Source organism: Streptomyces sindenensis (genome assembly GCF_014649035.1).
Lineage (GTDB): Bacteria > Actinomycetota > Actinomycetes > Streptomycetales > Streptomycetaceae > Streptomyces > Streptomyces sindenensis.
In genome coordinates this window covers 1-57,412 of the sequence record NZ_BMSG01000009.1, presented here as the reverse complement: position 1 = coordinate 57,412, position 57,412 = coordinate 1, and the positions used below count along the sequence as shown (strand labels likewise).

Sequence of the window (57,412 nt, the reverse complement as noted above, 5' to 3'; positions counted from 1 at the left end):
CCAGGTGATGATGGTCGCCCGCGGGATCTCGCTCGACGACGTCTACGCCCATCTCTGAGCACACCCCGCCCGTCCCACCACCCCTTCGCTCAAAGGAAACCTGACCTCATGCTGCGCATCGCCGTCCCCAACAAGGGTGCAATCTCCGGGCCTGCGATGGCGATGCTCCATGAGGCGGGCTACCGGCAGCGCAAGGAGTCGAAGGAACTGGTCCTCGTCGACCCGGCGAACGAGGTCGAGTTCTTCTACCTGCGGCCGCGCGACATCGCGATCTACGTCAGCTCCGGCAAGCTGGACATCGGCATCACCGGGCGCGACCTGCTGCTGGACTCCGGGGCGGACGCCGAGGAGATCCTCCAGCTCGGCTTCGCCCGCTCCACCTTCCGCTACGCCACGAAGCCCGGCACGGCCGCCGGCCCCAAGGACTTCGCCGGCATGACGATCGCCACGTCCTACGAGGGCATCGTGGCGAAGCACCTGGCCGACGAGGGCGTCGACGCCTCCGTCGTGCACCTCGACGGCGCGGTCGAGACGGCCATCGAGCTCGGCGTCGCCCAGATCATCGCCGACGTCGTCGAGACCGGCACCAGCATGCGCAACGCGGGCCTCGAAATCATCGGCGAGCCGATCATGCGGTCGGAGGCCGTGGTGATCCGCCGCACCGGCGCCCCCGCCGACGACCCCAAGGTGCAGCAGTTCCTCCGCCGCCTCCAGGGCGTCCTGGTCGCCCGGTCCTACGTGATGATGGACTACGACTGCCGCGTCGAGCACCTGGAGCGCGCCGTCGCCCTCACCCCGGGCCTGGAGTCGCCGACCATCTCCCCGCTGCACCACGAGGGCTGGGTCGCCGTCCGCTCCATGGTCGCGGCCAAGGAGGCCCAGCGGATCATGGACGACCTGTACGAGCTCGGCGCCCGCGCCATCCTCACCACGGCCATCCACGCCTGCCGCCTCTGACGGATCCGCCCGCACCCCGAGAGAAGCCCCGATGTCCGCGCCCAGGCCCGAACTCCCCACCCTGCCGGTCACCTTCCGGCCCACCCTCACCCGGGTGGTCCTGCTGAGCGTGGGCCTGGCGATGTTCCTCGTCATCACCGTCGTCGCGCTGATGCTGGAGCGGCTCAACGCGGGGGAGCGGGCCAGCTTCGTCTTCGTCGCGGCGCTGTTCTTCGGCGTCCTGGCGCTGCTGAGCAGGCCCAAGATCGCGGCCGACGACACCGGGGTCACCGTCGTCAACCTCACCCGGACCCGCAGGCTGGCCTGGGAGGAGATCCTCCGCGTCAACCTGCGCTCCGGCGACCCCTGGGTCTTCCTCGACCTCAGCGACGGCACCAGCCTGCCCGCCCTCGGCATCCAGCCCGGCCTGGCCAAGCAGCAGGCCATCCGCGACGCCCGCGCCCTGCGGTCCCTCGCCGAGGCGCGCGGCGCAGGCGGCGACGACACTCCCACCGGCGGCTGAGCCGCCGCCCGGCACGGGGCCTTCTTGTCTACTCTGGTGGGCGGCGGCGCCCCGTGCGCCCCGCCCCGCCCGTACCACGGCCCCGCCCCGGGCCCGCGGGGTTCTTCCTGCGACCCAAGGAGTGACTCCCTCCAGCAATGGACGGATCGTCCGGTAGTACCCGCGCCGCCCCTTCCCCGGAGGCGGCGGCCTCATGACCACCCCCCTGCTGCTCCTCGCGGCGGCCTTCCTCCTCATCCTCGCCAACGGCTTCTTCGTGGCGGCCGAATTCGGGCTCGTCACCGTGGACCGGCCCGACGCCGAACGCGCCGCCGCCGAGGGCGACCGGCGGGCCCGCACCGTCGTCCGCGCCCTGCGTGAACTCTCCTTCCAGCTCTCCGGCACCCAGCTCGGCATCACCATCACCTCCCTGGTCGTGGGCATGCTCGCCGAACCGGCCCTCGCCCAACTGCTCGCCGGGCCCCTCACCGCCACCGGACTGCCCGCGGGGGCGGTGCCCGGTGTCGCCGTCGTCGTCGGGATGCTGCTGGCCTCCGCCGTCCAGATGGTCGTCGGCGAACTCGTACCGAAGAACTGGGCGGTCTCCCGGCCGCTCCAGGTGGCCCGCTTCGTCGCCGGACCCCAGGCCCGCTTCGCGGCCCTCCTGCGACCGGTCATCACCCTCCTCAACGCCCTGGCGAACCGGCTGGTCCGCCTCCTGGGCGTCGAGCCCACCGACGAACTGGCCTCCGCCCGCACCCCGGGCGAACTGGTCTCCCTCGCCCGGCACTCCGCCGAGGCCGGGGCCCTGGAACAGGACACCGCCGACCTCTTCGTGCGGACGCTCTCGCTGGCCGGTCTCACCGCCCAGCACGTCATGACCCCCCGGGTGAAGGTCAGCGCCCTGCACTCCTCCGCCACCGCCGAGGACGTCCTCAACCTGACCCGCGCCACCGGCCTCTCCCGCTTCCCGGTCTACCGGGACCGCATCGACGAGGTCATCGGCATGGTCCACCTCAAGGACGCCCTCGCCGTCCCCGCCCACGAGCGCCTGCGCACCCCGGCCGGCCGGATCGCCGTCGCCCCGCTCCTGGTGCCCGGCACCCTGCCGGTGGAACAGCTGCTGCGGCGGCTGCGCCACGAGCAGCCGATAGCCGTGGTCGTCGACGAGTACGGCGGCACCGCCGGCGTCGTCACCCTGGAGGACATCATCGAGGAGCTCGTCGGCGAGGTCCGCGACGAGCACGACGCCGAAGGGGACGCCCGCCCCGAGCTGACCGCCGTCACCGGCGAGGACGGCCGCCCCGCGTGGGACGCCGAGGGCAGCTGCCGGGTCCACACCCTGCGCCGCGGCGGCCTGGACGTCCCCGACGGACCGTACGAGACCGTCGCCGGGCTCGTCGCGGAACTCCTGGGCCGCATCCCCGCCCCCGGCGACCGCGCCGAACTCCCCGGCTGGCGGATCACCGTCCGCCAGGTCGGCCACAACCGCGCCGAACGCGTCCGGTTCGCCCGGACGTCCGGCCCGCCGCCGGAGACGGCCGCACCGGGTCTGCTGGAGGCCGCGCGATGAGCCTGCTCCAACTCCTCCTCGCCGCCCTCCTCGTGCTGGCGAACGGCTTCTTCGTCGGCGCGGAGTTCGCCCTCGTCTCCGTCCGCCGCAGCCAGATCGAACCGCTGGCCGCGCAGGGGTCGGGCCGGGCCCGCACCGTCCTGCACGGCCTGGAGAACCTGCCGCAGATGATGGCCGCCGCCCAGTTCGGCATCACCGTCTGCTCCCTCACCCTCGGAGCCGTCGCCGAGCCGACCGTCGCCCACCTCCTGGAGCCGGTCTTCCACGCGGCGCACGTCCCCGACGGTCTCGTCCACCCCCTCGGCTTCGCCCTCGCGCTGCTGACCGTGGTCGTCCTGCACCTGGTCATCGGCGAGATGGTCCCGAAGAACCTCGCGATGGCGGCGCCCGAGCGGACCGCGCTGTGGCTCAGCCCCGGCCTGGTCGCCTTCGCCCGGCTCTGCCGGCCGGTCACCACCGCGCTCGGCGCCTGCGCCGGTCTGGTGCTGCGGCTCTTCGGCGTCGAGCCGAAGGACGAGGTGGAGGCCGTCTTCACCAGTCAGCAGCTCAACCGGCTGGTCGAGGACTCCGGACAGGCCGGCCTCCTCGGTCCGGAGGCCGCGGAACGCCTGGAGGACGCCCTCGAACTGGGCAGCAGGCCCGTCGCCGACGTCCTGCTGGAACGGGCGTCCCTGGTCACCGTCGATCCGTCGGTCACCCCGCGCCGGATCGAGGAGCTGACGGTACGCACCGGCTTCTCCCGCTTCCCCGTCTGCGCGGAGGACGGCGGCCCCTTCATGGGCTACCTCCACGTCAAGGACGTCCTGGAGCTGGAGGACCCCGACCGGGCGGTCCCGCGGCAGGTCTGGCGCCCGATGGCGACCGTACGGGCCGAACTCCCGCTGGACGACGCCCTGACCGTGATGCGCCGCGCCGCGACGCACCTCGCCCAGGTCGCCGACGGATCGGGCCGGGTCCTCGGCCTGGTCGCCATGGAGGACGTCCTGGAGACGCTGGTGGGGGAGGTACGCGACCCGGCCCACCGGGTGGTGTCCGTGCCCCGCCGCACGGTGGACGTCCCCAGGACACCGGGGCGGCCGCCGTCCGGGGCCCTGGTGCGCTGAACCGGCGGTACGGGGCCGGGGCCGGGGCCGGCGGTGTGAGGCCGGGCCTGAGTATGGGCCGGGGAATGGGCCGGGCCGGGGCGTCGGCTTCCCCGGCCCGGCCTCACACCGCCCCCGGCTCCTGCTTGCCCCGGCCCACCGGACCGCGCCCCGACAGCACCTCGCCGTAGGCCTGCATCAGGTCGGCCAGCCGCAGCGTCGACAGATCCTCCCGGGTCAGCTCGCCCGCGTAGCCGGACAGCCGCAGATCGCGGTACGCGCAGCTCTTCTCGTACAGCGTCCGCAGGAAACGGCCGTTGCCCAGCTCGTCGATCCACCCCTGGTCCACCACATGGCCGCTGATGGAGCGCAGCTCGTCCACCGCCTCCTCGTCCCACACGTCGTCGTTCTCGGCGGCCAGGACACTGCCGATCGCGGTGAGTTCGAGCGGCCGGTAGCTGGGGAAGTCGACCCGGCTGGTGAACCGGGAGGAGAGTCCGGGATTGGTGGCGAGCAGCCGGTCCATGCCCTCCGGGTACCCCGCGAGGATGACGACGAGATGGTCCCGGTTGTCCTCGGCCCGCTTGAGGAGCACCTGGAGCGCCTCGTCGCCGTACGCGTCGCCCTTGCTGTAACCGGAGTTGGCCAGGCTGTACGCCTCGTCGACGAACAGCACCCCGCCGAGCGCCGAATCGATCAGCTCGTTCGCCTTCACCGCCGTCTGGCCCAGGAACTCCCCGACCAGATCCGATCGTTGGGCCTCGACCAGATGATCGCCACCGAGCAGCCCGAGGGCGTAGAAGATCCGGCCCAGGATGCGGGCCACCGTGGTCTTGCCGGTGCCGGAGGGCCCGGAGAAGACGAAGTGGCGCTTCGGCGGCTGCACGGGCAGCCCCTGCTCGGCCCGCAGCCGGGCCATGTTCAACTGCGCCGAGACCGCCTTGACCTGCCGCTTCACCGGCTCCAGGCCGACCATCCGCTCCAGCTGCGCCAGCGCCTCGGCCAGCAGAACGGGATCGCTCGGCCCGGCCGGGAAGGGCGGCGGCCTGCGGGTCTTGGTGCGCCTGGCCCCCTCGACCGGGGCCGACGGGCCGGCGGCTGGCTCGTCGCCGAGCAGCCCCGCCTCGCCCACCGGCCAGGACTCGCGCCCGTCCACCAGATCGGTGCCGAGCAACGCGTCGCCCTCCGGCTGTGCCTCCGCCCCCGCGCTCCCCGAACCGAAACCGGTCAGGGACACGGCGGCCAGATCCGCCGACTCGTCGAACCCGTCGCCCTCCACGAGCGCGGCCAGCCGGGCCGAGGTGTCCATGAACGCCGGATCCACCCGGTGCACCGCCCGGTACAGCGGCAGGGCGGCGGCGCTCCGGCCCGTACCCTCGTGGGCCCGCGCCAGCCAGTAGCGCAGCTCCTTGCGCTGCGGCTGCTCGCTGCGACAGCGCATCAACGCGGCCGACAGCAGCGGCTCCGCCTGCCCGAACATCTCCAGCCGCACCCGGGCCATCCCGCCGAACAGACCCGCCTCGATGCCCAGCATCGGATCGTCGACGAGCTGCTCGGTGCAGCGCACCAACTGCTCCCAGTCCTTGACCAGATACGAGCGGCAGGCGTGGAGGAAGCGCACCTGCGGGTCCGCGTCCACGGGCGGCAGCCCGGCCAGTGCCCGGTCCAGCTCGGGCACATGGCGTCCGTCCAGCCAGTGCGAGGCGTGCGCCAGCAGCAGATCGCGCGGGCTCTCCAGCACCGGCTGCACCCACCAGCCCAGCCAGTACCAGGAGTTGAGCGTACGACGGTGACGGGCGCGCTGTTCGCCGAAGCGGTCGCGGTGCCGGTACATGCGCAACAGGGCCGTGGTGGTGTCGATGCGCAGCGCGTGGAGGCCGAGCCAGCCGTCCGCCATGCCGGGATCGAACCGCACCGCGGCTCTGAACTCCTCCTCGGCCTGCGGGTAGGCGCCCATCGTGTAGGCGTCCAGGCCACGCAGCCAGGCGAGGTCGGCGGGGGCTCCAGCGCCCTGTGTGCCGATGTCCATCAGGTCCCCCACAAACCGTGCCCCCAGGATGTCCCGCCCGCACAGCATGCCCACCTGAGCGTGCTGAATCACGGCGTGGAGGAAGGGAATTGACCACAACGAGGTGCATCGTACCCGCGCACGTGGGGCGGGACCGCTCAATGATCGACCCTCAGGAGTGGTCACCGAGGGTGAGGGCATCGCTCTGTGTAGTCGTCGGAGCGGTGCCAGGAGCACAGGGCGAAGCCCCCGATCACGGGGGAACAACCGGGGGCTTCGCGTCTGTGGGGGCTCCGAAAAGCCGCACAATGAGAACGTAAGACCAGTAAGGCCCCTCGGTCAAGCGGAGTTGGGGCACTTCCGGGCCGATTTCCGACTGCTCGGTATGGCGGGGCGCCCTGGCTACGGTATGTGACGTTCCGGTTCACTCTCTCGCTGTCGTACGAGGCCCCGGCAGCCACGCGTACCCCTCGGGCAACTGGCGTACCAGAGTGTCGGCGTACGGCCGGGACGGGTCCTCGGCGAAATGCCGTTCCTCGGCGCGTGTCCACCCGTCCCAGAACCCGGTGAGCCCGGCCCCGTCCCGGCTTCGGCCCCGCTCCCAGGACGTCTCCCGGTCCAGCTCCATCCAGCACAGCGCCGCCAGCCACGGCCGCACCGCCCGACGGCCCGCGCCGACCCCCTCCACCAGCACCACCGGGGCCGGCTCCAGGGTCCGGGCCGGCCCGAAGCGGCGCTCTGTCCAGTCGTACGGGGCATAGGAGGCGCGCTCGCCGCGCGAGAGCGGCAGGAGCACCTGCTCCCGCAGCCTTCCCGTCCAGCCGAACAGCTCCTCGTGCGTGGCGAGATCGTCCAAGTGGAGGACCGTGGCACCGCCCAGCGCCGCCGCGAGGCGGGCCGCGAAGGTGCTCTTGCCCGAACCGGCGTGCCCGTCGACCGCGACGAGCCGGACCGGCCCGCAGGAGGGGGGCAGTGCGGCGAGGTCATCGGCGTGGCGGGCCAGGTCGTCCATGGTGCCAGGGTACGTTCCGGCACGCGGGCGCCGGGGAACCGTCGCAGGTCATGCCAGTGGTCCAGACCGATATTGGTTCGGCGGCGGCTGCCGAACCGCTGGCCCGATCCGCCCCGGAACCGGGATAGTTGGCGAACCGCACGGCACCCGAACCGCACCGGACCGCACGGCACCCGAACCGCACACCGCACGGCATCCGCAGACCACCTTCCGCATCCGACCGGGGGTCACGACCATGACCAGTCCGACTTCGCGCAGAACCGTTCTGACCGCCGCGCTCGCCGCCGCGGCGAGCGCGGGCACGGTGGCCTCCTCCGCCGCGCCCGCGTCCGCCGCCCCGTCCTCGCCCGCGGGCTCCTCCGCACCCCCGGCGGCCCTCGTGGACAACCGCTTCTGGCACACCTGCACCGACTGGCGCTGCGGCACCGGCGACGGCACCCGGATCCTCCCCGGCGTCCGCCCCGGCCTGGTGATCGCCGCCCCGGCCGGCCGCACCGACCACACCGACCCGCACACCGGTGAGACGGCCGCCTGGGACTACGCCACCTGGACCTCGCCCGTCCACCGCTGTGCCGTCCCGGCCACCGAGGTGATCGCCTCCTGGAACGCCCGTACGCCGGCCGGCACCTGGATCCAGGTCGAGCTGAGCGGCCGGTACGCCGACGGCACCGCGACCCCCTGGTTCGTGATGGGCCGCTGGGCGGCGGGCGACGGCGACATCCGCCGTACCTCCGTCGACGACCAGGGCGACCCGCACAGCTCCGTGTGGACGGACACCCTCGCGGTGGACGACCCGGCGAGCGGTGTCCGCCTCGTCTCCTTCCGGCTGCGGCTGACGCTGTACCGCGCCCCGGGCAGCCGGCTCACTCCGACCGTGTGGCGGGTCGGCGCGATGGCCTCGGACGTGCCCGACCGCTTCACCGTGCCCGAGACCGCCCCCGGGCCCGCCCGCGAACTGCCCGTGCCCCGCTACTCGCAGAACATCCACATCGGGCAGTACCCCGAGTACGACAACGGCGGCGAGGCATGGTGCAGCCCCACCTCGTCGCAGATGATCATCGAGTACTGGGGCCGGAAGCCCACCGCGGAGGACCTCGCCTGGGTCAAGCCCGGCCTGCCCGACCCCCAGGTCTGCCACGCGGCCCGCAACACCTACGACTACCAGTACGGGGGCTGCGGCAACTGGCCGTTCAACGCCGCCTACGCCGCCACGTACCGCGACATGAACGCCGTCGTCACCCGGCTCGGGTCGCTCACCGACGTGGAGCGGCTGGTCCGCGCCGGAATCCCCGTCATCACCTCCCAGTCCTTCCTCAAGGAAGAGCTGACCGGCGCCGGATACGGCACGTCGGGCCATCTGATGACGGTCATCGGTTTCACCCCCGAGGGGGATGTCGTCGCGAACGACCCGGCGTCACCCGACAACGACGCGGTACGCCGGGTCTACCGCAGGCGCGAATTCGAGAACATCTGGCTCAGGACCAAGCGCTACGACGCCGAGGGCAAGGTCAGGAGCGGGACGGGCGGCGTCTGCTACGTGTACTGGCCCGACCGGCCGACGCCTTCCCGGCAGCGGGTCCTGCGGTCGCTCGGGCTGCTGTGAGACGGGCGGCCCACCGGTCGTCCCCATGACGACCGGGTCGGTCGCCCGCCGGGGCCCCCGGATCGCCTGCGCGCGGCCGTCTTCACCCGTGGCGACCGGCCGGCGTCGGGGTGGCTCGGAGCATACGCGGCGCCGCGGGCCCGACCGGGCGGCCGCGGTCGGACCGGATGTGAGCAAAGCGCCCCCGGTGTACCGGAGTTGCCGGAGGGGCGCGCTAAGTTGAACGCGTGACCGACATCGAATCGCGCATCGACACCACCCGGCCGCACACCGCCCGGATATGGAACTACTGGACCGGCGGCAAGGACAACTATCCGGTCGACCGGGCGGCCGGTGACGAGATCCGGGCGCTGCACCCCGGGATCGGCGATTACGCGAAGGCGGACCGCTTGTTCCTGGGGCGGGCGGTGCGCCATCTGGCCGAGCAGGAGGGCATCACGCAGTTCCTGGACATCGGGACGGGGCTGCCCAGCGCCGACAACACCCACGAAGTAGCCCAGCGCGTGGCCCCCGACGCCCGGGTCGTGTACGTGGACAACGACCCGCTCGTTCTGGCGCACGCCCAGGCGCTGCTGGTCGGGACGCACGAGGGGCGCATCGACTACCTGGACGCCGATCTGCGCGACGTCGACGGCATCCTGGCCGCGGCGGCGAAGACGCTCGACCTCTCGCAGCCGGTGGCGCTGATGCTGCTCGGCGTCGTCATCTTCATCGAGGACGACGAGCAGTCGTACGCGATCGTGCGCCGGCTCATGGACGCGCTCGCGCCCGGCAGCCACCTCGTCCTCTCCCACACGGTCACCCATGCCGACATGCCGGACGTCGACGAGGCGGTGGCGTTCTGGAACGAGCACGGCACCCCGAAGCTCACGCAGCGCACCCCGGACGCCGTCGCGCGCTACTTCGACGGCCTGGAGCTGCTGGAGCCCGGGGTGGTGTCGTGCTCCGCGTGGCGGGCCCCGACGCCCACGCCGGACGTCGCGATGTACGCGGGCGTCGGCCGCAAGTGACGGCCCGCTCCCGGGCCGGCGTTCCCCGCCGCCGTCCCCGGGAGCCTCACCCCGTCACCGTCAGGTGGGAAGAGCCCGGGCCGACACCGGTGCTCGACGGCTCAGCCCCCGTGCCGCTCCCCGGCCTCCAGCGCGGCCCGCTCCAGCCGGTCCCGGTGGCCTTCCCAGTACGTCGCGTCGCCCGGCGGGATGCTGGTGTTGCCCTGGTTCATCCCGACGGCGCCGTCGATGAGTTCGCGCAGGATGTCCGCGTGCCCGGCGTGCCGGTGCGTATCGCCGGTCACGCGGACGACGGCGTGGAGCAGCGTCACGTCGTCGCGGCCGGCCGGCCACCAGGGCACCCGGCCGACCGTGTCCAGCTCCAGTGCGTCGAGCGTCGCGTCCGCGTGCGCCCACGCCCGCCGGTAGAGGCCCACGATCTGCTCGCGCGACTCCTCGGCGGTGGCCCACATGTCCGCGTTGGCCTCGGCGCCCTCCGCGACCCAGGGCAGCGCCTCACCGGACGGCCGCCCGAAGGTGTCGCCGAGGTAGCCGAGTTCGACGCTCGCCACATGCTTGACCAGGCCCAGCAGATTGGTGCCGGTGGGCGTGAGCGGGCGGCGGACGTCGTACTCCGAGAGCCCGTCGAGCTTCCAGAGCAGGGCGTTACGGGCGTTCTGCAGGTAGAGGCGGAGGATGTCCTTGGGGGCTGATTCATTCATGGGCGCAGCATGTCGTGCGCCCCGACCGGGCGCACCGGGATTTCGGGCCGGGATCGCGGGGCGGCACGCTGTGGCGTCGCCCACAGTGGACCCGGGCCCGCGCGCCCGGCCCCGGCGGCCTTTTCCTTGCGGTGGCGGGGGAACGGCGGCTCCCCGGGCCGGCCGGGGCGCTCCGGGCCGTGACCGGGATCTCGTTCTGCCCGGGCCCGGGCGCTGGCACGCTGGTCGGGTCACCAGGGGGCGGGGCCCCTGCCACAGCCTGACGAAGAGCGAGACGCCCATGACCGCGACCACCGCCGCTGCTCACGCCCACCACGCCCGCCGGGCCCGTACCGGTGGCCCCGAGGACGGCTCGAAGCTGATGGAGCACATCGCCGGCTGGGCCTTCGTCGTCGTGTTCGCGATGCTGGTCACCCGGCTCGGCCTGCTCTAGGCGTGGTGACCCGCAGGCCAGTCGATCGCCTTGATCAGCTCGCCGTTCGCCGAGTCACCACTCAGCTCCCGGAAGAACGCGCCGCCGAGGCCGGGGAACCCGTAGGAGGACTGGACCAGTTGGGTCAATGGTTCGGACCAGCACACTGATCGTTCCCGTCCTCTTCACGCCTCCGACCTGGCCTTTGCCCCCGTGACGTAAGACGTCCGATCGGGCATACTCAACCCGCCACAGCCGATGACCGTGCCGCCCGTGACCCGGGAGGGCAGGATCGGCTGCGCAGTCTGTTTTTCCCGGGTCACTTCCGGGAGATCACCCGGCGGCGCCTCTCCCACCCCGAGCGCGCGACCGCCGCAACGCCCGACAGGGAGGAGAGCGCCGTCATGTCCGACCGTGCCCCGCAGCCGGTGGAACGCCGTCTGCCCACCGAGGAGTCCCGGCAGCTCGTCGCGCTCGTCCGCGACATCGTGTCCAAGGAGATCGCTCCCCGGGCGGCGGAGGAGGAGGAAGCGGGCGTCTTCCCCCGCGAGGTCTTCACCCTGCTGTCCGAGGCCGGACTGCTCGGACTGCCGTACGGCTCCGACCACGGCGGCGGCGACCAGCCCTACGAGGTCTACCTCCAGGTCCTGGAGGAACTGGCCGCCGCCCGGCTCACCGTGGGACTCGGCGTCAGCGTCCACTCCCTCGCCTGCCACGCACTGGCCGGATACGGCACCGACGAGCAGCGGGCCGCCCACCTCCCGGCGATGCTCTCCGGCGGTCTGCTGGGCGCCTACTGCCTCTCCGAGCCCGCCTCCGGCTCCGACGCGGCCTCGCTGCGCACCAAGGCCGTACGGGACGGGGACGACTGGGTCATCACCGGGACCAAGGCGTGGATCACCCACGGCGGGGTGGCGGACTTCTGCACCGTGCTGGCCAGGACCGGTGTCGAGGGCGCCCGGGGCATCACGGCCTTCCTCGTCCCCGGCGATGCCGAGGGGCTGAACGCCGCCCTCCCCGAGAAGAAGATGGGGATGAAGGGCTCGCCCACCGCCCAGCTCCACTTCGACGGCGTACGGGTCGGCGACGACCGGCGCATCGGCGAGGAGGGCCAGGGCTTCGCCATCGCCCTGTCCGCCCTCGACTCCGGGCGGCTCGGCATCGCCGCGTGCGCCGTCGGGGTCGCCCAGGCCGCCCTGGACGAGGCCGTCCGCTACGCCACCGACCGGCGCCAGTTCGGCCGCCCCATCGCGGACTTCCAGGGGCTGCGGTTCATGCTCGCCGACATGGCCACCCAGATCGAGGCCGGCCGGGCGCTGTACCTGGAGGCGGCACGGCTGCGGGACGCGGGGGAGCCCTTCTCCCGGCAGGCCGCGATGGCCAAGCTGTTCTGCACGGACGCGGCCATGCGGGTGACCACCGACGCCGTCCAGGTGCTCGGCGGATACGGCTACACGCTCGACTTCCCGGTCGAACGGCTGATGCGCGAGGCGAAGGTGCTCCAGATCGTGGAGGGCACCAATCAGATCCAGCGCATGGTCATCGCCCGCCACCTCGCGGGTCCCGAGACGCGCTGAACCGCAGCGGTCCATCGGGCCATGCGGGCAGGGCCGCGGCCTGGCTCCACTCCGGGTCGCGGTGCCCGGGCACGGTTCTGCCGGCGCTCTCCCACTGTCTGAGCAGAGCGCTGTAGATCGGCGGGTCCACGGGCGTGCCCATGGGTGAGTCCCCGGTGGAGCGGGGCAGTGGCTGTGCGGGTGTTCCCGGCTGCGGAACCGATTCTTCGGGGGTGGGAGCGGCGAGCCGGCGGCGACCCGAACCGACTGGTGAATGCAGCGTGGTCATACGGGGCCAACGCCGCGGGGCGGGCCGGGGTCACTGTCCCGCCGATTCGAGCGCGCGTTCGCGGGTTCCCATGCGCCGGGCCGGCGAGCGGCGGACGCGGGGCCGCGGGCACCACGGCGGCGGTCCGTCGTGGTGCTGGGCGGGCGTACGGGGTGCGGGTCAGGCGGCCTCGCGCCGCATCCGCGGCACCCGCAGCGGACGGGAGCCGGGGCCTCCGGCGTGCGAGAAGGGCTGCATCCGCCAGTCGAGGCCCTGGGGCAGCGTCAGCAGCAGCCCGGCCTCCTGTTCCTGGAGCTCCAGCGTCTCGTCCGCCGGCCGGGCGTCACTCGCGCCGCGGCCGGTGCCGGCGCAGACGGTGAGCACGAAGGGATTCCACGGCGTGGGGCACCGGGCGTGCTCCGGCAGGACGTCCTCGTCGGCCAGCAGTGCGATGGGCTGGGCGCAGTCCGGGCAGATCACCCGGACCATCTCGAACATGTCGTACGCGTCGGCGGTACCGTCGTCGTCCGGATCGACAGGCTCCGGTTCGGTACGTTCGGTGAGCTTCAGGCTCTGCACGGGAATTCCCCCCTCGGGTGGGTCGACAAGGCGACACGGCCTCGACCACAGCAAGCACTTCCCGCCGCGCGTGGCCGGTAACCGCGAGGCGGCCCGTTACCGACCCGTGAGCCTGTGGCGTTCGTCACATGCCGCCCGCAGGTGCCGTTCCGTGACCCGCGCGACTGTGCCGAGCGGTGCTCGGGGCCATAGGTTGATCCGCATGGAGGAGCTGGACCGTCAGATCGTTGAGTTGCTCGTCAAGGACGGGCGGATGAGCTACACCGACCTGGGCAAGGCCACGGGCCTGTCCACCTCGGCGGTTCATCAGCGTGTCCGCAGGCTGGAGCAGCGCGGGGTGATCCGCGGCTATGCCGCGGTCGTCGACCCCGAGGCCGTCGGGCTGCCCCTCACCGCGTTCATCTCGGTGAAACCGTTCGACCCGAGCGCCCCCGACGACATCGCCGAACGGCTCGCCGGGGTGCCCGAACTGGAGGCCTGCCACAGCGTCGCCGGGGACGAGAACTACATCCTCAAAGTGCGGGTGGCGACCCCGCTGGAGCTGGAGCACCTGCTCACCCGGATCCGTACGCTCGCCGGTGTGTCCACCCGGACCACCGTCGTCCTCTCCACCCCGTACGAGGCCCGGCCCCCGCGGATCTGAGGCCGGGAACCCCGGGCCCGGGCCCCTCGCGAGGGGCGGGCATCCGTGGACCCGGGCGCGGGTCTACGCCCCGTGGGAGGGGGCCGCGGTCCGGGCGGCCGCCGCCAGGCGCGAGACTGGTCCCATGAGTCAGAGCACCGCCCCCCAGAGCACTCCCGACCACCGCACCGTGCTGTTGCGCGGCGGGGACGTCCACAGCCCCGCCGACCCGTTCGCCACCGCGATGGTCGTCGAACGCGGGCATGTCGCCTGGGTGGGTTCCGAAGGAGCCGCCGACGCCTTCGCGAGCGGCGTGGACGAGGTGGTCGACCTCGAAGGCGCCCTGGTCACCCCGGCGTTCACCGACGCCCATGTGCACACGACCGCCACCGGCCTGGCCCTGACCGGACTCGACCTCTCCGGTGCCCGCACCCTGTCCGAGGCGCTCGGCCTCGTCCGCGCGTTCGGCCGGGGCCGCGCCCCCGGGGACGTCCTGCTCGGACACGGCTGGGACGCCGCCCGCTGGCCCGAGCGGCGTCACCCCTCGCGCGCCGAGCTCGACGAGGCGGCCGGCGGCCGGGCCCTCTACCTGCCGCGCATCGACGTGCACTCCGCGGTCGTCACGACGGCCCTGCTGGACCTCGTCCCCGGCGTCACCGCGATGACGGGGTATCACCCGGACGGGCCGCTGACCGGCGACGCCCACCACGCGGTGCGGGCGGCCGCCCACAACGCGCTCCCGGCCGCCCAGCGCGCCGCCGCCCAGCGCGCCGCCCTCGACCACGCCGCCTCCCTCGGCATCGGCAGCGTCCACGAGTGCGGCGGACCCGAGATCTCCGACGAGGAGGACTTCACCGCCCTCCTCGCCCTGGCCGCCGAACGGCCCGGCCCGCGCGTCTTCGGCCTCTGGGCCGAGGAGATCGCGGACGAGAAGGACGCCCGTCGCATCCGCGAACTCGGCGCGATCGGCGCGGCCGGAGACCTGTTCGTCGACGGCTCCCTCGGCTCGCACACCGCCTGCCTGCACCAGCCCTACACGGACGCCCCGCACACCGGCACCGCACACCTGGACGCCGCCCGGATCGCCGCCCATGTCACCGCCTGCACCGAGGCGGGCCTCCAGGCGGGCTTCCACGCCATCGGCGACGGAGCGGTCACCGCGGTGGTGGACGGGGTCAGGGCCGCCGCCCGGGCGCTCGGCCTCGACCGGATCCGGGCCGCCCGGCACCGCGTCGAGCACGCCGAGATGCTCACCCCCGAGACGATCGCCGCCTTCGCCGAGCTGGGCCTCACCGCCTCCGTCCAGCCCGCCTTCGACGCCGCCTGGGGCGGACCGGACGGGATGTACGCCGAACGCCTCGGCGCGGAGCGGGCCGCCACCCTCAACCCGTACGCCGCGCTGCTGCGCGCCGGAGTGCCGCTCGCCTTCGGCTCCGACAGCCCCGTCACCCCGCTGGACCCCTGGGGCACCGTGCGCGCCGCCGCCCACCACCGCACCCCGGAGCACCGGGTCTCGGTCCGCGCCGGGTTCACCGCCCACACCCGGGGCGGCTGGCGCGCCATCGGCCGCGACGACGCGGGTCTCCTGGTGCCCGGCGCCCCGGCCGACTACGCCGTCTGGCGGACCGCCGAACTGCTGGTCCAGGCCCCCGACGACCGGGTCGCCCGCTGGTCCACCGACCCCCGGTCCGGCACGCCCGGTCTGCCGGACCTGACGCCCGGCGCCGACCTCCCCGTCTGCCTGCGGACCGTGGTCCTCGGACAAACGGTCTACGTGCGACCGAACGAGTGACGTCGGGACATTTCGTACCGCCGATCGATGGCCCGATCGCCGGTCCGCGACCTGCGACCCTTCGGCACTGACCAGGCCATTTCGGCAAAAGTCGCAGGTCGCACGGCTGTTGACAGAAAGCGCCCACGGGCCGGTAGGTTCGGCCGGGTCCACCACAGGACGTCCGACCGGTTAAACCTCCACGCAGTCGTCGAACGCCGCTGGGTCATGAGGCGGTGTGCCGCACCGGCGCACCACCGCTGACAGCCAGGTTCAGCGCCCGCGCCTCGGGGGCGAGGGAAGGATTCAGCCGGACGGAGGGTGGGACCCGGGTGGGGCCCGGACGTTCAGTAGACAACGGCTTTCGGTCGACCCGCAGCCAGCGGGTCCCAGGTCGGCCCGAAGGGCGCCGGGCCCCGATCCGCAGTTCCACCGCGGGGGCGCGACCTTCCGGCCGGTGCGCTGGATATGGTGTCCCCCTGTGTACGGACTCTAAGGGGCAGTAGTGAACGACGGCGGTCAGAGGCAGTTCGGCCCGCTCGGCAAGGTGCTGGTGATCATCCCGACCTACAACGAGGTCGAGAACATCAAGCCGATCGTCGACCGGGTGCGCGCCGCCGTCCCGGACGCCGACATCCTGGTGGCCGACGACAACAGCCCCGACGGCACCGGCAAGGCGGCCGACGCGATCGCTGCCGCCGACGACCAGGTCCATGTTCTGCACCGAAAGGGCAAGGAAGGGCTCGGCGCCGCCTACCTCGCGGGCTTCGCCTGGGGCTCCGAGCACGGCTACGGCGTCCTCGTCGAGATGGACGCCGACGGCTCCCACCAGCCCGAGGAGCTGCCCCGGCTGCTCACCGCGCTCAAGGGCGCCGACCTGGTGCTGGGATCCCGCTGGGTGCCCGGCGGCCGGGTGGTCAACTGGCCCAAGAGCCGCGAGGTCATCTCGCGCGGCGGCAGCCTCTACTCCCGGCTCGCCCTCGGCCTCTCCGTCCGGGACGTCACCGGCGGCTACCGCGCCTTCCGCACCGAGACGCTGAACGGACTCGGGCTCGGCGAGGTCGCCTCGCAGGGCTACTGCTTCCAGGTGGACCTCGCCCGCCGCGCGGTGGACGCGGGCTACCACGTGGTCGAGGTCCCCATCACCTTCGTCGACCGGGAGGTCGGCGACTCCAAGATGAGCCGGGACATCCTCGTCGAGGCGCTCTGGCGGGTCACCGGCTGGGGCATCACCTCCCGCGCCAACAAGGTCCTGGGCCGCAAGACCCTCTGACCCCCCGGCCGCGCCCCGCCCCCCAGGTCCTGCGGCCGAGGACGGAGCCGGGAAGGCGGGGCCGGGACTGCTCCCGGGGCCGTCGGCCGGTCGCTTCATGATCACCCCCTTACGCCGCTTGCACGCCGGTACGGGCACACTGGGGGCATGACGACCGGCACTCCGCCCCCGACCCGTCCCCGGCGCTCACGCGCCCGTAGATTCCTGCCGCCGGCTCTGGCCGCCTGGCTGGTCCTGGAGATCTGGCTCCTGACCCTGGTCGCCTCGGCCGCGGGCGGCCTCGTGGTCCTGCTGATCCTGGTGGCCGGGGCCGCGCTCGGCGCCGTGGTCATCAAGAGCGCCGGCCGGCGCGCCTTCAGGAACCTCACCGAGACCCTCCAGCAGATGCCGGGACAGCCCGGCGCCCCCGCCACACCGCCGACGCCCCCCGCCGACGGCAAGGGCTCCCGGGGCAACGGTCTGCTGATGCTGGGCGGGCTGCTGCTCCTGATCCCCGGACTGATCTCGGACGCGGCCGGGCTGCTCCTGCTGGTGCCGCCGGTGCGCACCATGATCAGCCGTTACGCGGAACGCTCGCTGGAACGCCGGATGCGGGCGGCGACGCCCGGCAGCCTCGGAGACGCGTTCCAGCAGGCCCGGATGCACCGCCCGGACGGGAAGGTCGTCCAGGGCGAGGTCATCCGCGACGACGGCCCCCGGACGTCCGGCGGATCCGACGACGACCCCCGGGGCCCTCAGGACCGGCGCCCGCCCCTCACGCCCTGAGGGGCCGCACGCACAAGAGCCGCGGGCCGTGACACACGTTCTGTGTCACGGCCCGCGGCTCTTGGTGCTGTGCTGCTGTGCGGTGTTACGCGGTCAGGCAGACTTCCTGCTGTCCCGCGGGTGCACGGCGATGTTCATGGCTCCGGAACGGAGAACCGCCAGCCTCTCGGCCAGCACCTCTTCCAGCTCCTCGCGGGTGCGCCGCTCCATGAGCATGTCCCAGTGCGTGCGCGCCGGCTTGCCCTTCTTCTCTTCGGGGCCGTCCCCGTCCACCAGGAGTGCCTGGGCGCCGCACGCCTTGCACTCCCACTCCGGCGGAATCTCTGCTTCTACCGAGAACGGCATCTCGAATCGATGTCCGTTCTGGCATGCGTACTCCACCGCCTGGCGCGGGGCCAGATCGATGCCGCGGTCCGTCTCGTAGCTGGTAACCACAAGTCGCGTGCCGCGGAGAGCTCGCTCACTCATGAATCGTGCCTCCCGGGCTTGTCGCCCACAGGACAAAATGTCGCTGTCGTCGTCATCCGGTCAACGTCCGGTCGGCGGTAAAGATTCCCGTTGCGGGTCATACGTCGCCCGTCGTGCCGCTGCTTTATCTGGGTTGAGTACCCGCCCATGCCCGGTTTGTCACCTCTGGTGGATGTTGTCACCCAACGGTAGAGCCGCTTCCACTGGCAGTAACGGTCCTCCGGGCAGGCCAAAGACGTATACTACCGGCCTTTGACTTCAACGTCTAAATCCGGTCCGGCACGGGGTTCCCCGCAGCCTCCACCGCACGCCTCACCGGGACCCGCGCGAGCAGCACCGCGCCGAGGGCGAAGAACGCCACCAGCGAGATGATCGCGTCCCGGTAGCTGCCGGTCAGCTGGTACGCCAGGCCGAACACCAGGGGCCCCAGCCAGCTCAGCCCGCGATCGCTCATCTCGTACGCGGAGAAGTACTCCGCCTCCTTGCCGCGCGGCACCAGGTGCGAGAACAGCGACCGGGACAGCGCCTGGCTCCCGCCCAGCACCAGGCCGATCGCCGCCGCCAGGACGAAGAAGAACACCGGCGCGTCGGCCGGCAGCAGATAGGCGGAGAGCAGGATCAGGGTCCACACGATCAGCGACCCCAGGATCGTGCGCTTCGCGCCGTACGTCCGGGCGAGCCGCCCCATGCCGAGCGCCCCCGCCACCGCCAGGATCTGTACCAGCAGCACGGCGACGATCAGCGTCGTCTGGTCCAGGCCCAGCTCCTCGGAGCCGTACAGCGAGGCCTGCGAGATCACCGTCTGGATCCCGTCGTTGTACACGAGGTAGGCCAGCAGGAAGGAGAGCGTGAGCGGGTGGCGCCGCATGTCGCGCAGGGTGGCCCGCAGCTGCTTCCAGCCGGAGCCGACCGCCCCCTCGCCGTCCGGCCTCACCCGCCGGTCGCGCAGCCGGCGCAGCGGTACGAGCGTGAACGCGCCCCACCACACACCGGCCGAGGCCAGGCAGATCCGCACCGCGTCGGACTCCGAGAGCCCGAAGGAGTCGTGACCGGTGTAGAGGATCAGGTTGAGGACCAGGACGAGGGCCCCCGAGGTGTAGCCGAAGGCCCAGCCGCGCGAGGAGACCGCGTCGCGCTCCTCCGGCTCGGAGATCTGCGGCAGATAGGCGTTGTACAGCACCATCGACACCGAGATCGAGGCGTTCGCCACGATCAGCAGGAACGCCCCCAGCAGATAGCGGTGGCCGTCCAGGAAGAACATCCCGGCCGTCGCCGCCGCCCCGGTGTACGCGGCCGCCGCCAGCAGCGGCTTCTTGCGCCCCGTACGGTCCGCCGCCGCACCCACGACCGGCATCAGGACCACGGCCACCACGATGGACGCCGAGACGGAGTACGCGAACAGCGAGCCCGCCCGCACGGGTATGCCCAGCGGGTGCACGAAACCGTCCGGGTCCGCCGCGGCCCTGGCGACCGACGTCAGATACGGACCGAGGAAGACGGTCAGCACGCTGGTGGAGTAGACGGAGCACGCGAAGTCGTAGAAGTACCAGCCCTGCTGCTCACGCTTGCGGGCGGCGGCCGTCGCGCCGCCCGGCGGCCGCCCCGACGGCTCGGCCTTCCCCGCTGTCCCCGTGTTCATCCCGCGTCCCCTCGCTCGTCCCCGGTGGACGTGGACGGACCGGGCGTCAGGACCAGGCCCCCCGCTCGCTCAGCACCGTACGCAGCGTCTCGATGTGATCGGTCATGATGCCATCCACCCCGAGGTCCAGGAGCGCCGCCATCCGCTCCGGTTCGTTCACCGTCCAGACGTGCACCTGGAGTCCCAGCGCGTGGGCGGTCCGGACGAAGCGGGCGTCCACCACCGGGACGGCGCCCTGCCGCTCGGGGACCTGCGCGCACACCGCGCCCGCGCGCAGCGCCGCCGGGATCCCGTACGAACGCAGGCGCAGCGCCAGGACGCCCCGCACCCCGTACGACGTGGCCAGCCGGGGCCCCGCCAGGCGGTGCGCCCGGGCCACCCGGGCCTCCGAGAAGGAGCCGACACAGATCCGGTCCCAGGCGCCGGTCCGGCGGATCAGGCCGAGCAGCGGCTCCAGCGCCGATTCGGCCTTCAGGTCCACGTTCCAGCGGGCCTCGGGGAACTCCTCCAGCAGCTCCTCGAAGAGCGGGAGCGGTTCGCTGCCCCCGACCCGGGCCCGGCTCACCTCGCCCCAGGGGAGGTCGGCGATCCGGCCCCGGGCGTCGGTGACGCGGTCCAGCGTCGGGTCGTGGAAGGCGACCAGCCGGCCGTCCGCCGTGGTGTGCACATCGGTCTCGAAGTAGCGGTAGCCCGCGTCCGATGCCCGGCGGAAGGCGGTCACGGTGTTCTCCACGCCGTCCGCCGCCCCGCCGCGGTGGGCGAAGGCGATCGGCGTCGGGTGGTCCAGATAGGGGTGGCTCGGATTCACTGCGGCAGTATGGCCTGCCCGGACGTCGGAGCGGCAACGGGCCCGGAACCGGCGGCCGGCGCGGGGGTGGACGGCTCGCCCGGGGCGACGGCGACACCCGGTCCGGAAACCTCGGGGAGCGCGAACAGTCGCAGGAACAGCTGGGCCAGCGGGCCGATGGCCAGCGCGTACAGCACCGTGCCCGCCCCCAGCGAACCGCCCAGCAGGAAGCCGGTCACCACGACCGCCACCTCGATCGCCGTACGGACCAGCCGGATCGAGCGGCCGGTGATGTGGTGCAGCCCGGTCATCAGGCCGTCCCGGGGGCCGGGGCCGAACCGGGCCGCGATGTACAGCCCGGTCGCCACGCCGTTGAGGACGATGCCGAGCACCAGCACCGGGATGCGGACGCCGAGCGCGTCCAGGTCGCCGACCACCGCGAGCGTCCCATCCATCGCCAGCCCCACCACGAAGACGTTCGAGACGGTGCCGAGCCCCGGCCGCTGGCGCAGCGGGATCCACAGCAGCAGCACCACCGCGCCCACGATGATCGACACCACGCCGATCGAGATCCCGGTCAGCTCCGCGAGGCCCTGGTGCAGCACACCCCACGGCTCCAGACCCAGCCCCGCACGCACCAGGAGCGCAGAACTCGCCCCGTACAGCGCCAGACCCACGTACAGCTGGACCAGCCGCCGCGTGAGACGAGTGGTGCTCCGGTCGGTGGTCCTGGCCACGTCGTGCCCCCTGATGTAGTGGTGGTGGACTGCTTTGTGCCACCCTGTGGCAGGGGATCGGCCACCAACTATGGCCAATTCGAGGAAGGTGGACTGATTTCGATGGCGCAGTGGACATCGACGGTCGGAGCGGCCCAGCTCGCCCGGCAGCTCCGGTCACAACAGGCCCGGCCCACCGGCCCCGGCGGCCGCAAGCCGCCCGCGTACCGCGCGCTCGCCGACGGCGTACGGCTGCTCGTCCTGGAAGGCCGCGTTCCGGTCGCCGCCCGGCTCCCCGCCGAACGCGAACTGGCCCTCGCCCTGTCCGTGAGCCGTACGACCGTCGCCGCCGCCTATGAGGCCCTGCGCGCCGAAGGCTTCCTGGAGTCCCGGCGCGGCGCGGGCAGCTGGACCGCCGTCCCGGCCGGCAACCCGCTGCCCGCCCGCGGCCTCGAACCGCTGCCCCCGGAGTCGCTCGGCTCGATGATCGACCTGGGCTGCGCGGCCCTTCCCGCGCCCGAGCCCTGGCTGACCCGGGCGGTCCAGGGGGCGCTGGAGGAGCTGCCGCCGTACGCCCACACGCACGGTGACTACCCGGCCGGGCTGCCCGTCCTGCGCGGGATGATCGCCGACCGCTACACCGCCCTCGGTATCCCGACCATGCCCGAACAGATCATGGTCACCACCGGCGCGATGGGCGCCATCGACGCGATCTGTCATCTCTTCGCCGGCCGCGGTGAACGCATCGCGGTCGAGTCCCCCAGCTATGCCAACATCCTCCAGCTGATGCGCGAGACCGGTGCCCGCCTCGTCCCGGTCGCGATGCAGGAGGGGCTCGGCGGCTGGGACATGAACCGCTGGCGCCAGGTGCTGCGGGACGCCGCGCCCCGGCTCGCCTATGTGGTCGCCGACTTCCACAACCCCACCGGCGCGCTCGCCGACGAGCAGCAGCGCCGCGATCTGGTGGAGGCGGCCCGGTCCGCCGGAACGGTCCTGGTCGTCGACGAGACCATGAACGAACTCCGCCTGGACGCCGACCTCGACATGCCGCGCCGGGTCTGCGCCTTCGACCCGGCCGGCAGCACGGTCCTGACCGTCGGATCGGCCAGCAAGGCCTTCTGGGCCGGTATGCGCATCGGCTGGGTGCGCGCGGCCCCGGACGTCATCCGCAGCCTGGTCGCCGCCCGCGCCTACGCCGACATGGGCACGCCCGTCCTGGAACAGCTCGCCATCAACTGGCTCATGGGCACCGGCGGCTGGGAACAGGCGGTCGAGGTCCGGCGGGGCCAGGCGCGGGAGAACCGGGACGCCCTGGTCGCGGCGGTCCGCCGGGAGCTGCCGGACTGGGAGTTCACCGTGCCGCGCGGCGGGCTGACGCTCTGGGTGCGCACCGGGGGCATCTCCGGTTCGCGGCTGGCCGTGGCGGGCGAACGCGTCGGCGTCCGCGTGCCGTCGGGCCCCCGCTTCGGGGTCGACGGGGCCTTCGAGGGATACGTACGGCTGCCGTTCACGGTGAGCGGGCCGGTCGCCGACGAGGCGGCCGTACGGCTGGCCGCGGCGGTCGACCTGGTGCGCTCCGGGGCGGGTGTGGGGGCCGACGCCCCGCGCTCCTTCGTGGCCTGAGGGCCGGTACGGCAAGACGGCGGGCGGGGAGCGGACCATCAGGCCCGCTCCCCGCCCGCCGTGCCGTCCGTGTGCGCCGCTCAGCTTTCGGCGCCGGCCGGCTGCGCCTTCGCCAGCGGCTCGGACGGCCGGGCCTCGGCGACCATCGCCTCCACCGGAACGGCCGTCGTCTCCGCCGCCACGGGCACCGGTGCCGTCGCCGGGCCCTCGTCGTCGGGCTCCCGCACGGGCGCCGCCTCGACCGGGTCGCCCCGGCCGGGCAGCAGGCCGAGCACGGCCTGCCGGTGCGCGTCGCTCGTGGCGTCGTCGTAGGGGTCCGGGGTGGCGGGCACCTGGAGCCGGAGGACCGGGCCCGCGCCGAGCCGGACATAGCCGCGGCCCGCGGGGACCTCGGGCGGGGGAGTGGTGTGCGGCCCGGTGCCGAGGACGGCCTCGATCTGCTCGGGCGAGGCCGGTCCGAGGACGGCGCGGGCCCGGGTGTGGGTCCGGACGGGCTCGGTGAGGGTGTCCAGCGCGTCGAACTGCTCGGCCAGGACGACGGTGACCTGGGCCGCCCGGCCGTGCCGCAGCGGGATCCGGAGCAGCTCCTGCGGGTCGGGCCTGCCGTCGGCCGCCGCCAGATGGCCGAGGACGCCGGGGCGGTCGAGCAGGATCCACAGCGGGCGGCGGATGTCCTCCGGCGCCGGGCGGCCGCTCTGCCGGGCCAGGTTGGCGGTGATCAGGCGGCGCTCCGTCTCGTGCGCCGCCCACTCCAGCGTGGCCAGCGTTCCGCCGAGCCCGGACTCCACGGCGAGGACGCCGTCGCGGCCGGTGAGAGCGGCGTACTCGCCGGTCCCGCCGCCGTCGACGATGATCACGTCACCGTTCTGGAGGGCCTGCAGGGCGATCGAGCGGAGCAGGGTCGTGGTGCCGCCGCCGGGCTGGCCCACGGCCAGCAGATGCGGTTCGGTGGAGCGGCCGCCGGTCCGCCAGACGACGGGCGAGGCGTCCACCGTCGTGTCGCCGTCGAGCACGGGGACGGTGCGCGAGACGGAGTGCGGATCGGTGAAGCCGAGGACCGTCTCGCCGGGGGCGGTGACGAAGCGCTGGGCCGCGACCGTCGTGGAGAGGGCGTCCAGCACGGTCAGAACGAGGCGGTTGGCCTCCTCGTCCCAGCCGAAGTGGTACTCGCGGCCCCGGCCGGACTTGGTGTGGAGCAACTGCTCGATCCGGGCGCGGGCGGCGGGGTCGCCGTCCATGAAGTACGCGGGGTAGGAGATCCGGAGGCTCGTGAGCCGCCCGTCCTGGTCGAAGGCGTACTGGTCGAAGGCCTTCGACCAGTCGCCGCCGTGCGCGAACAGCGGATCGGGGTCGTCGGCCGTGGAGAAGTACGGTACGAGCGCCTCGTACAGGGACCGCAGTCGCGCGGTCTCCGACTCGTCGGGCCCGGTCCGCACGGGGGTCCGCTCCCGCCCCTTCCACGCGGCGGCGCCCATCACCGTGATCAGGGCCAGGATCGGCCCGTACGGGACGAGCGCCATCACCAGCACGCAGGCCGCGGCGAGGAACAGCTTGGGACCACGCCGTTCCTTGGGAGTGGCGATCCACTTCTGCCGGCCGGAGACGGCCAGCAGCCGCAGTCCGCGGACCACCGTGATCAGCGGATGGAGGACGTCGGTGGCACTGTCGGCGGCCGTGCGCGCGATCTCTCTGCTGCGAGTGATCGAAGCGCTGCCGCTGCTCAGAATGCGGGGGAGTGGTCGCCGGGCCACGTCGGTCTCCTGAAGGGGTGGGAGCGGTTGCGGAGCGTCAGAACTTGATCCCGCCCAGCAGGCCGGCGAGGCTCGCCCCGCCCGCCGTGATGCTCGGGGCGATGGCGGTGCCGGCCAGGTAGAAGCCGAACAGGGCGCAGACGATGGCGTGGGAGGCCTTGAGCCCGTCCTTCTTGAAGAACAGGAAGACGATGATGGCGAGCAGGACCACGCCCGAGATGGAAAGGATCATGAGCGGTTCTCTCCTGGTTGAAGGGGACAGTCACCATGAGTCCTTCCAGGATCACGAGAAGTATCTATACGACAAAAGGTGCAATCGAGTGAATATCCTGCGCTTTCACTTGACTGGCTCACAGAAGTCGGCCCCCGGGGAGCGGCATCACCCGGTCCGTGCCGGGCAGGATCAGCCGCGGTGATCCCTTGCCGTATCCGGGCCGGGTCATGTCGGCCCGGGAGCAGTACCCTGTCGATTCACTCGTACGGCCCCCGCCGTACTCCCCACCAGGTCAACCACGGCGCTGAGCAGCCGTGGCGGCAGTCAAAGGAAGGCGGCTCCGTCCCGATGAGCGAAACCCCCGATCCCGAGGTGGTCGAGCTGGCGACCAAGGTCTTCGACCTGGCCCGCACCGGCGACACCGAGGCCCTCACCGCGTACGTCGAGGCCGGAGTCCCCGCCAACCTCACCAACGACCGGGGCGACACGCTCCTGATGCTCGCCGCCTACCACGGGCACGCCGCCGCGGTCGCCGCCCTCGTCGCCCGCGACGCCGACCCGGACCGGGCCAACGACCGGGGCCAGACCCCGCTGGCCGGAGCCGTCTTCAAGGGCGAGGACGCCGTCATCGACGCCCTGCTCGCCGCCGGCGCCGACCCGGCCGCCGGAACACCGTCCGCGCTGGACACGGCCCGGATGTTCGGCAAGTCCGACCTGCTGGAACGCTTCGGTGCGCGGTGAGACGCCGGCGGGGGCGCCGCTGGGCGCGTCCGCCGTGGGCTTCGCTGACCGGTCCGTCGTAAATGTGGTCGCGGTGGCGAAATGGCTGGGTCATCATGACGTCGCGGGCCCGCTCAGGGCCACCGACGAGAGGCAGAGGAAGATGCTCTACACCAGGCGAAAGACGGCGGTCGGCCGATCATGTCACTGCGCGGCGTAACGGTGTCCCCCCGGACATCCCCACGTGCCGAGAGGCACGGGGCACTGCACAGTCCCGGTTGCGTCGACAGCTTGATGTGAGGCTTTCTCCCATGTTCGATCCGTTCATAGCGCCGAGCGGCACCCTGCTCGGCCTGCTGCAGAGGGGCCGCGGCGACGGCACGCTCCACGCGCTCGCCGCACCGCGCCCCGAGGCCCTCGCGGCCCTCAACCACTGCGTCGTGAGCGACCCCCGCCACGACTGGCAGGTGGAGAACCGCTCCCTCTACTACGCGCGCCTCTACCTCGACCTCGACGGCGGTATCGAGGAGATCGAGCGGCACCTGGCCGATCCCGACGACCACATCGATACCGACGACTCCCGGACCGGTCTGGCGCTCTCCGTCCTCGGCCACCTCGCCTCCTACGGACGCGACGACGCCCTGGCCCTCCTCCGCCGCTACGCGACGACCGGCGCCAACTGGGCCTGGGCCCTGGACGAACTGGCCCTGCGCGACGACGACGCCGGCCTGCGCTCCCTCGCGCTGCCCGTCCTCGCCCGCTTCCCGGCCACCGACCAGGGCGCGGCCGACCTCGCCGCCGCCGTACGCGACTCCTTCGAGCCGCGGCCCTGGCGGCTGTGGGCCGACGATCCGCGCGAAGCGGTCGGCGCCCGCGTCCGGGCCGCCGGCGAACAGGGCTCGTTCGACCGATGGCAGCGCCAGATGCGCCCCGGGGGGCCCCGCCCCGGCTGGAGCGTCCAGGCCGTCTTCGACTGGGCCCAGCAGGCCCTGGAACGCGGCAGCGAACTGCACGTCCCCGCGGCCCGCTGCCTCACCGCCGTCGCCGGACCCGACGACCTTCCCCAGATCGTCGAGGCCGCCCGCCGCGGCCCGGAAGGCGCCCGCTGTGCCGCCCTGCACTACCTCGCGGAGGCCGGCGAACCCGCTGTCCTCGACCTCATCGAGGCCGCCGCCCTCAGCCCCTCCCGCACCGTCGCTCACGCGGCCATCGCCGCCTTCGAGCGGATGACCGGCGACGCCGCCGTCGAGCGGGCCCGGCGGTGGGCCCGCCGCCCCGACGCTCTCGGCGCCTCCGCCTCCGGAGTGCTCGCCTGCCGAGGCACCGCCCAGGACGCTCCCCAAGTCCTCGGCGCGCTCCGGGAGGCCGTACGCGGCGACGGACCCGACGCACCCCGGCTGTGGACCCTCGTCGACGGAGCCGGCCGCCTCGGCATCGCCTGCGCCGCCCCCGTCCTGCGCCACGTCTACCGCGAGACGTCCTCCTCGCACCTGCGGGGCCGGGCCGCCCGCGCCCTGGCCGCCACCGACCCGTCCTTCGCGACCGGATTCGCGGTGGAGTGCCTCTGGGACTGTGAGGAGACCACCCGCGAGGTGGCCGCCCTGCACGCCGAGACCGGCGACATCCGCGTCGCCGAACGACTGCGCCGCCTCGCCGCCGACCCGGCCGAGGAGGCCGAGGTCCAGACGGCGGTGCGCAGCCGGATCGGGCCGGACGCGTCGGCCGTCTGACCGCACGGGTTCTTTGGGAGGAGGGTCGCTGTCAGACCCTCCTCCTAGGCTTTTCCCATGGACGACAACGAGTGGTGGGGGCTCGTCGAACGGGCTCGCGAGGTGGCCGGGGACCGGGCGGACGACCGGGACGCGCCCGACGATCCGCTGCCGGGCGCGCTGACGGACGTGCTCGCCGCCCTGGAGCCGGAACGGATAGCGGCGTTCGCGGTCACGGCGGTGCAGGTGACCGATTCCGCCTACCGGTGGCCCCTCTGGAACGCGGCCCACCTCATCGAGGGCGGCTGCGGCGACGACGGCTTCATGGACTTCCGCGACGGGCTCGCCCTGCTCGGCCGGGAGACCTTCACCCGCGCGGTCGCCGATCCCGATTCGCTGGCCGCCCTGCCGGTGGTGGTCCGGATGGGCCGCGGCGAGCGCGGGTGGATCGGATACGAGTCGCTGAGCGCGCCGGTGACCGAGGCGTACCGGCGCGTCCGGGGCGAGACCGACTCGCTCGCCGCGGCGGTGGAGGCGGCGCTGCGCGAGCGGATACGCCCGGCGGCACCGGAGGGCGAGAGCTGGGACGCCGAGGACGACGAGGCGAACCGCAGGCACCTGCCCCGGCTGGCCGCGCTCTTCCCGGACTGAGGTCCGGACTGAGACCCGGACTGAGGCCCGGACTGAGGGCTCCCGGACGGCTTCCCGCCCCTGCGAGGTCAGGGGCGCGGGCACAGAATGGCGCCATGACCGGACGCTGGGAGTTCTGGATCGACCGGGGCGGCACCTTCACCGACATCGTGGGCCGCCGTCCCGACGGCCGGCTGATCACCCGCAAGCTCCTCTCCCACGACCCCGGCCGGTACGACGACGCCGCCGTCGCCGGAATCCGGCTGCTCCTCGGCCTTGATTCCGGCGAACCGGTGCCGGCCGACCGGGTCGCCGCCGTCCGGATGGGCACCACCGTCGCCACCAACGCCCTGCTGGAGAGGCACGGAGAGCCGACCGTCCTGCTGATCACCGAGGGCTTCCGGGACGCGCTGCGGATCGCGTACCAGAACCGTCCGCGCCTCTTCGACCGGCACATCGTCCTGCCCGAGACCGTCCACGAGCGCGTGATCGAGGTCCCCGAACGCATCGACGCCCACGGCCGCACCGTACGGCCCCTGGAGCTCGACCCCGTACGCCGACAATTGCGCGTCGCCCACGCCGACGGCCTGCGCAGCGCCGCCGTCGTCCTGATGCACGGCTACCGCCACCCCGACCACGAACGGGCCGTCGCCGAGGCGGCCCGGGAGGCGGGCTTCACCCAGGTCAGCAGCTCCCACGAGGTCAGCCCGCTGATCAGGCTCGTCCCCCGCGGCGACACCACGGTCGTCGACGCCTATCTCTCACCCGTCCTCGGCCGGTACGTCGACGAGGTCGCCGCCCGCCTGGACGGGATCCGGCTGATGTTCCTCCAGTCCAACGGGGGCCTGCGCGAAGCCGCCCGCTTCCGCGGCAAGGACGCCGTCCTCTCCGGACCGGCCGGAGGCGTCGTCGGCATGGTCCGCACCTCGCAGCAGGCCGGCCACGACCGGGTCATCGGCTTCGACATGGGCGGCACCTCCACCGATGTGTCGCACTACGCCGGGGAGTTCGAACGCGAGCTGGGAACGCAGGTCGCCGGGGTCCGGATGCGTGCCCCGATGATGAGCATCCACACCGTCGCGGCCGGCGGCGGCTCCGTCCTGCACTTCGACGGCAGCCGCTACCGCGTCGGCCCCGACTCGGCCGGCGCCGACCCAGGCCCCGCCTCCTACCGCCGGGGCGGCCCCCTCACCGTCACCGACGCCAACGTGATGCTCGGCCGTGTCCAGCCCGCCCACTTCCCGGCCGTCTTCGGCACGGACGGCGACCTTCCGCTCGACGCCGACCACGTACGCGAGCGGTTCACCGAGCTCGCCGACGAGGTGGGGCGCGCCACCGGACGAAAGCCGGACGAGGCCGAGGTGGCGGCGGGCTTCCTGGAGATCGCCGTGCTCAACATGGCCAACGCCGTCAAGAAGATCTCCGTGCAGCGCGGCCACGACGTCACCCGCTACGCCCTCACCGGCTTCGGCGGCGCGGGCGGCCAGCACGTCTGCGCGGTCGCCGACGCGCTGGGCATCGACACCGTCCTCGTGCCCCCGCTCGCCGGGGTGCTCTCCGCCTACGGCATCGGCCTGGCCGACGCGACCGCGATGCGCGAGCAGTCGGTGGAGGAACAGCTCGACGCGGCCTGCCGGGAGCGGGTCGAGCGGCTCTGCGCCGAGCTGGCCGACCGTACCCGCGAAGCCCTGCGCGCCGACGGAGTGCCCGAATCCGCGATCACCACCCGGGCCCGGGTCCTGCTGCGGTACGCGGGGACGGACGCGGCGCTGCCGGTGGACCAGGACACGGAGGCCGCCATGGCCGAGGCCTTCGCCGCCGCCCACCGGGCCCGGTTCGGCTTCACCATGGACAAGCCCGTCGTCGTCGAGACGGTCTCGGTGGAAGCCACCGGGGCCACGGACACCACGAGGACCGCCGGCGCGACCGACGGCACCGGGCCCGTCACCGACTCCGGCCCCCACGACGCCCGGCTGCGTCCGGCCGACACCGTGGACCTGTACGCCGAGGGCCGGTGGCAGCGCGCCCCGCTCCACCGGCGGGCGGATCTGCCCGCCGGCACCGCAGTCACCGGGCCCGCGATCGTCGCCGAGGACGACGCCACCACCGTCGTCGACCCCGGCTGGCAGGCCGAAGCGGCCCCCACCGGCCATCTCGTCCTCACCCGCGGCACCCCCCGCCCCGAGCGCACCGCCGTCGGCACCCGCGTCGACCCGGTGATGCTGGAGGTCTTCAACAACCTCTTCATGTCCATCGCCGAGCAGATGGGCGTCCGCCTGGAGAACACCGCCCACTCCGTCAACATCAAGGAACGCCTCGACTTCTCCTGCGCCCTGTTCGACGCCGAGGGCAACCTCATCGCCAACGCTCCGCACATCCCGGTCCATCTCGGCTCCATGGGGGAGTCCATCAAGGAGGTGCTCCGGCGCAACGAGGACACCCTGCGCCCCGGCGACGTGTACGCCGTCAACGACCCGTACCACGGCGGCACCCATCTGCCCGACGTCACCGTGGTCACGCCCGTGTTCGAGGAGGGGAAGCTCCGGTTCCTGGTCGCCTCGCGCGGCCACCACGCCGAGATCGGCGGCATCACCCCCGGCTCCATGCCCGCCTTCAGCCGGACGATCCACGAGGAGGGCGTCCTCTTCGACAACTGGCTGCTCGTCCGCGACGGCCGGCTGCGCGAGGAGGAGACCCGCGACCTGCTCTCCTCCGCCCCGTACCCGTCCCGCTCCCCGGACACCAACCTCGCCGACCTGCGCGCCCAGATCGCCGCCAACGAGAAGGGCATCGCCGAACTGCGACGCATGACCGACCAGTTCGGGGCCGACGTCGTGGACGCCTACATGGGCCACGTCCAGGACAACGCAGAGGAGTCCGTACGCCGCATCGTCGCCGGACTCCACGACGGCCACTGCCGCTACGAGACCGACAGCGGGGCCGTGATCCAGGTCCGTCTCACCGTGGACCGGGGCGCCCGCAGCGCCCACCTCGACTTCACCGGAACCTCCCCCCAGCAGCCCGGCAACGCCAACGCGCCCCGCTCCGTCGTCATGGCCGCCGTCCTCTACGTCTTCCGCACCCTCGTCGGAGCGGACATCCCGCTCAACAGCGGCTGCCTCAAGCCGCTGGACGTGACCATCCCGCCCGGCTCGATGCTCGACCCCAGCTATCCGGCGGCGACCGTCGCGGGCAACGTGGAGACCTCCCAGGCGGTCACCGGCGCCCTGTACGGGGCGATCGGCGGCCAGGCCGAGGGTTCGGGCACCATGAACAACCTCACCTTCGGCAACGACCACGTCCAGTACTACGAGACGATCGCCAGCGGCTCCGGAGCGGGGGACGGCTTCGACGGCGCCGACGCCGTACAGACCCATATGACCAACTCCCGGCTCACCGACCCCGAGATCCTGGAGTGGCGGCTGCCGGTGCGCCTGGAGTCCTTCGCCGTACGCCAGGACGGCGGGGGAGCGGGCCGGTGGCACGGCGGCCACGGCGTCGAGCGCCGCATCCGCTTCCTGGAACCCGTCACCATCGCCCTGCTCTCCGGCCATCGCCGGGTCCCGCCGTACGGAGCGGGCGGCGGGGAGCCGGGAGCGCTCGGGGAGCAGTACATCGAGCGGGAGGACGGCGAGGCCGTCCCGCTGGAGGGCTGCGACACCGCCGAACTGGAGGCCGGGGACGTGCTCGTGGTGCGCACACCGGGCGGCGGGGGGTACGGTCCGGCGCGGTCGTAGCCCTCGCACGGGACCGGTCGGGGGTACGGTCCGGCGCGGAGGTGGCCCTCGCACGGGACCGGTCGCATAAACGCCGTTTCGACCGTTGTCAGTGCGAGGACCTAATCTGTCCCACGTGACTTCGCCTGCCAACACGGACACCGCTGCGCCGCAGCTCAGCGCGGGGCCGCGGCCTGCCCCGGGCCCCGCCGCCGACGAGGGGCTCTCGCGGCGGCTGCGCGCCCTCGCGTGCACGGCGCCGCTGCACGACCTGGACGTCCGCAAGGCGAATCTGGCCGGCGAGTACACGGTGTACGCCATGGCGGAGGTCGCTCTCGCAGCGATCGACCACGTCACGCTCAACATGGACTTCGACACCGGGGCCGACCACGACCAGATAGTGGCCAGGCTGCTGCCCCGCGTCGCCGCCCAGGCCCCCGACCGCCCGGTCGCCGAGCACGAACGGGTCGCTCGCTGGGTCCTGGAGAACCTGATCAACGTCGGCAGTGTCGACCGCGGCTTCCGCGCCGTCTACGGCACCTTCAACACCGACGGCGTCTACGTCCGCCGCGACTACGACTTCAAGCTCATCGAGGAGGTCCCCGGCTACGGCGGCACGGTCTACCTCCGGGCCACCGACGAAGCGGTCAACGTCCTCGTCGGTGCGCTGGACACCGATGTCACCAGCGCCCAGATCGCCGCCGAGGTCAAGCTGGAGGTCCTGATCAGCCGGGGCCGCCTCGCCGACGCCCAGCTCGCCGCCGAACAGGCCCGCTACCGCACCGTGCAGTACGCCGAGACCCTGCGCCGCACCCTGGAGGCCACCCGGCGCAACGTCCGCGCCGTCGACTGGCTCCACACCGTCCCGGACATGATCGCCGAGGCCCTCGACCACGTGGCCGACCGCTACCGCCACGAGAACGCGATCCTCACCAACATCCGCAAGGCCCGCGACGAGGCCGAGGACCCCGAGCACAAGCGCCGGGCCGCCGAGCTCGTCGACATCGTCAAGGACTGCATCCGCCGCCACACGCAGCTCCAGTCCCGCCTGCTGGAGGCGGGCCCCCTCTTCCGCGCCGAGCAGGACCGCCAGGCCTTCGCACCGCCCGCCCCCCACGCGGGCCTCGATCTGTACGGGCAGCTCCTCGCCCCGCTCCTCCCGCTCCCCGTCGAAGAGTCCACCCGGGCCACCGACGCGTTCTTCGCCCACGGCACCGGGCTGCGCACCCCCACCTCCGTACGGATCGGGGACCTGGTCGACCTGCTGCTCACCCCGCCGCTGGAGCGCGAGCACCTGGGCGCGGAGATGCCGGAGCCCGACCTGATCGCCACCCCCGACGACAGCCGGTTCAGCGAGGAGCAGCTCGCCCGGGCCATGACCCTGCTCGACCTGGAGCACGACGCCCCGCGCCGGCTCTCCGGACTGCTCGCCGAGGCCCGCCGCACCGGCGACACCGACCTGCCGTACCTCGTCGCCCTGCTCGCCGTCCACGCCGCCAGCCCGCCGGTCGGCACCGCCTACCGCCAGGGCGAGCGGCGCCTGCTGTTCGCTGTGGACGACGGCGCGGAGCTGGACGACCCGGAGTTCGGCGGCGCCGACCTCATCGTGGGCACCGCGTTGCTGGACGCCGTCGGCATGGCCGCCGACCGCCAGGAGGCCTCGTGACCGGCCCCGCCCGCCCTGCGCCCCGCGCCCTGTCTTCCGTCCCGGCCGGCCCCGCCCGCCCTGTGCACCCGCACCACATCCGTACCGAGGAGTCCCAGCCGTGAGCGACCACGACGCCGAGCACACCGACGCGTGGACCGAGCCCTCCGCGCACGCCGGCCCCTCCACGACGTACGGGGCCCCCTCCACGACGTACGCGACCGACTCCGCGCACAGCTCGCCTCAGCCCGCCGAACCGGCCGGACAGCCCGCCGTCACCCCGGCCGACGCCGCCGACGCCGCCCGGCTCGTCTCCTTCGGGCTCCAGCCCAAGCTGCTGCCCGCCCGCGACGCCGAATACGCCGACCTGCTGCGGCGCTACCGGGAGGAGAGCGCCTTCGCCCGGCTCGCCGACGCCGTCGCCACCGGCCTCGGCCTCATCGTCCTGGAGGTCTCCCCGCGCGCCGGGATGGCCGTCACGGCGGGCGAGGACTCCGTCTTCGCCGTCCGCATGGGCGACTACGCCCGCCGCGCCTCCTCCGACGCCGCCGACCGCTTCCTGCACGGCCTCGCCCACCTCGCCGTCGCCGCCCTCGCCTTCCCCCGCCCCGAGGACCTCGCCGACGACGCCTACATCGGCCGCATCACGGTCAACGGCGTCGACGCCTTCGTACGCCAGGCCTGCCGGCGGCTGGAGGAGCGCGCCGAGGAACAGGGCGACAACACCGACCCCGCCAGCGACGCCCCCGGCCTCGAAGCCGGCTGGCGGATCTACGCCCGCCGCAGCTCCACCGGCGCCACCAAGGACGCCCGCCGACTCGCCGGATCCACCACCGGCATCATCGGCAAGGCCGTCGCCTTCCTCACCGACTCCGGCTTCCTCCAGCGCACCGGCGACGACGCGGGCGGCGCCTACCGCACCACCGCCCGCTACCAGCTCCAGGTCCGCGACCTGGCGGGCAGCGCCGCCATGGCCGAACTGCTGGAGCTCGGCGTCGTCCCCGTCAGCGACGGCTCCGCCACCCTGCTGCCGCCGCCCGACCCCGACAGCGTGGAGCTCGCCGCCGACGCGGGCCTGCCCTTCCACTCCTGACCCCCACCGGTCCGCACACCCCCCCGCCGCTCCACCCCCGCTCACCGAACGACGAGAGTCCGCCGCCATGTACGAGTTGTCCCGGGTCCGCCTCTACTCCATCGGGCCTGCCGGTGCGCGCTACGCCGACACCGTCCTCGACCTGCGCGGCGTCGGCGCACCCGTCCCCAACCCCGCCCCCGCCCAGGCGGAATTCTTCGAGGAGGAGCCGGTGGGCCCGCCCCGCCGCCCCGCGCCCGCGGGTGTCCTCTTCCTGGAGAACGGCGGCGGCAAGTCCGTCCTGCTGAAGCTGATCTTCTCGGTGATGCTCCCCGGCCACCGCAACACCCTCGGCGGGGCCAGCTCCGGCGTGCTGCGCAAGTTCCTCCTCGCCGACGACTGCGGGCACGTCGCCCTGGAGTGGCAGCACACCCTGACCGGTGAGTGCGTCGTCGTCGGCAAGGTCAGCGAGTGGCGGGGCCGCCAGGTCTCCAACGACCCGCGCAAGTTCGCCGAGGCCTGGTATTCGTTCCGCCCCGGCCCCGGGCTCAGCCTGGACAGCCTGCCCGTCGCCGAGGCCTCCGCCGTGGGCCGCCCCGCCGAAGGCGTCTCCGGCGCCCGCGGCAGGCGGCGCACCATGAAGGGCTTCCGCGACGCGCTGATGGACGCGGGCAAGTTCTACGCACACCTCGACGTGCACTGGGAAGAGATCCACGACCGCTGGAACGAACACCTCGGCGACCTCGGCCTCGACCCCGAACTCTTCCGCTACCAGCGCGAGATGAACGCCGACGAGGGCGAGGCCGCCGGCCTCTTCGCGGTGAAGAAGGACTCCGACTTCACCGACCTCCTGCTCCGCGCCGTCACCGACACCCGCGACACCGACGGACTCGCCGACCTGGTCAGCGGCTTCGGCAACAAACTGGGCCGCCGCGCCGAGCTGACCGCCGAGCGCGACTTCACCGCGGGCTCCGTCGACCTCCTCGGCCGGATCGTCGAGGCCACCGACGCCCGTGCCCGGGCCCGCGACATCCACGCCGGGGCCGAACGGCGCACCCGCACCCTGGCCCGCCGCCTCTCCGCCCGCGCCGCCGAGGAGCGCGGCCGCACCGCCGAGCTGGCCGAACGCGTCACCGCCGCCGCCCACACCGTCACCGAAGCCGAGTCCACCCGGGGCCGCCGCGCCCTGATCGCCGCCGAACTCGCCTACCGGCACGCCTCGCTGGCCCTGACCGCGGCCGAGAAGAGCGCCGCAGCCGGACGCAAGGAGCTGGTCGAGGCCCGCACCCTGCACTCCGCCTGGCAGGCCGCCGAAGCCGTCCTGCGCCACCGCGCCGCCGCCGACCGCTCCGCCAGGGTCGCCGCCGCCATCCGCGAGGCCGAACGCGACGCCGCCCCCGCCCTCGCCGCCCGCTCCGCCGCCGCCACCGACCTCGTCCGCGCCCTCCACAAGGCCGCCGAGGAGGGCGAACGCCTCGCCAACGAGGAGGAGGAGCGCTCCGACACCCTCCAGGCCACCGGCGAACGCGCCCACCGGGACGCCACGGTCGCCGCCACCGAGGCCCAGCGCGCCCGCAGCGAGGCCGGACACCTGCGCCAGCGCCTCGCCGAGGTCGGCCAGGAGACCGCCGAAGCCGTCCGGGCCGGCTGGCTCGACGACACCGCGCCCGACGCCGACCCCGCCCGCGCGGCCCTCGCCGCCAGCGACGCGGAACAGTCCGCCGTCGCCGCCTGGGACACCGCCCGCGAAGCCGCCCGCTCCGCCGCCGACACCGCCCGCGAGGCGGCCGCCGCCGAGAGCCGCGCCGAACTGGCCGCCGCCCGCGCCGCCGACGCGGCCAAGGCCGCGGAGCGGAGCTACGAGGACGAGTACCTGGCCGCCGCGTCGATCGCCGCCGACCCGCGCCTCGCGGATCTGCTCGGGCTGCCCTCGGGCACCGGCGTCCCGCACCCCCGCCGGGAGTCCGGCGACGAGGTGCCGGGCCCCGGCCAGGGCGCCGCCCGCACCACCCCCACCGGCGACGACGCCACGACGACCGGCCACCCGAGCGACGGCACCGGCACCGCACCCGACGCCTCCCCGGACCGCGCCGTCGCCCTCGCCGACCAGCCCGCCGCCCAGCAGCCCCTGACCGCCGAGGAGTTCGACCGCAGCGCCGACGAACTGCGCGACCTCCTCGACCAGTCCGTCACCGCCGCCGAGCGCCGCCTCTTCGACCTGCGCACCGCCGCCGCCGACGACGCCCGCATCCTCGGCGCGCTCGGCGAGGGCGGTCTGCTGCCGCCCGGTCCCGACGTCCTGGCCACCGTCGAGTATCTCGGCGAACACGGCATCCCCGCCCTGCCCGGCTGGCGCTACCTCGCCCAGGCCGTCGACCCGGCCGACCACGCCACCGTCCTCGCCGCCCGCCCCGAACTGGTCGACGGCGTCGTCATCACCGACCCCGACGCCCACACCCGCGCCCGCGAAGTTCTCGCCGGGGCGGCCCTGCTGCCCCGCTCGGCCGTAGCCGTCGGCACCGCCGCCGCTCTCCTCGCCCCCGTCCCGGCCCCCGGCACCGAGACCCCGGGCGACGGCGTCTTCCTCGTCCCGCCGAACCCGGCCATGCACGACGAACACGCCGCCGACGAGGAACGCCACGCGCTGCGCAGCCGCGCCGCCGCCCGCGACGAGGACATCAGGACGCTGGCCGCCCGCCTCTCCGGCGACCGCGCCCTCGCCTCCCGCATCGGCTCCTGGCGCGCCGACTGCCCGCCCGGCATGCTCGCCGAACTCGCCGAAGCCGCCGCCACCGCCCGTACGGCCGCGGAGAGCGCCGAAGCCGTCCTCGCCGAGGCCCGCACCGCCCGCGCCGAGGCCGACGAGGCCGCCGCCGACACCGCCCGGGTCCGCGACGAGCGCCAGGAGGCCGCCCAGCGGGCCCGGCGCGCCGCCGACGCCCTGGCAGGACTCGCCCACCGGCTCCGCGAACGCTCCGGATGGCAGGCCCGCCTGCGCGAACTGGTCGACGAGGCCGCCGAGTCCGAGGCCCGCGCCGCCGTCTGCCTCGACCTCGCCCGCGCCGCCGACGAGGACCGCCGCGCCGCCCAGCGCGCCGGGGACGACGCCCGCCGCACTGCCCGCGCCCTGCGGGCCGAGCGCGCCGAGATCGCCGGCGTCCCCGAAGTCCTCCCCGAGGAGGACGAGTCGAAGGCCCGCACCGCCCTGCCCACCCTGCGCGAGGCATACCGGGCCGCGTCCCAGCTGTACGAGAAGGTCGGCGTCGGCGCCGACCTGCGCGCCGAACAGGCCCGCGCCGAGAGCGACGAGAGCGCCGCCCTGGCCGAGCTGGACCGCCTCACCAACAAGGTCCGCACCCGCGCCGCCCAGCTCCTGGAAGGGACCGACGGAGCCGACGGCCCGTCCCGCCAGGCCGCCGCCGCCCGCGCCGAAGCGCACGTCCAGCTCCTGGAGACCCGGGCCTCCACCGCCAGCGAGCATCTGGGACGGCTGCGCGGCGAGGCCGAACGGCTCGCCCCCGACGACGACCGCCCCCACCACACCGAGCTCCCGGACGACCTGGTCCCGGCCGACGCCGAGAGCGCCCAGGCCCTCCTGCGTACCGCCAACGCCGAACTGGCCGACGCCACAGCCACCCTGGACACCGCCCGCGCCGCGCACAGCGAGCTGCTGCACGCCCACCGCACCGCCGAGGACTCCGCCGGCGGCTTCGACGAGACCGCGGCCCTCCTGCGCGACCTCCTGCGCGACCACGGCGCGGAGGAGGGCACCGAGGACCCCGACCCGTACCCCGGCACGCTGGAGGAGGCCCGGCAGTCCGCCGCCGAGTCCCGCCGCTCCCTGCGCGGCTGCAACGCCGACCTCTCGGCCGCCGAGAGCGCCGTCCGGGAAGCGAGCGACATCCTCGTCCGGCACGCCAACTCCACCCGGTACGAACAGGTCCGCACCCCCGCCCGCCAGCAGATCCGTGAACTGCCCGCCTCCGCCCTGCCCGAGCACGCCCGGAAGTGGGCCGACGCCTTCGCCCCCCGGCTGCGCGTCCTCACCGACGAGCTGGTCCAGCTGGAGCGCAACCGCGACTCGATCGTCGACCGGCTGCGCGGACTCGTCGAGTCGGCGCTCACCACCCTGCGCTCCGCCCAGCGGCTCTCCCAGCTCCCCGAAGGACTGGGGGAGTGGTCGGGTCAGGAATTCCTCCGCATCCGCTTCGAGGAACCCGACCAGGCCACCCTCACCGAACGCCTCGGCGAGGTCATCGACGAGGCCACCAGCGCCGCCCTCAAGAAGAACTCCGATCTGCGCCGCGACGGCATGTCCCTGCTGCTGCGGGGCGTCGAGGCGGCGTTGCGGCCCAAGGGCATCGCGGTGGAGATCCTGAAGCCGGACGCCGTGCTGCGCGCCGAGCGCGTACCGGTCGGGCAGATGGGCGACGTCTTCTCCGGCGGCCAGCTGCTCACCGCCGCCATCGCCCTCTACTGCACGATGGCGGCGCTGCGCAGCAACGACCGGGGCCGCGACCGCCACCGGCACGCGGGCACCCTGTTCCTCGACAACCCGATCGGCCGCGCCAACGCCACATATCTGCTGGAGCTCCAGCGGGCCGTGTCGGACGCGCTGGGCGTACAGCTGCTCTACACGACCGGTCTGTTCGACACGACCGCGCTCGCCGAATTCCCCCTCGTCATCCGGCTGCGCAACGACGCCGACCTGAGGGCCGGGCTGAAGTACATCAGTGTGGAGGAGCACCTGCGGCCCGGCCTGCCCCAGCAGGACCCGGAGGGCGAGAGCGTCCACGGCGAGATCACGGCGACCCGGATGTTCAAACGCAACGAGCAGCCCGCCGCCGAGCCCCCGGCCGCCCCGGGCCCCGAGGCGTAACCGCCGGGCCGGGAGCAGCCCGTGGCGGCCCGCCGGGCCCCGACGACGGCCGCTGGTCGTATCAGCGCGGGCAGTACCCCGTCAGGCGCGGGAGAGGCCGCCGGTGCTCCGGCGGCCGCGTATGCCACCGCCCGTGCCGTCCCGCTCGGCCGCCCGCTCGGCCCGGCGGGACCGGCGCCGCTCGCGACGTATCTGCCGGGCCGTGCTGCTCGGCACGGACACCACGCCGTTGCGCTGGTTCCACACCTGCCGGGTCACCCACACGTCGAGCACCGCCCAGGTGGCGACCACCGTGCTGGCCACACTGCTGAGCACCATCGGAAAGGCCAGCCAGGAGCCGGTCAGCGTGCTCAGAAAGGCGACCATCGCCTGGATGAGCGTCACCGACATGATCAGCACGGCGCGCACGGCGGCCGTCCGCACCGCATCGGGCATCCGCCGCTTCGAGGCAGGCTCCTCCACCCACAACTGCCTCGGGACCCGCGCCCCCTCCGCGGCCTCCGGCCGCGCGGCAGCCGATGCTGCGGCGCTCCCGCGTTCCTGCGTACTCAAGGTCTTCAACTCCCCGCCACTGTCCGACTTCAGGGTGGCTGCCCGGCTTGCGCCGGTTCTACGCGGGCGGAACACGTCCGTCCTGCCGCGCACGACCCCACCGTGCGTCTACCCAGTACATTTGGACGAACCACCCGTCCCGAAGATTCCCCAGGAAAAGCACGCGCAGGGCACAGAAGGTCACGGAGCGAAGAATTCCAGCCAACTGATACGTGCCGGTGCTGAGGAGTCCGGGCGGTGTCCTCTGTCGCATTCGCGAATTTCATCTCCAGGAATACCGGGACAACTCATGATCAATGAGCGGGTGGACGGCTGAAAATCATCCGGACGTGTCTTCGAGTTGTCTCGGTGTCAGTAGTAGGCTCGCGCCGTTTATTGACGGAGAAGACAACCCGCGCAGACACCGTGCGGGGCGACCCCCGCAGCCGCCGGGCGGGGCCGATCTGGGGGAGGCCATGCGCTTTCGCGGGAAGTCCATCCGCAGGAAGATCGTGGCGTTGCTGATGGTGCCGCTCGTCTCCCTCACGGGCCTCTGGGTCTTCGCCACCTACATCACCGGCCGCCAGGCCGACGAACTGATGAGCGCCGGATCCATCGTGGAGAAGGTGAGCGAACCCCTGGAGGACGCCGTCCGCGCCGTCCAGGACGAGCGACGGCAGACCCTGGTCTTCCTCGCCGACCCCCGGGCCTCCGACGCGCTCCCCGTCCTCATGGGCCAACGCGCCGCCACCGACCGCATCGTCAGCCAGGTCAGGGAGAACGCCCGGGAGCAGGACGTCCGGGAATCGCTGAGCGCCGCCGACAGCAGCCGCCTGGACGCGATCCTGAGCGCCGTCGACGGGCTGGAGGCGCTGCGTGAGTCGGTCGAGAAGCGCACCATCAGCCGCGCCAAGGCACTGGACTTCTACAACGGCCTCGTCGACCCCTCGTACCGCTTCCTCAACGGACTCCACACCCTGGAGAACGTGTCGATGGACAAGCAGATGCGAGCCCTGGTCGGAATCTCCCGGGCCCGCGAGATGCTCTCGCGCGAGGACGCGCTCATCGCCTCCGGCCTCATCGCCGGCCGCTTCACCAACGCCGAAATGCGCCGCATATCCGGCCTCGTGGCGCAGCGCGAGCTGCTCTACGAGGTCAGCCTGGAGAACCTCCCCGCCACCGAAAGCCGCCGCGTCGAGCAGTTCTGGGGCAGCCCCGACACCGAACCCCTGCGCACCGCCGAGGACGCCCTGATCGGCGCCGGGCCGACGAAGCGGCCCGCCGCCGTCGACGCCGACCGCTGGGAAGAGGCGGCCGTGCCCGTCCTCGACCGGCTGGCGGGCGACTCCACGGAGATGGGCAACCGGTTCCAGGACCGCGCCGAACCGGCCGCCTACCGGGTCCTCGCCCAGGCCGGGATCGCCGGGATCCTCGGCTTCCTGGCCCTGATCGTCTCGGTCTTCGTCTCCGTCCGCATCGGCCGTGAACTCGTCCGCGACCTCTCCCGGCTGCGCAAGGACGCCCACGAGGTCTCCGGCGTCCGGCTGCCGAGCGTGATGCGCCGGCTGGCCGCGGGCGAACAGGTCGACGTCGAGACCGAGGCCCCGCAGCTCAGTTACGAACCCGACGAGATCGGCCAGGTCGGCCAGGCGCTCAACACCCTCCAGCGGGCCGCCGTCGAGGCCGCCGTCAAGCAGGCGGACATGCGGCGCGGCGTCTCCGAGGTCTTCGTCAACCTCGCCCGCCGCAACCAGGTCCTCCTGCACCGCCAGCTCACCCTGCTGGACGCGATGGAGCGCCGTACCGAGAACAGCGACGAACTGGCAGACCTGTTCCGCCTCGACCACCTCACCACCCGTATGCGGCGGCACGCCGAAGGACTCGTGATCCTCTCCGGCGCCGCCCCCTCCCGCCAGTGGCGCAAGCCCATCCAGCTGATGGACGTGGTGCGGGCCGCCGTCGCCGAGGTCGAGGACTACGAACGCATCGAGGTCCGCCGCCTGGCCCGGATCGGAGTCGGCGGACCCGCCGTCGCCGACCTCACCCACCTGATCGCCGAACTCCTGGAGAACGCCACCGTCTTCTCACCCCCGCACACCGCGGTCCAGGTGCACGGCGAACGCGTCTCCAACGGCTTCACGCTCGAAATCCACGACCGCGGCCTCGGCATGGCCCCCGAGGTCCTCCTCGACGCCAACCTGCGGCTCGCCGAGACCCCCGACTTCGAACTCTCCGACACCGACCGGCTGGGCCTCTTCGTCGTCAGCCGGCTCGCCCAGCGCCAGAACGTCCGGGTCTCCCTGCAGAAGTCGCCGTACGGAGGCACCACCGCCGTCGTGTTCATCCCGGCGGCCCTGCTCACCGACGCCCCCGACACCCACGGCACCGGCTTCCGCCTGGACCGCCGGGCCGAGCGGGCCCTCGGCGGCGGCCGGAGCTCCGGGACGGCGGCGGGCGCGCCGGGCACGGCAGCGGGCGGCGAGCGCCGCGTCAACGGCAGGTCCGCGGTTCTGTCGCCGGTTCCCACCGGCCTCACCGGGCCGGGTGCCCTGGACGGGCCGGTCGAACTGGAAGCCCCGGTCGACCCGCTGGACTTCGCCGGCGACCCGCTGGACCGTTCACCGGATCCCGCCCTGGACCCGGCCCTCGGCCCCGTCCTGGACGGCGTGTCCGACCTGGAGGACACCGAGAGCGAGCGCGGCGGCATCTTCCGCGCCCGGGATCTGCGCCGCGACGGCGACCGCGAGCCCCGCCGCGACAAGCCCGGCGGCCGCCCGAGCCGGACCACCGACCGGGACCAGCACCAGCAGGCCCGGGACCAGGGCGACGAGCCCACGGCGGAGGTCCGCCCGATGCGCCCCGCCGGGCCCGTACGGCTGCCCCGCCGCACCCCGCCGACGCTGGTCGCCGACCGGGGCCGCCGGGTCGACGCGGCGAACGACGACGGGACCGCGCCCCCCACGAAGGCCACCGGCCCGGTCCCGCACACCGCGGACCGGACGCCCGAGGCGGCCGACGGGCCCCGTACCGCCGACGCCCCCTGGACCGTGCGAGCCGCCGCCCACCGCGGAGCCCCCGGCGTCCCGCCCGGCTCACCGGGGTCCGGGCGCGAGGAGGCCCCGGTGCCGGCCGCGCCACCGGCACCCGACACCATCGGCGGACTGCCCCGACGGGTCCGGCAGGCCAGCCTGGCCCGCCAGCTCCGTGAGGAGTCCGCGGAGCGCACGGTGCACCGGCCGCCCGTGGACGCCTTCGACGACGCCGAGCGTGACGCGGACGAGGTGCGTGACCGTATGGCCTCGCTCCAGCGGGGATGGCAGCGAGGCCGCCGGGAGAACGCCGGGGCAACCGAGAACGCCGGGACAACTCAGAGCGCTGAGACAACTCGAAGCGCTGAGACCACCGGGAACCCTGAGACCACCGGGAACCCTGAGACCACCGGGAACCCTGAGACCACCGGGAACCCTGAGACCACGGGGAACCCTGAGACCACGGGGACGACCGAAAGCACCGTGTCCACCACGACCACCGAATCCGCCAGATCCGCCGAATTCGCCGAGGACACCGCGAACACCGGCGACCCCGGTGGAACAGCACCAGGAACCACTCCGGGAGGGGACGGTCGATGACCGCACCGAACGCCGCAGCACACAACCCCGCCCGCCACGGCTCGGGCGAACTGAACTGGCTGCTCGACGAACTCGTCCAGCGCGTCGCCAGCATCCGCAAGGCGCTGGTGCTCTCCAGCGACGGACTCGCCACCGGCGCGTCGGCGGACCTGACCCGCGAGGACAGCGAGCATCTCGCCGCCGTCGCCTCCGGGTTCCACAGCCTCGCCAAGGGCGTCGGCCGCCACTTCGACGCGGGCCGGGTGCGCCAGACCGTCGTCGAGCTGGACGAGGCGTTCCTCTTCGTCACGGCGGCCGGCGACGGCAGCTGTCTCGCCGTCCTGGCTGAAGCCGACTCCGACGTGGGCCAGGTCGCGTACGAGATGACGCTGATGGTCAAGCGCGTGGGGGCGCATCTGGCCAACGCCCCGCGGACGACCGGTACGCCCGCCGGAGGGTGAGCGTGGCGGGCATGAGCGCCGACTCCCCCCGGGGCGGCGCCCCCGGATCCCCGGACGGGGCCGTCGACCCCCAGGCCTCCCGGTGGTACGACGCGGACGCGGGGCCGGTGGTCCGCCCGTACGCGATGACCCGGGGGCGGACCAGCAGCGCCTCCCGTCACCGCCTCGACCTGATCGCGCTCGTCGTGCCGGAACCGGCCGCCGACGACCCCGGCCGGGACCAGACGCTCGCCCCGGAACACGTGGCGATCGTCGAACTGTGCAGCGACAGGCCCCAGTCGATCGCCGAGCTCGCCGCCGAACTCGACCTCCCCGTAGGGGTGGTACGGGTCCTGGTCGGCGATCTCGTCGAGGACGAGCTGGTGCACGTCACCCGTCCCGTTCCGCCGGCAGAGCTGCCGGAAGTGAGCATTCTTCGCGAGGTAATCAATGGCCTTCGGGCGCTCTAGCCGCGTCAAGCAGCGGCCCGTCGAGCCCGTCACCCTGAAGATCCTGGTGGCGGGAGGATTCGGCGTCGGCAAGACGACCGCGGTCGGCGCGGTCAGTGAGATCAGACCGCTGCGCACCGAGGAACGCCTCAGCGAGGCGGGCCGCCCGGTGGACGACCTGGAAGGGGTCGAGTCCAAGACCACCACCACGGTCGCGATGGACTTCGGCCGGATCACGCTGCGCGAGGACCTGGTCCTCTACCTGTTCGGCACCCCGGGCCAGGACCGCTTCTGGTTCCTGTGGGACGAGTTGGCCCAGGGCTCTCTGGGCGCGGTCGTCCTGGCCGACACCCGGCGTCTGGAGGACTGCTTCGCCGCGGTCGACTACTTCGAGCGCAGGCGGATCCCGTTCACGGTCGCGGTCAACACCTTCGAGGGCGCCGAGCGGTTCCCCACCGAGACCGTGCGGGCCGCCCTCGACCTCGACCCGGAGGTCCCGCTGCTCGTCTGCGACGCACGGGACCGGTCCTCCGTGCGCGACGTCCTGGTCGCGGTCGTGGAGCACGCCCTGGAGCGCGCGGCACGGGCCCGCGAACCCGTCGCCACCTGAGCCGGGGGAGGCGCTGCTCCCGGGCCTCCGGTACGCGTACGGCCCGTACCCCCGCCGACAGGGGTACGAGCCGCACGTCGCCCGGCGCGCCGGATCCTGAGTGTTCTGCTGTGGTGACGGCCAGTCAAGTCAGGTACAGAGGAAAACTGCTGAGACGCCCTCTCGGGGATCGACGCCCTCTCGGCGGGCAGCGGATTCTCCGAGTTCAGTGGATTCTCGGCGGGCAGCGGTTTCCCCGGGTTCAGCGGATTCTCGGCGGGCAGCGGATTCTCGGGATTCAGCGGACCGCTATCACCGCCGAGCCGTGCCCGAACAGCCCCTGGTTCGCGGTGATGCCGACCCGGGCGCCCGCCACCTGCCGCTGACCGGCCCGCCCGCGCAACTGCTGTGTCAGCTCGCACACCTGCGCGATGGCCTGCGCGGGGACCGCCTCGCCGAACGAGGCCAGACCGCCGCTCGCGTTCACCGGAATCCGGCCGCCGGGCGCGGTCGCCCCCGAGCGCAGGAGCTTCGCCCCCTCGCCCGGACCGCACAGCCCGATGTCCTCGTACCACTCCAACTCCAGTGCCGTGGACAAGTCGTAGACCTCGGCCAGCGAGAGATCCGCCGGCCCGGCCCCCGCCTCCTCGTAGGCGGTCCGCGCGATCGAGGCCCGGAAGCTCTCGGGCGAAGGATCCACCGCCACCGCCGAGTCCGTGCCGATGTCCGGCAGATCCAGGACGGTCCTCGGGAAGGTCGGCGTCACCGTGGAGACGGCCCGGATCCGCACGGGATCGCGCACCCCGCGCCGCCGCGCGAACTCCATACTGCACAGAACCAGTGCGGCGGCCCCGTCGGACGTGGCGCAGATGTCCAGCAGCCGCAGCGGATCGGCGACCATCGCGGAGGCGGCGACCTCCTCGGCCGTCACCGGAGTGCGGTAGCGGGCGTACTCGTTGAGCGCCCCGGCCGCCGCGTTCTTCACCTTGACCAGCGCGAAGTCGTCCGGGGTGTCCCCGTACAGCGCCATGCGGCGGCGGGCGTAGAGCCCGAAGTACGCCGGGTTCGTCGCCCCGAGCACCCGGAAGCGCAGCCAGTCCGGGTCGTCCGCCCGCTCCCCGCCCGCCGGGGCGAAGAACCCCTTGGGCGCCGCGTCGGCCCCCACCACCAGCACCACGTCCGCCAGGCCCGCCAGGATCTGCGCCCGCGCCGTGTCGATGGCCTGCGCCCCGGAAGCGCACGCGGCGTACACGGACGCCACCCGTGCCCCCTGCCACCCGAGCGCCCGGGCGAACGTCGCGCCCGCCACGTACCCCGGATAGCCCCCGCGCACCGTCTGTGCGCCGACCACCGACCGGACCTCGGACCAGCCGATGCCCGCGTCCGCGAGCGCGGCCCGCGCGGCGATTCGACCGTACGTGACGAAGCCCCGCCCCCACTTGCCCCACGGGTGCATCCCGGCCCCGAGGACGGCCACGTCGCCCTTCACGGAGCTCGCGCCGCCCCTCATGAGGCGTCCCCGTCCGCCGCGACCGGCCGCCAGTGCCAGGTGGTGTGCACGGTGCCCGTTTCCCGGTCCTCGTCCAGGACGCCCGGCACCACTTCCACCACCGAGCCCACGGGAAGGGCGGCCACCCCCACCCCGGGGGCTGCCTGCCCCAGCACGACCATGCGCTCGGCGGCCAGCTCGACGGCGACCAGTGTGTAGGGGGTCCAGGGGACACCGGGGTCGCTGACGTACGGGGGAGGCGGCCGGTAGCGCCCGTCGGTGCAGGACCACACCGTGCCCCGCTTCGACAGCGGCGTCTCCTCCAGCTCCCCGCCGGGGCAGCCCGGGTTGCGGCAGTGGCCGTCCTCCCGGGGGAAGTGGACCGTCCGGCAGCCCGAGCACCGGGTGCCCAGCAGCCGGAAGTCCTCCTCCGCGGCGTCGTCGGTGAACCAACCGGCCACCACGGGTGTACGCGTGCGCGACAAAGCCCCTCCCGGCACTTGATCTGACGGTACGTCAGAAGTGTGCCACGGGTGCCCGTGTCCGGCGAGGGCCCGGTCGGGGCGGCCTCAGCTGTCCTTCCCGTCCACCCCGTGCTCGGCCAGCCACTTCGCCGCGGTCTCCGCCAGCTCCGCGTCCCGGCCCGCGAGCATCGTCCGGATCATCTGCGCGTCGCCGCGCAACGACCACAGGGGATGCCCGAACGTGGCCGGGTTGTTCTTCTCGATCAGGAAGTGCGCGGGCCACGCGGTGCCGTACCCGATCACCGGCAGGGCCGCCAGATACCGTTTCCGGCCCCGCGCGAGCCCGTATGCGGAGATCGCGAGCCCGGTCAGCGTGCCGGTCAGATGGACCCAGCGGGTGGCGGCCCGGGAGTGCATCGCCACGTAGTACGGCCAGAACTCCTCGTACGTTTCGAACGTCTGCTGTGACATACGGGCACCGTAGTCGCCCGATCGGCAACCGAACACGCCCCGTTCGCGTCCGAAAGGAAGAACGGTCGGCCGGAGCCCACGGGGGTGGTCCCGGTCGTCCGTTCTCTTCGGAGCCTGCCCGCCGGTTCAGATCCTGCGTACCGACCCGGAGCCCGCCCGCCGCCCCGGAGCCCGCGTACTGACTCAGCGCCTGCCCACCGGTCTGCGATCCACCGGGAAGTCGAAGTAGGTGTCCGGGAACAGTTCCGGCTTGTGGGTGAAGTGCCACCACTCCTCGGGGAGGTTCACGAACCCCGCCTCGGCCAGCGTCCGCTTCAGGAACTGCCGGTTGGCGCGCTGCGCACCCTGGATCCGGGGGTCGTCGGTGTGGGAGAGGGTGTCGAAGCAGTCGTAACCCGTGCCCATGTCCACCGAGTTGTCGGGGAACCGCTCGTCCTTCGGTGCGAAGCAGGGCGTCAGCCGCTCGCCCGGACGGTAGGGCCTGGTCGGCAGGGCGGGAAGCCGGACCAGGGTCAGGTCCACCGTGCTGCCCCGGCTGTGCCCGGACTTCTCCGCGATGTAACCGTCCTCGAACAGCCGGCTCTTGTCGACCAGCGGATAGAACTCCCCCTTCATCGACTGGTCGTCGAGATCCTTCGCCCACCGCACGAAGTGGTCCACGGCCCGCTGCGGCCGGTAGCAGTCGTACACCTTCAGCGAATAGCCCTGACGCAACAGCCGCCTCTGCGCCCGGTGCAGAGCGCGTGCGGCCGGCCGGGTCAGGATGCAGACCGGCTGCCGGTAGCCGTCCACCCGCTCACCCAGGAAGGTGTGCGCCGTGGCGTAACGCATCTCCTGGATGATCGTCGGATCCACCGAACGCAGCGTCACGAACCCCTCGGGCGCTCGTGGTTCGGGCCGCGCCTGCGCCGTGGGGGAGAGGGCGGTGGCGGCGAGGAGGGCGGCGGCCGTGACGGCCGGGGCACGCAGAGCGGTACGCATTCCTGTCATGGGCACACCGTCTATCAGCTGGGCGGCCCGCGCGGAAGAACCCGTCCGATACAGTCCGCCCGTGTCCGAACCCGGCAATCGCCCTTCCCCGACCGCCCCGCAGCAGCCGCCCCGGTACGTACGGGACTCCCACTGCGGCACCTGCGGAGCCCCGTACACCGCTCTCCCGTCCGCCGACGCCTGGCCCCGCACCTGCACGCACTGCGGAACCACGGCCTACCGCAACCCCCTCCCCGTCGCGGTGGCCCTGCTCCCGGTCGACGGCCCGAGCGCCACCGGACTCGTCGTCATCACCCGCACCATCGAGCCGCAGAAGGGCGGCGCGGCCCTGCCCGGCGGGTTCATCGACCACGCCGAGGACTGGCGTACGGCGGTGGCCCGAGAACTCCGCGAGGAGACCGGCATCGAGGCCGCCGCCCGGGACGTCCGGCTCGCCGACGTCCTGAGCGACACGGCCGGCCACCTCCTGGTCTTCGGCCTCCTCCCGGCCCGCCCCCTCGCGAGCCTGCCACCATCGGCCCCGACCGACGAGACATCCGGCTACGAAATCCTCTACCGCCCCCGGCCCCTGGCGTTCCCGCTGCACACGGAAGCCGCCGACGCCTGGTTCGCGGGCCGCTACGGCTGAGGGCACCGGGCGGACCGGCTCCGGCGCCCGGCCCGGCGCGTACAACCGCCCGCCCCGGCCCCCGGGAACCGCATACCGGACGTCCGCCGCCCCTCAACGCCCGTGCCCGGCCCGCACGGACGCATCCCCGGGCCGTGACGTACCCCCGGGCCGTAGGGCAATCCCCCGCCCCGGCCCGGGAAGCCCGAGTCCCACGAGGCACGAGACGCGCCCCGCCGCTTCTAGGACCCGTCCGCCACCCCCCTCACCCGCACCCGATCGCCGACCTCGCGCTCCCCGCCGTCCCGCTCCACCACCACACGGCCGCCCTCCCACCGCGTCGCGTACCGCTCGACCGCCGCCTCCGCCCACCCGTCGCCCGGGTCCCGCACCACCAGGCCCCCGCCCGTACGCCCCGGCGCGGGCGCCCACACCTCCAGTTCCGGGTCGGCGTCCGCACCCCGCACCGGAATCACCGCCCCCGCCCGCGCCAGCACCGGCACCCCCGACAGCGGGGCGTCGACCAGCACCTGGCCCGGACCCTCGTACGCCCGCCCGGTCACCGTGTCGTACCACCGCCCCCTCGGCAGCCGCACCGCCCGCCGCCGCACCCCCGGCTCCAGCACCGGAGCCACCAGCAGCGCATCGCCCAGCAGGAACGCGTCCTCGCACTCCCGCAGCGCCCGGTCGCCCGGCGCACCCCACCACACCGGCCGCACATAGGGCGCACCCGTCAGCCGCGCCACATGCGACAGCGACACGAAGTACGGGTGCAGCCGCTCCCGCTCCACCAGCGCCGCCCGCGCGTGCTCCAGCACCTCGGGCCCGAACTCCCACGGCTCCCGCCGCCCCGCGTCGATCGCCGAGTGCGTACGGAACAACGGCAGGTACGCCCCCAGCTGGAACCAGCGCAGATACAGCTCGGGCGACGGGAACCCGTCGAACCCGCCCACGTCCGGACCCGAGTACGGCACGCCGCACAGGCCGAGCCCCAGCACCAGCGACAACGACGCCCGCAGCCCCGGCCACCCCGTCGACACATCACCGGACCAGGTGCCCCCGTACCTCTGCATCCCCGCCCAGCCCGACCGCGAGAAGAGGAACGGCCGCTCCTCGGGCCGCAGCCGGAGCAGTCCCTCGTACCCGGCCCGTGCCATCGCCAGCGCGTACACGTTGTGCGCCTCGCGGTGGTCGCCCCCGGCGCCCTCCAGGACATGCCGGGCCGAACGCGGCAACGACGGATCCCCGAACGCCGCGAAGGACACCGGCTCGTTCATGTCGTGCCAGACCCCCGAGAAGCCCTGCGCAAGCCGCTCCTCGTACAGAGATCCCCACCAATCCCGCACAACCGGATCAGTGAAATCCGGATAGACGCAGGCCCCCGGCCACACCTCCCCGACCACCTCCCGCCCCCGCGCGTCCCGGACGTACGCGCCACGCTCCCCGATCTCCCGTCCCCCGTCGAACACCGCGTCGCCCGGCTCCGCCTTCACCGCCGGATCCACGATCGACACCAGCCGCACCCCGTCCCCGCGCAGCTCCTTCGCCAGCCCGGGCAGATTGGGGAACCGCTCCCGGTCCACCGTGAACACCCGGTGCCCGTCGTAGTGGTCGATGTCCAGATGCAGCACCGACAACGGCAGCCCCCGCTCCCGGTACCCGTCGACGACCCGCCGCACCTCCTCCTGGCCGCCGAACCCCCACCGGGCGTGCTGCGGCCCCAGCGCCCAGGACGGGGGCAGCGCCGGAGCACCCGTCAGCGCCGTCCACCCCTGGAGCACCCGCGCCGGCGTCCCCACCACCACCCAGCAGCGCAGCGGCCCGCCCTCCATCCGCACCTCGCAGGCGCCCGGCCGGTCATGCCCCGAACCGGCGCCCTCCTCGCCCTCCCGCAGCACCACCCGGCCCGCCCAGGAGTTGTCGTGGAACGCCAGATGCGTCCCCGCGTCCGACACCACCACCTGCACCGGCATCGTCAGATACAGCGGATCGTCCCCGGGACCGAAATGCCCCCCGGGATCGGTGTTCCAGAGCCGGTACACCCCGTCCCGCAACCGGGGCCCGCCCGCACGCCCGCCCAGCCCGAAGAACCGCGCGTCCGCCGGCACCTCCGAGCGCTGCACCCACCGCACCGGACCCCCGCCCTCCGGCTCCCACCAGCGCGGCGGCAGCTCACGCCGCAACAGCACCCCGCCCGGCGTCCGCAGCTCCACCGCCCCGGTCCGCGACACCTCCACCGTCAGCCGCTCCGCGACCACCTGCCAGCCGCCGTCCTTGCCCGGCTCCAGCACCGCCCGCTCGTCCGGCGCGGGAGCCTCGCCCGCCACCGCGTACGAGGGCAGCGGCTCCGCCCCGTCCCACGCCCAGAACACCGCACCGCCCACCGACACACGGATGCGCAGCTCCGAACGGGCGAACCGCACCACACCCCCACCCGGCTCAGGCTCCGCCCCCGTCGCCGCACCGGGCACCCGGGCCCGCTCCGCCCCGCGCGCCGGCAGCGCCGCCGCATCCGCGGCCCGGCGCCGCCACGCCGAACGCACCGTGCGCAGCCCCCGCACCGAACCGACCAACCTCACCCGACGCACCAGGTCACGACCGTCCATGGCGCACACCCTGCCACCCCGCCCGACCCGCAGAACCTTCCGTTCAACTCCCGTTCACCCATGCCGGCCGCCGCCCCCCGGCACCCCGGGGACGGGGCCACCCTGGTGCCCAGGACGATCACATGGCATCGTCCTCGTCAGCCGCTCACGCGCACACCCCAGCCCGTGCGCGCCGACGCCCACCCCGCGTACCCGTACAGCCAGGGAGCAGCCCTCATGACCGCAGCCACGCCCGACGCCCCGCTCTGGCAGCCCGGCCCCGACCGCATCGAGGCCGCGGCCGTCATCCGCTTCCAGAGCTGGGCCGCGACCCGGTACGGCGCCCCGGCCGACGGCGGGTACGCCGCCCTGCACCGCTGGTCCGTCGACGAGCTCGACACCTTCTGGCAGGCCGTCGCCGAGTGGTTCGACATCCGCTTCTCCACCCCGTACGAGAGCGTCCTCGGCGACCGCGCCATGCCCGGCGCCACCTGGTTCCCCGGCGCCACCCTCAACTACGCCGAACACGCCCTGCGCACCGCCGAGGACCCGGCCCGCGCCGACACCCCGGCCCTCCTGTACGTCGACGAGACCCACGCCCAGGTCCCCATCAGCTGGGCCGAACTCCGCCGCCAGGTCGGCGCGCTCGCCGCCGAACTCCGCGCCCTCGGCGTCACCCCCGGCGACCGCGTCAGCGGCTACCTCCCCAACATCCCCCAGGCCGTCGTCGCCTTTCTCGCCACCGCGGCCGTCGGCGGCGTCTGGACCTCCTGCGCCCCCGACTTCGGCGCCCGCAGCGTCCTCGACCGCTTCCAGCAGATCGAACCCGTCGTCCTCTTCACCGTCGACGGCTACCGCTACGGCGGCAAGGAACACGACCGCACCGAGACCGTCGCCGAGCTGCGCCGCGAACTGCCCACCCTGCGCGCCGTCGTCCACATCCCGCTGCTCGGCACCGACGCCCCCGAAGGCGCCCTCGCCTGGACCGCCCTCACCTCCGCCGACACCGAGCCGGTCTTCGAACAGGTCCCCTTCGACCACCCGCTCTGGGTCCTCTACTCCTCCGGCACCACCGGCCTGCCCAAGGCCATCGTCCAGTCCCAGGGCGGCATCCTGCTCGAACACTTCAAGCAGCTCGGCCTGCACTGCGACCTCGGCCCCGAGGACCGCTTCTTCTGGTACACCTCCACCGGCTGGATGATGTGGAACTTCCTCGTCTCCGGCCTCCTCACCGGCACCACCGTCGTCCTGTACGACGGCAGCCCCGGCTATCCGGACGTCAGCGCCCAGTGGCGGGTCGCCGAACAGACCGGCGCCACCCTCTACGGCACCTCCGCCGCGTACGTCATGGCCTGCCGCAAGGCCGACATCCACCCCGGCCGCGACTTCGACCTCTCCCGGATCCAGTGCGTCGCCACCACCGGCTCCCCGCTCCCGCCCGACGGCTTCCGCTGGCTCCACGACGAGGTCGCCGAAGACCTCTGGATCGCCTCCGTCAGCGGCGGCACCGACGTCTGCTCCTGTTTCGCCGGAGCCGTCCCCACCCTCCCCGTCCACATCGGCGAACTCCAGGCCCCCTGCCTCGGCACCGACCTCCAGTCCTGGGACCCGGCGGGCAAGCCGCTGATCAACGAGGTCGGCGAACTGGTCGTCACCAACCCGCTCCCGTCCATGCCGATCCGCTTCTGGAACGACCCCGACGGCAGCCGCTACCACGACAGCTACTTCGACATGTACCCCGGCGTCTGGCGGCACGGCGACTGGATCACCATCACCGACCACGGCTCGGTGATCATCCACGGCCGCTCCGACTCCACCCTGAACCGCCAGGGCGTCCGCATGGGCTCCGCCGACATCTACGAAGCCGTCGAACGGCTCCCCGAGATCCGCGAATCCCTCGTCATCGGCCTCGAAGAACCCGACGGCGGCTACTGGATGCCGCTCTTCGTCCACCTCGCCGAAGGCGCCACCCTCGACGACGACCTGCGCGCCGCGATCAAGCAGACCATCCGCGACAACCTCTCCCCGCGCCACGTCCCGGACGAGGTCATCGAGGTCCCCGCCATCCCGCACACCCTCACCGGCAAGCGCATCGAGGTTCCGGTCAAGCGCCTGCTCCAGGGAACCGAGCTGGCCAAGGCGGTCAACCCCGGCTCCGTCGACAACCTCGACCTTCTCCACTTCTACGCCGACCTGGCGGCGAGGCGCCGCGCGTAACGCCACTGTCAGTCCCCTTGATTACGCTGAGTGAGCAATGATTCACCGCGCACAGGGGGACACATGGCGCAGACCGACCACACCAAACGCGGCACGAAGCGCAACGCCCAGCACGACGCCCAGCACAACGCGACGCACCGCAAGAAGCGCGGCAGGAGGCACGGCACCCCGCACACCACCACCCTGCGACGCACGCTGCGCCGCGAAGCACCCAGCACCGTCGGCCTCCTCGTCGACGCCCAGGACTTCGCGGCCATGCGGCGCTACGGCACCTTCCCCTTCGACGACCACACCGTCTACCTCCAACAGGTCGAGGCCCTGCTCAAAGCGCTCGCGGCCCAGGGCGTGCACACCACCGTCGCCCTCTTCGACCCGGAGGACTACGAGGAGTTCTGCGCCGAGTCGGGCCTCGACGCCGACACGGGGGCGAGCCGCAGCCGCTTCACCGCGGAGATCGCCGCCGCCGGGGCCACGGTCGCCTACACCGGCCAGGGCATCGACGACCTCATCCCCGTCCTCGTCTCCCGCGCGGTGCGCCAGGCCACCTGGGAGTACGCCACCCTCCTCCTCGCCGACCTAGGCACCTGCGCCGACTGCGGCCAGGACATCGGACGCGCGGCCTTCGACCGCGCCTCGCACCTCCTGATGCGGCTGCTGGAGTCGGCCGGACCGGGCACCCACCACCTGGTGTGCAGCGTCCCGACGGACAACGACCAGCTCCTGGCCGTGCTCCACACCCACCGCGACCCCACAGGACCGGCCCGCCTCGACAGCGCGGAGGGCGCCGAGTTCGCCACCGTCCTCGCGGTGGCCGTGGCCCTGGAATCACGCGGGGGAGTGGTCCTGCGCACCAGCGCCCCCGACAGCCCGGACCGCGTCCACGGCTGGCGCCTGGCCCACGGCGGCCTCGCCCCGCTCACCGCGGGCGAGGTCTTCAACGCCTACTGCACCGACGCGGACACCGGAGAGCCCGTCTCCCCGGAGTCCGGCGTCGAGTACTGCGCGGGATTCGACATCGGAGCGGAGCCCCCGGAAACCCACCACTGACCACGACGACGAACAACGACACAAGAGGGAGGGGCCTCCCGCCACCGGCGGAAAGCCCCTCCCCGAGAACCGCTGCCGCTACACGCCCACGCGCCTACTCACCCGAGAGCACGGCCTGCGCGGCGCTGCGCGCCTCGTCGGCCGAGTCGGCGGACCGAGCGGCGTTCGCCGCCCGCTCGCACTGCGCCAGCGTGTACTTGGCGAGGGTGGCCCGCACATAAGGAATGGACGCCGCACCCATGGAGAGCGAGGTGACACCCAGACCCGTCAGCACACAGGCCAGCAGCGGATCGGCCGCGGCCTCACCGCACACACCGCAGCTCTTGCCCTCGGCACGAGCGGCCTCGGCGGACAGCGCCACGAGATCCAGCAGCGCCGGCTGCCACGGGTCCTGGAGCCGCGACACCGCACCCACCTGGCGGTCGGCGGCGAAGGTGTACTGCGCCAGGTCGTTGGTGCCCAGCGACAGGAACTCCACCTCCTGGAGGATCGACCGTGCCCGCAGCGCGGCCGACGGGATCTCCACCATCGCGCCGAACTTCGCCCGCAGCCCGGCCTCACGGCACGCGTCCGCGAACGCCTTGGCGTCGATGCGGTCGGCCACCATGGGGGCCATGACCTCCAGGTACACCGGCAGACCCTCGGCGGCCTTCGCCAGCGCGGTCAGCTGGGTACGCAGCACCTCGGGGTGGTCCAGCAGGCTCCGCAGCCCACGGACGCCGAGCGCCGGGTTCGGCTCGTCGGCCGGCGTCAGGAAGTCCAGCGGCTTGTCCGCACCGGCGTCCAGCACCCGCACGACGACACGCCCCTCGGGGAACGCCTCCAGCACCGCACGGTAGGCCGCGACCTGCTTCTCCTCGGAAGGAGCCTGCTTGCTGTCGTCCAGGAACAGGAACTCGGTACGGAACAGCCCGACGCCCTCCGCCCCCGCCTCGACCGCCGCGGGCACATCGCCCGGACCGCCGACATTGGCGAGCAACGGCACCTTGTGCCCGTCGGAGGTGGCACCGGGACCGGTCGAGGCGGACAGCGCGGCCTTACGGGCCGCGGCGGCGGCTTCCATCTCGGCCCGCTTCTCCGCAGTCGGGTCGACGAAGATCTCGCCCGTGCTGCCGTCCACCGCGACGACCGTGCCCTCGGCCAGCTCACCGGCGCCGGGCAGCGCCACCACGGCCGGAACACCGAGCGCCCGCGCCAGGATCGCGCTGTGGCTGGTCGGCCCGCCCTCCTCGGTGACGAAGCCGAGCACCAGCGTCGGGTCGAGGAGCGCGGTGTCGGCCGGTGCGAGGTCCCGCGCGATCAGCACGTACGGCTCGTCGCTGTCCGGCACGCCGGGCATCGGCACACCGAGCAGCCGCGCCACGATCCGGTTCCGTACGTCGTCGAGGTCCGCGACCCGCCCGGCCAGGTACTCCCCGGCGTTGGCGAGCAACGCCCGGTACGCGGCGAACGCGTCGTACACGGCACGCTCGGCGGTGCTGCCGACGGCGATACGCCGATCGACATCCGACATCAGCTCGGGGTCGTGCGCCATCATGGCCTGCGCCTCGAGCACGTGCTGTGCCTCGCCGCCGGCCAGATTGCCGCGCGCGACCAGATCGGCGGCCACGGCCTCCACGGCCTGCCGGGCGCGCCCCTGTTCGCGCTCGGCCTCCTCGGCGGGAATCGATTTGGCGGGCGGCTCCAGCACCGCCGTACCCATGTGCCGAACCTCGCCGATGGCCACACCGTGGCTCACGCCGACGCCTCGCAGCGTTGTCTCCATTTCACCCGTCTCCGGTTGTGCGGCGACCGAGTCGCCGCGGTGGTTGTGCAACTGGCTGGTGGCCGCGCCCGAGCGCTACTGCCAGCCGAACAGCGTGTCGCCGATCTTCACGTCCCCGTCCTCACGGACATCGGAGAGCGACTCGGCGGTGGCCTCCAGGGCCACGATCGGGCAGATGGGTGACTTGCCGGCGGCCTCGACGGCGACCGGGTCCCAGCGCACGATGCCCTGGCCCCGGGTGACGGTGTCCCCCTTGTTCACGAGAAGCTCGAAGCCCTCGCCGTTGAGCTGGACGGTGTCGATACCGAGATGCGTCAGAACCCCGTGCCCGTCCGCGTCGACGACGACGAACGCGTGCGGGTGGAGGGAGACGACGATGCCGTCGACCGGGGACACCGCCTCAGAGGGCTCACGTACGGGGTCGATGGCGGTACCGGGACCGACCATCGCGCCGGAGAAGACCGGGTCGGGAACCTCGGTGAGTCCGATGGCGCGTCCAGCAAGAGGGGACGTCACGTTGGTCATGGGGAGCCTCCCAGGGGGTGGAGATTCAGGTGTCGCCGCCGCGACTGATGGGGGACGGCGTACTGCTCAGCAGCGTAAGTCATATGAAGTCCCGGTTCCGCCCGAGACCTACCGCTTGGCGGACCTAGGGGTGCACCAGAAACGATTTGCCTCGGTCCCCGGCGACCTGTACAGTCGTACTCCTGCCTGACCCCAACGCGACTTTGAGTCGGGGGTCGGCGGCGACTTTCAAGCCCAGATCCTAACCATGACCCGTCCTTCGGCATGCCCGCAGACCGTGGTCAAGGAGACGGAAAAGGCCTGATAGAGTCGGACTCGCCGGAAAGGGAAAACGCGAAAGCGGAGAACCTGGAAAGCGAAACTGCACGGCCCGCTTCGACCGGGAATCGGACA

At 73.3% G+C, this 57,412-nt stretch carries 46 protein-coding genes and 1 pseudogene (1 of these 47 cut by a window edge); 28 read left to right on the top strand and 19 right to left on the bottom strand.

All coding sequences use genetic code 11. The features are described from left to right. From IE145_RS12960 to IE145_RS12940, 5 genes are all read left to right on the top strand, one after another. On the top strand, window positions 1-58 hold the 3' portion of the coding sequence (locus IE145_RS12960; RefSeq protein ID WP_032768215.1) for a phosphoribosyl-ATP diphosphatase. 215 nt of this gene lie to the left of the window's left edge; 58 of the gene's 273 nt are visible here — the last part of the coding sequence; its start codon lies beyond the left edge, outside the window; it ends in the stop codon at window positions 56-58. Between the two features lie 50 nt (window positions 59-108). After that, entirely contained in the window at window positions 109-957 is an 849-nt protein-coding gene (gene hisG, locus IE145_RS12955) for an ATP phosphoribosyltransferase (RefSeq protein ID WP_189521074.1), read from the top strand. 31 nt (window positions 958-988) lie between these two features. After that, window positions 989-1,459 (top strand): PH domain-containing protein, encoded by a 471-nt coding sequence (locus IE145_RS12950; RefSeq protein WP_189521073.1) that lies wholly within the window; start codon window positions 989-991, stop codon window positions 1,457-1,459. A 193-nt stretch (window positions 1,460-1,652) separates the two neighbouring features. Further along, complete coding sequence (locus IE145_RS12945; RefSeq protein ID WP_189521072.1) at window positions 1,653-3,011, top strand: hemolysin family protein; 1,359 nt, start codon at window positions 1,653-1,655, stop codon at window positions 3,009-3,011. After that, the gene (locus IE145_RS12940) at window positions 3,008-4,114 is read left to right on the top strand and encodes a hemolysin family protein (protein WP_189521071.1); all 1,107 of its coding nucleotides are present in this window, start codon (window positions 3,008-3,010) and stop codon (window positions 4,112-4,114) included. The genes IE145_RS12945 and IE145_RS12940 overlap by 4 nt, the downstream gene beginning before the upstream one ends. Before the next feature lie 103 nt (window positions 4,115-4,217). Here IE145_RS12940 and IE145_RS12935 read toward each other — a convergent pair whose 3' ends face one another. Continuing rightward, complete coding sequence (locus tag IE145_RS12935; RefSeq protein ID WP_189521270.1) at window positions 4,218-6,122, bottom strand: AAA family ATPase; 1,905 nt, start codon at window positions 6,120-6,122, stop codon at window positions 4,218-4,220. A 362-nt stretch (window positions 6,123-6,484) separates the two neighbouring features. After that, window positions 6,485-7,113: pseudogene (locus IE145_RS12930) on the bottom strand (uridine kinase family protein); the annotation flags it as partial. Between the two features lie 235 nt (window positions 7,114-7,348). Between IE145_RS12930 and IE145_RS12925 the strand changes: the two are divergent. Together IE145_RS12925 and IE145_RS12920 are read left to right on the top strand one after the other, a co-directional pair. Next, window positions 7,349-8,716: a C39 family peptidase gene (locus IE145_RS12925; RefSeq protein WP_189521069.1), complete on the top strand. Its 1,368-nt coding sequence runs from the start codon at window positions 7,349-7,351 to the stop codon at window positions 8,714-8,716. Between the two features lie 227 nt (window positions 8,717-8,943). Next, window positions 8,944-9,726 (top strand): SAM-dependent methyltransferase, encoded by a 783-nt coding sequence (locus IE145_RS12920; protein WP_189521068.1) that lies wholly within the window; start codon window positions 8,944-8,946, stop codon window positions 9,724-9,726. A gap of 101 nt (window positions 9,727-9,827) precedes the next feature. Here IE145_RS12920 and IE145_RS12915 read toward each other — a convergent pair whose 3' ends face one another. Further along, entirely contained in the window at window positions 9,828-10,427 is a 600-nt protein-coding gene (locus IE145_RS12915) for a DinB family protein (protein WP_189521067.1), read from the bottom strand. Window positions 10,428-10,707: 280 nt separating this feature from the next. Here IE145_RS12915 and IE145_RS12910 point away from each other — a divergent pair, with 280 nt between their 5' ends. Continuing rightward, window positions 10,708-10,860, top strand: a complete 153-nt coding sequence (locus IE145_RS12910; RefSeq protein WP_189521066.1) for an SCO1431 family membrane protein — start codon at window positions 10,708-10,710, stop codon at window positions 10,858-10,860. Here the strand turns inward: IE145_RS12910 and IE145_RS33740 are convergent. Further along, entirely contained in the window at window positions 10,857-10,988 is a 132-nt protein-coding gene (locus tag IE145_RS33740) for a hypothetical protein (RefSeq protein WP_268246815.1), read from the bottom strand. The two genes, IE145_RS12910 and IE145_RS33740, sit on opposite strands and share 4 nt — an antisense overlap. A gap of 255 nt (window positions 10,989-11,243) precedes the next feature. Here IE145_RS33740 and IE145_RS12905 point away from each other — a divergent pair, with 255 nt between their 5' ends. Continuing rightward, entirely contained in the window at window positions 11,244-12,416 is a 1,173-nt protein-coding gene (locus IE145_RS12905) for an acyl-CoA dehydrogenase family protein (protein WP_189521065.1), read from the top strand. A gap of 427 nt (window positions 12,417-12,843) precedes the next feature. Here IE145_RS12905 and IE145_RS12900 read toward each other — a convergent pair whose 3' ends face one another. Further along, entirely contained in the window at window positions 12,844-13,242 is a 399-nt protein-coding gene (locus tag IE145_RS12900) for a hypothetical protein (RefSeq protein ID WP_010070124.1), read from the bottom strand. A gap of 202 nt (window positions 13,243-13,444) precedes the next feature. On the opposite strand from IE145_RS12900, the gene IE145_RS12895 reads away from it, so the two are divergent. The 4 genes from IE145_RS12895 to fxsA all read left to right on the top strand — a co-directional run bounded on the left by IE145_RS12895 (window position 13,445) and on the right by fxsA (window position 17,673). Further along, a complete protein-coding gene (locus IE145_RS12895; protein WP_010057405.1) occupies window positions 13,445-13,885 on the top strand; it encodes an Lrp/AsnC family transcriptional regulator in 441 nt (146 codons plus the stop codon). 124 nt (window positions 13,886-14,009) lie between these two features. Further along, window positions 14,010-15,656 carry an amidohydrolase gene (locus tag IE145_RS12890; protein ID WP_189521064.1) on the top strand — a complete coding sequence of 549 codons (1,647 nt, stop codon included), beginning with the start codon at window positions 14,010-14,012 and terminating at the stop codon, window positions 15,654-15,656. A 484-nt stretch (window positions 15,657-16,140) separates the two neighbouring features. After that, entirely contained in the window at window positions 16,141-16,908 is a 768-nt protein-coding gene (locus IE145_RS12885) for a polyprenol monophosphomannose synthase (RefSeq protein WP_189521063.1), read from the top strand. Window positions 16,909-17,055: 147 nt separating this feature from the next. Beyond that, window positions 17,056-17,673, top strand: a complete 618-nt coding sequence (fxsA, locus tag IE145_RS12880) for an FxsA family membrane protein (protein WP_189521062.1) — start codon at window positions 17,056-17,058, stop codon at window positions 17,671-17,673. Window positions 17,674-17,766: 93 nt separating this feature from the next. On the opposite strand, the gene IE145_RS12875 is transcribed toward fxsA, so the two are convergent. The 4 genes from IE145_RS12875 to yczE form a co-directional block, all read right to left on the bottom strand. After that, complete coding sequence (locus IE145_RS12875; protein WP_003959706.1) at window positions 17,767-18,141, bottom strand: RNA polymerase-binding protein RbpA; 375 nt, start codon at window positions 18,139-18,141, stop codon at window positions 17,767-17,769. Window positions 18,142-18,406: 265 nt separating this feature from the next. Next, window positions 18,407-19,780: an MFS transporter gene (locus IE145_RS12870; RefSeq protein ID WP_189521061.1), complete on the bottom strand. Its 1,374-nt coding sequence runs from the start codon at window positions 19,778-19,780 to the stop codon at window positions 18,407-18,409. 46 nt (window positions 19,781-19,826) lie between these two features. Then, entirely contained in the window at window positions 19,827-20,588 is a 762-nt protein-coding gene (locus tag IE145_RS12865) for a glycerophosphodiester phosphodiesterase family protein (protein ID WP_069737292.1), read from the bottom strand. Then, complete coding sequence (gene yczE, locus IE145_RS12860; RefSeq protein WP_189521060.1) at window positions 20,585-21,304, bottom strand: membrane protein YczE; 720 nt, start codon at window positions 21,302-21,304, stop codon at window positions 20,585-20,587. Before yczE ends, IE145_RS12865 begins: the two co-directional genes overlap by 4 nt. Before the next feature lie 102 nt (window positions 21,305-21,406). On the opposite strand from yczE, the gene IE145_RS12855 reads away from it, so the two are divergent. After that, window positions 21,407-22,906, top strand: coding sequence for an SCO1417 family PLP biosynthesis transcription factor (locus tag IE145_RS12855; RefSeq protein WP_189521059.1), 1,500 nt, complete (start codon window positions 21,407-21,409; stop codon window positions 22,904-22,906). Window positions 22,907-22,986: 80 nt separating this feature from the next. Here the strand turns inward: IE145_RS12855 and IE145_RS12850 are convergent, their stop codons facing one another. Together IE145_RS12850 and IE145_RS12845 are read right to left on the bottom strand one after the other, a co-directional pair. Then, window positions 22,987-24,657 (bottom strand): hypothetical protein, encoded by a 1,671-nt coding sequence (locus IE145_RS12850; protein WP_189521058.1) that lies wholly within the window; start codon window positions 24,655-24,657, stop codon window positions 22,987-22,989. Between the two features lie 37 nt (window positions 24,658-24,694). Beyond that, window positions 24,695-24,889, bottom strand: a complete 195-nt coding sequence (locus IE145_RS12845; protein ID WP_006123109.1) for a hypothetical protein — start codon at window positions 24,887-24,889, stop codon at window positions 24,695-24,697. 330 nt (window positions 24,890-25,219) lie between these two features. Between IE145_RS12845 and IE145_RS12840 the strand changes: the two genes are divergently transcribed. The 7 genes from IE145_RS12840 to IE145_RS12810 all read left to right on the top strand — a co-directional run bounded on the left by IE145_RS12840 (window position 25,220) and on the right by IE145_RS12810 (window position 39,242). After that, the gene (locus IE145_RS12840) at window positions 25,220-25,612 is read left to right on the top strand and encodes an ankyrin repeat domain-containing protein (RefSeq protein ID WP_189521057.1); all 393 of its coding nucleotides are present in this window, start codon (window positions 25,220-25,222) and stop codon (window positions 25,610-25,612) included. A gap of 290 nt (window positions 25,613-25,902) precedes the next feature. Then, window positions 25,903-27,321: a HEAT repeat domain-containing protein gene (locus IE145_RS12835; protein WP_189521056.1), complete on the top strand. Its 1,419-nt coding sequence runs from the start codon at window positions 25,903-25,905 to the stop codon at window positions 27,319-27,321. 57 nt (window positions 27,322-27,378) lie between these two features. Continuing rightward, a complete protein-coding gene (locus tag IE145_RS12830) occupies window positions 27,379-27,951 on the top strand; it encodes a DUF4240 domain-containing protein (protein ID WP_189521055.1) in 573 nt (190 codons plus the stop codon). Window positions 27,952-28,046: 95 nt separating this feature from the next. Next, on the top strand, window positions 28,047-31,667 hold the full coding sequence (locus IE145_RS12825; RefSeq protein ID WP_189521054.1) for a hydantoinase B/oxoprolinase family protein: 3,621 nt from the start codon (window positions 28,047-28,049) through the stop codon (window positions 31,665-31,667). Window positions 31,668-31,782: 115 nt separating this feature from the next. After that, the gene (locus IE145_RS12820) at window positions 31,783-33,312 is read left to right on the top strand and encodes a hypothetical protein (protein ID WP_189521053.1); all 1,530 of its coding nucleotides are present in this window, start codon (window positions 31,783-31,785) and stop codon (window positions 33,310-33,312) included. Window positions 33,313-33,412: 100 nt separating this feature from the next. Then, the gene (locus IE145_RS12815) at window positions 33,413-34,384 is read left to right on the top strand and encodes a hypothetical protein (RefSeq protein ID WP_189521052.1); all 972 of its coding nucleotides are present in this window, start codon (window positions 33,413-33,415) and stop codon (window positions 34,382-34,384) included. A 67-nt stretch (window positions 34,385-34,451) separates the two neighbouring features. Then, window positions 34,452-39,242: a hypothetical protein gene (locus IE145_RS12810; protein ID WP_189521051.1), complete on the top strand. Its 4,791-nt coding sequence runs from the start codon at window positions 34,452-34,454 to the stop codon at window positions 39,240-39,242. Window positions 39,243-39,323: 81 nt separating this feature from the next. On the opposite strand, the gene IE145_RS12805 is transcribed toward IE145_RS12810, so the two are convergent. After that, the gene (locus IE145_RS12805) at window positions 39,324-39,677 is read right to left on the bottom strand and encodes a hypothetical protein (protein ID WP_189521268.1); all 354 of its coding nucleotides are present in this window, start codon (window positions 39,675-39,677) and stop codon (window positions 39,324-39,326) included. Between the two features lie 572 nt (window positions 39,678-40,249). Here IE145_RS12805 and IE145_RS12800 point away from each other — a divergent pair. The 4 genes from IE145_RS12800 to IE145_RS12785 are packed head-to-tail and all read left to right on the top strand — an operon-like array spanning window position 40,250 to window position 44,880. Then, window positions 40,250-43,402 carry a sensor histidine kinase gene (locus IE145_RS12800; RefSeq protein WP_189521050.1) on the top strand — a complete coding sequence of 1,051 codons (3,153 nt, stop codon included), beginning with the start codon at window positions 40,250-40,252 and terminating at the stop codon, window positions 43,400-43,402. Further along, a complete protein-coding gene (locus IE145_RS12795) occupies window positions 43,399-43,842 on the top strand; it encodes a roadblock/LC7 domain-containing protein (protein WP_189521049.1) in 444 nt (147 codons plus the stop codon). The genes IE145_RS12800 and IE145_RS12795 overlap by 4 nt, the downstream gene beginning before the upstream one ends. Window positions 43,843-43,853: 11 nt before the next feature. Then, on the top strand, window positions 43,854-44,291 hold the full coding sequence (locus IE145_RS12790) for a DUF742 domain-containing protein (RefSeq protein ID WP_189521048.1): 438 nt from the start codon (window positions 43,854-43,856) through the stop codon (window positions 44,289-44,291). After that, on the top strand, window positions 44,272-44,880 hold the full coding sequence (locus tag IE145_RS12785) for a GTP-binding protein (RefSeq protein WP_189521047.1): 609 nt from the start codon (window positions 44,272-44,274) through the stop codon (window positions 44,878-44,880). Before IE145_RS12790 ends, IE145_RS12785 begins: the two co-directional genes overlap by 20 nt. Before the next feature lie 277 nt (window positions 44,881-45,157). Here the strand turns inward: IE145_RS12785 and IE145_RS12780 are convergent, their stop codons facing one another. The 4 genes from IE145_RS12780 to IE145_RS12765 all read right to left on the bottom strand — a co-directional run bounded on the left by IE145_RS12780 (window position 45,158) and on the right by IE145_RS12765 (window position 48,264). Beyond that, window positions 45,158-46,348, bottom strand: coding sequence for a lipid-transfer protein (locus IE145_RS12780; RefSeq protein WP_189521266.1), 1,191 nt, complete (start codon window positions 46,346-46,348; stop codon window positions 45,158-45,160). Between the two features lie 17 nt (window positions 46,349-46,365). Next, entirely contained in the window at window positions 46,366-46,833 is a 468-nt protein-coding gene (locus IE145_RS12775; RefSeq protein ID WP_189521046.1) for a Zn-ribbon domain-containing OB-fold protein, read from the bottom strand. An 84-nt stretch (window positions 46,834-46,917) separates the two neighbouring features. Beyond that, on the bottom strand, window positions 46,918-47,283 hold the full coding sequence (locus IE145_RS12770) for an Mpo1-like protein (protein ID WP_189521045.1): 366 nt from the start codon (window positions 47,281-47,283) through the stop codon (window positions 46,918-46,920). A 183-nt stretch (window positions 47,284-47,466) separates the two neighbouring features. Continuing rightward, a complete protein-coding gene (locus tag IE145_RS12765) occupies window positions 47,467-48,264 on the bottom strand; it encodes a M15 family metallopeptidase (protein ID WP_189521264.1) in 798 nt (265 codons plus the stop codon). 70 nt (window positions 48,265-48,334) lie between these two features. On the opposite strand from IE145_RS12765, the gene IE145_RS12760 reads away from it, so the two are divergent. Beyond that, on the top strand, window positions 48,335-48,901 hold the full coding sequence (locus tag IE145_RS12760) for an NUDIX domain-containing protein (RefSeq protein ID WP_189521044.1): 567 nt from the start codon (window positions 48,335-48,337) through the stop codon (window positions 48,899-48,901). Between the two features lie 221 nt (window positions 48,902-49,122). Here IE145_RS12760 and IE145_RS12755 read toward each other — a convergent pair whose 3' ends face one another. Then, window positions 49,123-51,486: a glycoside hydrolase family 31 protein gene (locus tag IE145_RS12755; protein WP_189521043.1), complete on the bottom strand. Its 2,364-nt coding sequence runs from the start codon at window positions 51,484-51,486 to the stop codon at window positions 49,123-49,125. A 216-nt stretch (window positions 51,487-51,702) separates the two neighbouring features. Between IE145_RS12755 and IE145_RS12750 the strand changes: the two genes are divergently transcribed. Next, window positions 51,703-53,682 carry an acetoacetate--CoA ligase gene (locus tag IE145_RS12750; protein WP_189521042.1) on the top strand — a complete coding sequence of 660 codons (1,980 nt, stop codon included), beginning with the start codon at window positions 51,703-51,705 and terminating at the stop codon, window positions 53,680-53,682. Between the two features lie 63 nt (window positions 53,683-53,745). Further along, complete coding sequence (locus IE145_RS12745; protein WP_189521041.1) at window positions 53,746-54,729, top strand: DUF8829 domain-containing protein; 984 nt, start codon at window positions 53,746-53,748, stop codon at window positions 54,727-54,729. Window positions 54,730-54,823: 94 nt separating this feature from the next. Here the strand turns inward: IE145_RS12745 and ptsP are convergent, their stop codons facing one another. Together ptsP and IE145_RS12735 are read right to left on the bottom strand one after the other, a co-directional pair. Then, window positions 54,824-56,494, bottom strand: a complete 1,671-nt coding sequence (gene ptsP / locus IE145_RS12740; protein WP_189521040.1) for a phosphoenolpyruvate--protein phosphotransferase — start codon at window positions 56,492-56,494, stop codon at window positions 54,824-54,826. Between the two features lie 75 nt (window positions 56,495-56,569). After that, window positions 56,570-57,019 carry a PTS sugar transporter subunit IIA gene (locus IE145_RS12735; RefSeq protein WP_006123086.1) on the bottom strand — a complete coding sequence of 150 codons (450 nt, stop codon included), beginning with the start codon at window positions 57,017-57,019 and terminating at the stop codon, window positions 56,570-56,572. Window positions 57,020-57,412: the final 393 nt, after the last annotated feature.

What these genes read in the sequence shown, in the direction of transcription:
- IE145_RS12855 (WP_189521059.1), top strand. Translation starts at nt 21,407, where the DNA reads ATGGCGCAGTGGACATCGACGGTCGGAGCGGCCCAGCTCGCCCGGCAG.
- IE145_RS12895 (WP_010057405.1), top strand. Translation starts at nt 13,445, where the DNA reads ATGGAGGAGCTGGACCGTCAGATCGTTGAGTTGCTCGTCAAGGACGGG.
- IE145_RS12905 (WP_189521065.1), top strand. Translation starts at nt 11,244, where the DNA reads ATGTCCGACCGTGCCCCGCAGCCGGTGGAACGCCGTCTGCCCACCGAG.
- ptsP (WP_189521040.1), bottom strand. Translation starts at nt 56,494, where the DNA reads ATGGAGACAACGCTGCGAGGCGTCGGCGTGAGCCACGGTGTGGCCATC.
- IE145_RS12745 (WP_189521041.1), top strand. Translation starts at nt 53,746, where the DNA reads ATGGCGCAGACCGACCACACCAAACGCGGCACGAAGCGCAACGCCCAG.
- IE145_RS12870 (WP_189521061.1), bottom strand. Translation starts at nt 19,780, where the DNA reads ATGAACACGGGGACAGCGGGGAAGGCCGAGCCGTCGGGGCGGCCGCCG.
- hisG (WP_189521074.1), top strand. Translation starts at nt 109, where the DNA reads ATGCTGCGCATCGCCGTCCCCAACAAGGGTGCAATCTCCGGGCCTGCG.
- IE145_RS12940 (WP_189521071.1), top strand. Translation starts at nt 3,008, where the DNA reads ATGAGCCTGCTCCAACTCCTCCTCGCCGCCCTCCTCGTGCTGGCGAAC.
- IE145_RS12840 (WP_189521057.1), top strand. Translation starts at nt 25,220, where the DNA reads ATGAGCGAAACCCCCGATCCCGAGGTGGTCGAGCTGGCGACCAAGGTC.
- IE145_RS12835 (WP_189521056.1), top strand. Translation starts at nt 25,903, where the DNA reads ATGTTCGATCCGTTCATAGCGCCGAGCGGCACCCTGCTCGGCCTGCTG.
- IE145_RS12945 (WP_189521072.1), top strand. Translation starts at nt 1,653, where the DNA reads ATGACCACCCCCCTGCTGCTCCTCGCGGCGGCCTTCCTCCTCATCCTC.
- IE145_RS12935 (WP_189521270.1), bottom strand. Translation starts at nt 6,122, where the DNA reads ATGGACATCGGCACACAGGGCGCTGGAGCCCCCGCCGACCTCGCCTGG.
- IE145_RS12950 (WP_189521073.1), top strand. Translation starts at nt 989, where the DNA reads ATGTCCGCGCCCAGGCCCGAACTCCCCACCCTGCCGGTCACCTTCCGG.
- IE145_RS12765 (WP_189521264.1), bottom strand. Translation starts at nt 48,264, where the DNA reads ATGCGTACCGCTCTGCGTGCCCCGGCCGTCACGGCCGCCGCCCTCCTC.
- IE145_RS12830 (WP_189521055.1), top strand. Translation starts at nt 27,379, where the DNA reads ATGGACGACAACGAGTGGTGGGGGCTCGTCGAACGGGCTCGCGAGGTG.
- IE145_RS12845 (WP_006123109.1), bottom strand. Translation starts at nt 24,889, where the DNA reads ATGATCCTTTCCATCTCGGGCGTGGTCCTGCTCGCCATCATCGTCTTC.
- IE145_RS12875 (WP_003959706.1), bottom strand. Translation starts at nt 18,141, where the DNA reads ATGAGTGAGCGAGCTCTCCGCGGCACGCGACTTGTGGTTACCAGCTAC.
- IE145_RS12910 (WP_189521066.1), top strand. Translation starts at nt 10,708, where the DNA reads ATGACCGCGACCACCGCCGCTGCTCACGCCCACCACGCCCGCCGGGCC.
- IE145_RS12805 (WP_189521268.1), bottom strand. Translation starts at nt 39,677, where the DNA reads ATGCCCGATGCGGTGCGGACGGCCGCCGTGCGCGCCGTGCTGATCATG.
- IE145_RS12890 (WP_189521064.1), top strand. Translation starts at nt 14,010, where the DNA reads ATGAGTCAGAGCACCGCCCCCCAGAGCACTCCCGACCACCGCACCGTG.
- IE145_RS12825 (WP_189521054.1), top strand. Translation starts at nt 28,047, where the DNA reads ATGACCGGACGCTGGGAGTTCTGGATCGACCGGGGCGGCACCTTCACC.
- fxsA (WP_189521062.1), top strand. Translation starts at nt 17,056, where the DNA reads ATGACGACCGGCACTCCGCCCCCGACCCGTCCCCGGCGCTCACGCGCC.
- IE145_RS12915 (WP_189521067.1), bottom strand. Translation starts at nt 10,427, where the DNA reads ATGAATGAATCAGCCCCCAAGGACATCCTCCGCCTCTACCTGCAGAAC.
- IE145_RS12800 (WP_189521050.1), top strand. Translation starts at nt 40,250, where the DNA reads ATGCGCTTTCGCGGGAAGTCCATCCGCAGGAAGATCGTGGCGTTGCTG.
- IE145_RS12925 (WP_189521069.1), top strand. Translation starts at nt 7,349, where the DNA reads ATGACCAGTCCGACTTCGCGCAGAACCGTTCTGACCGCCGCGCTCGCC.
- IE145_RS12785 (WP_189521047.1), top strand. Translation starts at nt 44,272, where the DNA reads ATGGCCTTCGGGCGCTCTAGCCGCGTCAAGCAGCGGCCCGTCGAGCCC.
- IE145_RS12735 (WP_006123086.1), bottom strand. Translation starts at nt 57,019, where the DNA reads ATGACCAACGTGACGTCCCCTCTTGCTGGACGCGCCATCGGACTCACC.
- IE145_RS12790 (WP_189521048.1), top strand. Translation starts at nt 43,854, where the DNA reads ATGAGCGCCGACTCCCCCCGGGGCGGCGCCCCCGGATCCCCGGACGGG.
- IE145_RS12750 (WP_189521042.1), top strand. Translation starts at nt 51,703, where the DNA reads ATGACCGCAGCCACGCCCGACGCCCCGCTCTGGCAGCCCGGCCCCGAC.
- IE145_RS12810 (WP_189521051.1), top strand. Translation starts at nt 34,452, where the DNA reads ATGTACGAGTTGTCCCGGGTCCGCCTCTACTCCATCGGGCCTGCCGGT.
- IE145_RS12770 (WP_189521045.1), bottom strand. Translation starts at nt 47,283, where the DNA reads ATGTCACAGCAGACGTTCGAAACGTACGAGGAGTTCTGGCCGTACTAC.
- IE145_RS12795 (WP_189521049.1), top strand. Translation starts at nt 43,399, where the DNA reads ATGACCGCACCGAACGCCGCAGCACACAACCCCGCCCGCCACGGCTCG.
- IE145_RS12755 (WP_189521043.1), bottom strand. Translation starts at nt 51,486, where the DNA reads ATGGACGGTCGTGACCTGGTGCGTCGGGTGAGGTTGGTCGGTTCGGTG.